General features: G+C 63.5%; 62 protein-coding genes and 1 tRNA gene (2 of these 63 cut by a window edge). 34 read left to right on the top strand and 29 right to left on the bottom strand.

Annotation, left to right across the window (positions count from 1 at the left end):
- A protein-coding gene (locus tag KUL25_RS10600) for a hypothetical protein (protein ID WP_257892910.1) crosses the window boundary here: on the top strand, nucleotides 1–153 show its final stretch. The gene continues 180 nt to the left of window position 1, outside the view; 153 of the gene's 333 nt are visible here — the last part of the coding sequence; its start codon lies off the left edge, out of view; its stop codon occupies nucleotides 151–153.
- Between the two features lie 293 nt (nucleotides 154–446).
- Nucleotides 447–905, top strand: a complete 459-nt coding sequence (locus KUL25_RS10595; RefSeq protein ID WP_257892909.1) for an MmcB family DNA repair protein — start codon at nucleotides 447–449, stop codon at nucleotides 903–905.
- A 24-nt stretch (nucleotides 906–929) separates the two neighbouring features.
- On the opposite strand, the gene KUL25_RS10590 is transcribed toward KUL25_RS10595, so the two are convergent.
- Nucleotides 930–1283: a solute carrier organic anion transporter gene (locus KUL25_RS10590; RefSeq protein ID WP_257892908.1), complete on the bottom strand. Its 354-nt coding sequence runs from the start codon at nucleotides 1281–1283 to the stop codon at nucleotides 930–932.
- Nucleotides 1284–1298: 15 nt separating this feature from the next.
- A complete protein-coding gene (locus KUL25_RS10585) occupies nucleotides 1299–1490 on the bottom strand; it encodes a DUF6324 family protein (protein WP_068362646.1) in 192 nt (63 codons plus the stop codon).
- A 151-nt stretch (nucleotides 1491–1641) separates the two neighbouring features.
- Here KUL25_RS10585 and KUL25_RS10580 point away from each other — a divergent pair.
- A tRNA-His gene (locus KUL25_RS10580) sits at nucleotides 1642–1718 on the top strand.
- Nucleotides 1719–1848: 130 nt separating this feature from the next.
- On the opposite strand, the gene KUL25_RS10575 is transcribed toward KUL25_RS10580, so the two are convergent.
- A complete protein-coding gene (locus KUL25_RS10575; RefSeq protein ID WP_257892907.1) occupies nucleotides 1849–2163 on the bottom strand; it encodes a DUF6476 family protein in 315 nt (104 codons plus the stop codon).
- Here KUL25_RS10575 and KUL25_RS10570 point away from each other — a divergent pair.
- From KUL25_RS10570 to KUL25_RS10540, 7 genes are all read left to right on the top strand, one after another.
- Nucleotides 2162–3181, top strand: coding sequence for an RluA family pseudouridine synthase (locus tag KUL25_RS10570; RefSeq protein WP_257892906.1), 1020 nt, complete (start codon nucleotides 2162–2164; stop codon nucleotides 3179–3181). The genes KUL25_RS10575 and KUL25_RS10570 overlap by 2 nt on opposite strands.
- Nucleotides 3182–3403: 222 nt before the next feature.
- Nucleotides 3404–4300 (top strand): RNA polymerase sigma factor RpoH, encoded by an 897-nt coding sequence (gene rpoH / locus KUL25_RS10565; protein WP_068362701.1) that lies wholly within the window; start codon nucleotides 3404–3406, stop codon nucleotides 4298–4300.
- 183 nt (nucleotides 4301–4483) lie between these two features.
- On the top strand, nucleotides 4484–4621 hold the full coding sequence (locus KUL25_RS10560) for a hypothetical protein (protein ID WP_257892905.1): 138 nt from the start codon (nucleotides 4484–4486) through the stop codon (nucleotides 4619–4621).
- 1 nt (nucleotide 4622) lies between these two features.
- Nucleotides 4623–5039, top strand: a complete 417-nt coding sequence (locus tag KUL25_RS10555; protein WP_257892904.1) for a hypothetical protein — start codon at nucleotides 4623–4625, stop codon at nucleotides 5037–5039.
- A 24-nt stretch (nucleotides 5040–5063) separates the two neighbouring features.
- Nucleotides 5064–6032, top strand: a complete 969-nt coding sequence (locus KUL25_RS10550; protein WP_257892903.1) for a Gfo/Idh/MocA family protein — start codon at nucleotides 5064–5066, stop codon at nucleotides 6030–6032.
- Between the two features lie 72 nt (nucleotides 6033–6104).
- A complete protein-coding gene (locus KUL25_RS10545; protein ID WP_257892902.1) occupies nucleotides 6105–6410 on the top strand; it encodes a DUF4389 domain-containing protein in 306 nt (101 codons plus the stop codon).
- A 57-nt stretch (nucleotides 6411–6467) separates the two neighbouring features.
- Entirely contained in the window at nucleotides 6468–6707 is a 240-nt protein-coding gene (locus KUL25_RS10540) for a CDGSH iron-sulfur domain-containing protein (protein ID WP_257892901.1), read from the top strand.
- Nucleotides 6708–6774: 67 nt separating this feature from the next.
- Here KUL25_RS10540 and KUL25_RS10535 read toward each other — a convergent pair whose 3' ends face one another.
- The 8 genes from KUL25_RS10535 to KUL25_RS10500 all read right to left on the bottom strand — a co-directional run bounded on the left by KUL25_RS10535 (nucleotide 6775) and on the right by KUL25_RS10500 (nucleotide 13696).
- On the bottom strand, nucleotides 6775–7959 hold the full coding sequence (locus tag KUL25_RS10535; protein ID WP_257892900.1) for a dipeptidase: 1185 nt from the start codon (nucleotides 7957–7959) through the stop codon (nucleotides 6775–6777).
- A gap of 96 nt (nucleotides 7960–8055) precedes the next feature.
- Nucleotides 8056–8376 carry a hypothetical protein gene (locus KUL25_RS10530; RefSeq protein ID WP_257892899.1) on the bottom strand — a complete coding sequence of 107 codons (321 nt, stop codon included), beginning with the start codon at nucleotides 8374–8376 and terminating at the stop codon, nucleotides 8056–8058.
- Complete coding sequence (locus KUL25_RS10525) at nucleotides 8376–10193, bottom strand: M3 family oligoendopeptidase (RefSeq protein ID WP_257892898.1); 1818 nt, start codon at nucleotides 10191–10193, stop codon at nucleotides 8376–8378. The genes KUL25_RS10530 and KUL25_RS10525 overlap by 1 nt, the downstream gene beginning before the upstream one ends.
- Before the next feature lie 272 nt (nucleotides 10194–10465).
- Nucleotides 10466–10816 (bottom strand): hypothetical protein, encoded by a 351-nt coding sequence (locus KUL25_RS10520; RefSeq protein WP_068362618.1) that lies wholly within the window; start codon nucleotides 10814–10816, stop codon nucleotides 10466–10468.
- Nucleotides 10817–10843: 27 nt separating this feature from the next.
- Entirely contained in the window at nucleotides 10844–11857 is a 1014-nt protein-coding gene (locus tag KUL25_RS10515) for an endonuclease/exonuclease/phosphatase family protein (protein WP_257892897.1), read from the bottom strand.
- A complete protein-coding gene (locus KUL25_RS10510; protein ID WP_257892896.1) occupies nucleotides 11857–12564 on the bottom strand; it encodes a molecular chaperone DjiA in 708 nt (235 codons plus the stop codon). Before KUL25_RS10510 ends, KUL25_RS10515 begins: the two co-directional genes overlap by 1 nt.
- A gap of 50 nt (nucleotides 12565–12614) precedes the next feature.
- A complete protein-coding gene (locus tag KUL25_RS10505; RefSeq protein ID WP_257892895.1) occupies nucleotides 12615–13085 on the bottom strand; it encodes a GNAT family N-acetyltransferase in 471 nt (156 codons plus the stop codon).
- On the bottom strand, nucleotides 13082–13696 hold the full coding sequence (locus tag KUL25_RS10500) for a VOC family protein (protein WP_257892894.1): 615 nt from the start codon (nucleotides 13694–13696) through the stop codon (nucleotides 13082–13084). The genes KUL25_RS10505 and KUL25_RS10500 overlap by 4 nt, the downstream gene beginning before the upstream one ends.
- A gap of 76 nt (nucleotides 13697–13772) precedes the next feature.
- Here KUL25_RS10500 and KUL25_RS10495 point away from each other — a divergent pair, with 76 nt between their 5' ends.
- From KUL25_RS10495 to KUL25_RS10480, 4 genes are read left to right on the top strand one after another with little or no spacing between them, the layout of a single operon-like run.
- Nucleotides 13773–14351, top strand: a complete 579-nt coding sequence (locus KUL25_RS10495) for a 5-formyltetrahydrofolate cyclo-ligase (RefSeq protein ID WP_257892893.1) — start codon at nucleotides 13773–13775, stop codon at nucleotides 14349–14351.
- Nucleotides 14352–14401: 50 nt separating this feature from the next.
- A complete protein-coding gene (locus KUL25_RS10490; protein WP_257892892.1) occupies nucleotides 14402–15205 on the top strand; it encodes a TIGR00282 family metallophosphoesterase in 804 nt (267 codons plus the stop codon).
- A complete protein-coding gene (locus KUL25_RS10485) occupies nucleotides 15202–16086 on the top strand; it encodes a DMT family transporter (protein ID WP_257892891.1) in 885 nt (294 codons plus the stop codon). Before KUL25_RS10490 ends, KUL25_RS10485 begins: the two co-directional genes overlap by 4 nt.
- A gap of 58 nt (nucleotides 16087–16144) precedes the next feature.
- Nucleotides 16145–17926 carry an SLC13 family permease gene (locus KUL25_RS10480; RefSeq protein ID WP_257892890.1) on the top strand — a complete coding sequence of 594 codons (1782 nt, stop codon included), beginning with the start codon at nucleotides 16145–16147 and terminating at the stop codon, nucleotides 17924–17926.
- Between the two features lie 92 nt (nucleotides 17927–18018).
- Here KUL25_RS10480 and KUL25_RS10475 read toward each other — a convergent pair whose 3' ends face one another.
- Nucleotides 18019–19791, bottom strand: coding sequence for an SLC13 family permease (locus tag KUL25_RS10475; protein ID WP_257892889.1), 1773 nt, complete (start codon nucleotides 19789–19791; stop codon nucleotides 18019–18021).
- Between the two features lie 42 nt (nucleotides 19792–19833).
- The gene (locus KUL25_RS10470) at nucleotides 19834–20010 is read right to left on the bottom strand and encodes a hypothetical protein (protein ID WP_257892888.1); all 177 of its coding nucleotides are present in this window, start codon (nucleotides 20008–20010) and stop codon (nucleotides 19834–19836) included.
- Between the two features lie 127 nt (nucleotides 20011–20137).
- Here KUL25_RS10470 and KUL25_RS10465 point away from each other — a divergent pair, with 127 nt between their 5' ends.
- From KUL25_RS10465 to KUL25_RS10455, 3 genes are read left to right on the top strand one after another with little or no spacing between them, the layout of a single operon-like run.
- Nucleotides 20138–20905 (top strand): YebC/PmpR family DNA-binding transcriptional regulator, encoded by a 768-nt coding sequence (locus KUL25_RS10465; RefSeq protein WP_068362594.1) that lies wholly within the window; start codon nucleotides 20138–20140, stop codon nucleotides 20903–20905.
- Nucleotides 20906–20929: 24 nt separating this feature from the next.
- Nucleotides 20930–21535 carry a LysE/ArgO family amino acid transporter gene (locus KUL25_RS10460; protein WP_257892887.1) on the top strand — a complete coding sequence of 202 codons (606 nt, stop codon included), beginning with the start codon at nucleotides 20930–20932 and terminating at the stop codon, nucleotides 21533–21535.
- Between the two features lie 42 nt (nucleotides 21536–21577).
- On the top strand, nucleotides 21578–22507 hold the full coding sequence (locus KUL25_RS10455) for a DMT family transporter (protein WP_257892886.1): 930 nt from the start codon (nucleotides 21578–21580) through the stop codon (nucleotides 22505–22507).
- On the opposite strand, the gene KUL25_RS10450 is transcribed toward KUL25_RS10455, so the two are convergent.
- The 3 genes from KUL25_RS10450 to KUL25_RS10440 form a co-directional block, all read right to left on the bottom strand.
- Nucleotides 22504–22980: an SRPBCC family protein gene (locus tag KUL25_RS10450; protein WP_257892885.1), complete on the bottom strand. Its 477-nt coding sequence runs from the start codon at nucleotides 22978–22980 to the stop codon at nucleotides 22504–22506. The two genes, KUL25_RS10455 and KUL25_RS10450, sit on opposite strands and share 4 nt — an antisense overlap.
- Nucleotides 22981–23098: 118 nt before the next feature.
- Nucleotides 23099–24493, bottom strand: coding sequence for a helix-turn-helix domain-containing protein (locus KUL25_RS10445; RefSeq protein WP_257892884.1), 1395 nt, complete (start codon nucleotides 24491–24493; stop codon nucleotides 23099–23101).
- A gap of 67 nt (nucleotides 24494–24560) precedes the next feature.
- Nucleotides 24561–25775, bottom strand: a complete 1215-nt coding sequence (locus KUL25_RS10440) for a multidrug effflux MFS transporter (protein ID WP_257892883.1) — start codon at nucleotides 25773–25775, stop codon at nucleotides 24561–24563.
- A 177-nt stretch (nucleotides 25776–25952) separates the two neighbouring features.
- On the opposite strand from KUL25_RS10440, the gene KUL25_RS10435 reads away from it, so the two are divergent.
- The 7 genes from KUL25_RS10435 to KUL25_RS10405 all read left to right on the top strand — a co-directional run bounded on the left by KUL25_RS10435 (nucleotide 25953) and on the right by KUL25_RS10405 (nucleotide 32122).
- Nucleotides 25953–27485 carry an acyl-CoA carboxylase subunit beta gene (locus KUL25_RS10435; protein WP_257892882.1) on the top strand — a complete coding sequence of 511 codons (1533 nt, stop codon included), beginning with the start codon at nucleotides 25953–25955 and terminating at the stop codon, nucleotides 27483–27485.
- Nucleotides 27482–27829, top strand: a complete 348-nt coding sequence (locus tag KUL25_RS10430; protein WP_257892881.1) for a hypothetical protein — start codon at nucleotides 27482–27484, stop codon at nucleotides 27827–27829. Before KUL25_RS10435 ends, KUL25_RS10430 begins: the two co-directional genes overlap by 4 nt.
- A gap of 69 nt (nucleotides 27830–27898) precedes the next feature.
- A complete protein-coding gene (locus KUL25_RS10425; RefSeq protein ID WP_257892880.1) occupies nucleotides 27899–28162 on the top strand; it encodes a DUF7218 family protein in 264 nt (87 codons plus the stop codon).
- A 25-nt stretch (nucleotides 28163–28187) separates the two neighbouring features.
- A complete protein-coding gene (locus tag KUL25_RS10420) occupies nucleotides 28188–28610 on the top strand; it encodes a DUF6497 family protein (RefSeq protein ID WP_138105607.1) in 423 nt (140 codons plus the stop codon).
- Nucleotides 28611–28983: 373 nt separating this feature from the next.
- Nucleotides 28984–29358 (top strand): hypothetical protein, encoded by a 375-nt coding sequence (locus KUL25_RS10415; RefSeq protein ID WP_257892879.1) that lies wholly within the window; start codon nucleotides 28984–28986, stop codon nucleotides 29356–29358.
- A 397-nt stretch (nucleotides 29359–29755) separates the two neighbouring features.
- Nucleotides 29756–29962 (top strand): hypothetical protein, encoded by a 207-nt coding sequence (locus tag KUL25_RS10410; protein WP_068362550.1) that lies wholly within the window; start codon nucleotides 29756–29758, stop codon nucleotides 29960–29962.
- A 117-nt stretch (nucleotides 29963–30079) separates the two neighbouring features.
- Nucleotides 30080–32122, top strand: a complete 2043-nt coding sequence (locus KUL25_RS10405) for an acetyl-CoA carboxylase biotin carboxylase subunit (RefSeq protein WP_257892878.1) — start codon at nucleotides 30080–30082, stop codon at nucleotides 32120–32122.
- Nucleotides 32123–32165: 43 nt separating this feature from the next.
- Here KUL25_RS10405 and KUL25_RS10400 read toward each other — a convergent pair whose 3' ends face one another.
- Nucleotides 32166–32621, bottom strand: a complete 456-nt coding sequence (locus tag KUL25_RS10400; protein ID WP_257892877.1) for a DUF4174 domain-containing protein — start codon at nucleotides 32619–32621, stop codon at nucleotides 32166–32168.
- A 145-nt stretch (nucleotides 32622–32766) separates the two neighbouring features.
- On the opposite strand from KUL25_RS10400, the gene KUL25_RS10395 reads away from it, so the two are divergent.
- Nucleotides 32767–33681 carry a hypothetical protein gene (locus tag KUL25_RS10395; RefSeq protein ID WP_257892876.1) on the top strand — a complete coding sequence of 305 codons (915 nt, stop codon included), beginning with the start codon at nucleotides 32767–32769 and terminating at the stop codon, nucleotides 33679–33681.
- Complete coding sequence (gene scpA, locus KUL25_RS10390) at nucleotides 33653–35782, top strand: methylmalonyl-CoA mutase (RefSeq protein WP_257892875.1); 2130 nt, start codon at nucleotides 33653–33655, stop codon at nucleotides 35780–35782. The genes KUL25_RS10395 and scpA overlap by 29 nt, the downstream gene beginning before the upstream one ends.
- Nucleotides 35783–35827: 45 nt before the next feature.
- Here scpA and KUL25_RS10385 read toward each other — a convergent pair whose 3' ends face one another.
- The 7 genes from KUL25_RS10385 to KUL25_RS10355 all read right to left on the bottom strand — a co-directional run bounded on the left by KUL25_RS10385 (nucleotide 35828) and on the right by KUL25_RS10355 (nucleotide 42300).
- Nucleotides 35828–36274 (bottom strand): YcgN family cysteine cluster protein, encoded by a 447-nt coding sequence (locus KUL25_RS10385; RefSeq protein ID WP_257892874.1) that lies wholly within the window; start codon nucleotides 36272–36274, stop codon nucleotides 35828–35830.
- Nucleotides 36271–37194: a bifunctional riboflavin kinase/FAD synthetase gene (locus KUL25_RS10380; protein ID WP_257892873.1), complete on the bottom strand. Its 924-nt coding sequence runs from the start codon at nucleotides 37192–37194 to the stop codon at nucleotides 36271–36273. The genes KUL25_RS10385 and KUL25_RS10380 overlap by 4 nt, the downstream gene beginning before the upstream one ends.
- Nucleotides 37195–37253: 59 nt before the next feature.
- Nucleotides 37254–37697, bottom strand: a complete 444-nt coding sequence (locus KUL25_RS10375) for a MaoC family dehydratase (RefSeq protein WP_257894845.1) — start codon at nucleotides 37695–37697, stop codon at nucleotides 37254–37256.
- Nucleotides 37698–37807: 110 nt separating this feature from the next.
- Complete coding sequence (locus KUL25_RS10370) at nucleotides 37808–38680, bottom strand: TIGR01459 family HAD-type hydrolase (protein ID WP_257892872.1); 873 nt, start codon at nucleotides 38678–38680, stop codon at nucleotides 37808–37810.
- Between the two features lie 70 nt (nucleotides 38681–38750).
- Nucleotides 38751–39272 (bottom strand): hypothetical protein, encoded by a 522-nt coding sequence (locus KUL25_RS10365; protein ID WP_257892871.1) that lies wholly within the window; start codon nucleotides 39270–39272, stop codon nucleotides 38751–38753.
- Nucleotides 39273–39331: 59 nt separating this feature from the next.
- Nucleotides 39332–40255: a manganese-dependent inorganic pyrophosphatase gene (locus KUL25_RS10360; protein WP_257892870.1), complete on the bottom strand. Its 924-nt coding sequence runs from the start codon at nucleotides 40253–40255 to the stop codon at nucleotides 39332–39334.
- A 92-nt stretch (nucleotides 40256–40347) separates the two neighbouring features.
- Entirely contained in the window at nucleotides 40348–42300 is a 1953-nt protein-coding gene (locus KUL25_RS10355) for a methyl-accepting chemotaxis protein (protein WP_257892869.1), read from the bottom strand.
- Nucleotides 42301–42485: 185 nt separating this feature from the next.
- Between KUL25_RS10355 and KUL25_RS10350 the strand changes: the two genes are divergently transcribed.
- The 5 genes from KUL25_RS10350 to KUL25_RS10330 all read left to right on the top strand — a co-directional run bounded on the left by KUL25_RS10350 (nucleotide 42486) and on the right by KUL25_RS10330 (nucleotide 47624).
- A complete protein-coding gene (locus tag KUL25_RS10350; protein WP_068362526.1) occupies nucleotides 42486–42773 on the top strand; it encodes a co-chaperone GroES in 288 nt (95 codons plus the stop codon).
- Between the two features lie 52 nt (nucleotides 42774–42825).
- Nucleotides 42826–44469 (top strand): chaperonin GroEL, encoded by a 1644-nt coding sequence (groL, locus tag KUL25_RS10345; protein WP_345791020.1) that lies wholly within the window; start codon nucleotides 42826–42828, stop codon nucleotides 44467–44469.
- A 576-nt stretch (nucleotides 44470–45045) separates the two neighbouring features.
- Nucleotides 45046–45495, top strand: a complete 450-nt coding sequence (locus KUL25_RS10340) for a hypothetical protein (protein ID WP_257892867.1) — start codon at nucleotides 45046–45048, stop codon at nucleotides 45493–45495.
- A 115-nt stretch (nucleotides 45496–45610) separates the two neighbouring features.
- Nucleotides 45611–46753, top strand: coding sequence for an alpha-D-ribose 1-methylphosphonate 5-triphosphate diphosphatase (locus KUL25_RS10335; RefSeq protein WP_257892866.1), 1143 nt, complete (start codon nucleotides 45611–45613; stop codon nucleotides 46751–46753).
- A gap of 1 nt (nucleotide 46754) precedes the next feature.
- Entirely contained in the window at nucleotides 46755–47624 is an 870-nt protein-coding gene (locus KUL25_RS10330; RefSeq protein ID WP_257892865.1) for a DMT family transporter, read from the top strand.
- Here the strand turns inward: KUL25_RS10330 and KUL25_RS10325 are convergent.
- A complete protein-coding gene (locus KUL25_RS10325) occupies nucleotides 47594–47998 on the bottom strand; it encodes an NUDIX domain-containing protein (RefSeq protein ID WP_257892864.1) in 405 nt (134 codons plus the stop codon). The two genes, KUL25_RS10330 and KUL25_RS10325, sit on opposite strands and share 31 nt — an antisense overlap.
- 163 nt (nucleotides 47999–48161) lie before the next feature.
- On the opposite strand from KUL25_RS10325, the gene KUL25_RS10320 reads away from it, so the two are divergent.
- Nucleotides 48162–48887, top strand: coding sequence for an esterase/lipase family protein (locus KUL25_RS10320; RefSeq protein WP_257894844.1), 726 nt, complete (start codon nucleotides 48162–48164; stop codon nucleotides 48885–48887).
- A gap of 196 nt (nucleotides 48888–49083) precedes the next feature.
- Here KUL25_RS10320 and KUL25_RS10315 read toward each other — a convergent pair whose 3' ends face one another.
- From KUL25_RS10315 to KUL25_RS10305, 3 genes are read right to left on the bottom strand one after another with little or no spacing between them, the layout of a single operon-like run.
- Nucleotides 49084–50148 carry a 5-(carboxyamino)imidazole ribonucleotide synthase gene (locus KUL25_RS10315; RefSeq protein ID WP_257892863.1) on the bottom strand — a complete coding sequence of 355 codons (1065 nt, stop codon included), beginning with the start codon at nucleotides 50146–50148 and terminating at the stop codon, nucleotides 49084–49086.
- Nucleotides 50141–50623 carry a 5-(carboxyamino)imidazole ribonucleotide mutase gene (purE, locus tag KUL25_RS10310; protein ID WP_257892862.1) on the bottom strand — a complete coding sequence of 161 codons (483 nt, stop codon included), beginning with the start codon at nucleotides 50621–50623 and terminating at the stop codon, nucleotides 50141–50143. Before purE ends, KUL25_RS10315 begins: the two co-directional genes overlap by 8 nt.
- A 57-nt stretch (nucleotides 50624–50680) precedes the next feature.
- Nucleotides 50681–50899, bottom strand: coding sequence for a YdcH family protein (locus tag KUL25_RS10305; RefSeq protein WP_068365172.1), 219 nt, complete (start codon nucleotides 50897–50899; stop codon nucleotides 50681–50683).
- A 174-nt stretch (nucleotides 50900–51073) separates the two neighbouring features.
- On the opposite strand from KUL25_RS10305, the gene KUL25_RS10300 reads away from it, so the two are divergent.
- Together KUL25_RS10300 and KUL25_RS10295 are read left to right on the top strand one after the other, a co-directional pair.
- Nucleotides 51074–51589 (top strand): Hsp20 family protein, encoded by a 516-nt coding sequence (locus tag KUL25_RS10300; protein WP_257892861.1) that lies wholly within the window; start codon nucleotides 51074–51076, stop codon nucleotides 51587–51589.
- Nucleotides 51586–51819: a DUF1150 family protein gene (locus KUL25_RS10295; RefSeq protein ID WP_257892860.1), complete on the top strand. Its 234-nt coding sequence runs from the start codon at nucleotides 51586–51588 to the stop codon at nucleotides 51817–51819. Before KUL25_RS10300 ends, KUL25_RS10295 begins: the two co-directional genes overlap by 4 nt.
- A gap of 3 nt (nucleotides 51820–51822) precedes the next feature.
- Here the strand turns inward: KUL25_RS10295 and KUL25_RS10290 are convergent, their stop codons facing one another.
- Nucleotides 51823–53120 carry the 3' portion of a cation:proton antiporter domain-containing protein gene (locus tag KUL25_RS10290; RefSeq protein ID WP_257892859.1) on the bottom strand. 715 nt of this gene lie beyond the right edge of the window, so 1298 of the gene's 2013 nt are visible here — the last part of the coding sequence; the start codon falls outside the window, past its right edge — the gene reads right to left on this strand; its stop codon occupies nucleotides 51823–51825.

Here is a 53120-nt window from a genome sequence, read left to right as displayed (position 1 = left end):
TCGGTCCAGGTCGGTATTCGGATCATGATGATGGCTGACAATGACGACAAGGGCGGCGGCAAGCGCGCGCCCGAGCCCGTGGTGGACCCGATGGCGATGCCGATCCCCGTGCGCGCCGACCCCGTACGCGCCGATGAGGCGCGCGGCAGGTAGCGTGACTTAGGTATAGTGGCGGGGGTATAGTGGCGGGGACCACCGCTTCCGTAGAGGCGTATATTCCCGAGGACCTGTATGTACAGGTGGGCGCCAGATAGCATGACCACGGTCAAGCCAGAGCCAGCTCCCTCGGATTTGCTTAAGGCCACTGGAATGTTGCCACAGGTACGAGAAGGGTAGATCCGCCGATTCCCCACATAGGGGGCGGATGGGGCCACGGCAAGGGCGGGCTGCCTGTGTCGCCGTGAAAACATCTTGCGGTTTGTTCACCTATTGTTCATGTTTGTCCGATGCAGGATGTAGTGAAAGACGTGACTTTGATGCCCGGCCAACTGCTGGCCCGGGGCGTGTGCCGGCACCTGCGGTCCCATGATTTCGTTACCTTGGAGGAATTCACGCCCGAGCGCGGCAAACGGCTGGACGTGATGGCGATGGGCCCAAAGGGTGAATTATGGGTGATCGAATGCAAATCATCGCGGGTGGATTTCACCTCGGATGCCAAGTGGGAGGGGTATCTGGAATGGGGCGATCGCTATTTCTGGGCGGTGGATGACGCCTTCCCGACCGAGCTTTTGCCCGATGACACCGGGTTGATCATCGCTGATTCCTATGATGCCGAGATCCTGCGGATGGGGCCAGAGACGAAGTTGGCAGGCGCTCGGCGCAAGGCCATGACCCAAAGGTTTGCCCGCGCCGCCGCGATGCGCCTGCACATGTATCGCGATCCGGGGCTGGAACTGCCGCCATAGCCGCGCGTTGACCCCGCCTTGGCCTTAGCCCCCGCTTCCTGTCGGGATCGCGGCAAGGTACGCCGTCAGGGTCAGGCCGTTGGCAAGGACAAGTCCCAGCCACCACGCGCGCATCCATCGCAACCTGCGCCAGACGCTGCCGATCAACCATATCGGCACCGCGAGGCAGGTCGAGACCAAGCCATAGCCCATCGCGGTGCCAACCTGGCCTTGCCAATAGATGTCGTAATCCCCGACGTCCGGCAGCCCTCTGGTGGCCCAAAGGACGGCACCGGACATCGCAGAGCTCAAGATCAGGCCAATACAAAACTGGCCCGCGATTTCCATCAGTTTCAGGACAGCGCGCCGGGGCGCAAACGGCGGGCGACCCTCGGTCATGTCGAACGCGGGGCTTTATTTCTTGGTGGCTTTGCGCGCGGCGGCGGCGGCGGCCCGCAGTTCTTCCGCGATATCCTCGGCCTCTTCCGGATCGAAATCCATCGGCAGATCAATCTTGTCGCCCGTGATATAGATCCGAACCATGCCAAGGTTCGTCGGCCCGATCTGAAGATCGGCAGACATGTCGTTTTCGCTATTGATCCCCATGGGAGCCTCCGGGTCGTTGTGTGTCTTGGGGTACCGCAGGGGGGATGGTGGGCGCAAGGGACCCGAAAGGTGCGCGTTCTGCGCGGATAGGGCCACGGATCGGGCTTGCAATCTTTCGGGGGCGGCGCTATCCCGCGACCGTGTAAAGGATGCCGGCGTAGCTCAGTAGGTTAGAGCGCCTGATTGTGGATCAGGAGGTCCCCCGTTCGAGCCGGGGCGCTGGTACCAATATTTCTCTCTGTATAATTGTCCTACCGCCCTTCGGGCTACTTGAGGACGGGATGTTTGTCCTAACGCCCTTCGGGCTGCTTGAGGGTTGGGCCGCCCCCCTCATTGGCGGAAGCCCGCTTCGCAGGTGTCACTCGTTCAGGTCCAGTTGTTGCACCAATTCCTGCGTGTCGCTGGCGAAGACGCGGATGATGCCATCGTCGCCGATGATGACCGTGTAGCCGTCCACCACGCTATAGCCGACCGTATTCACCCCTGCGGGAATGGAAAAGACCTCGGGGTGGACCAGGACCGGCCCGCGAATATCGTTCAGCCGGATGACAAGCAGCAAGATGACCGTTAAGACGCCCAGGATCATCACCGCCGTCAGTACCGTCACCAGCACGCGCAGGAAGCGCAAATTGGGGGGCAGGGGGCCGTCACCTTCGGGAATTTCATCCGCCATGTCCGGCCTCACGCGTATCGTTTCAGTTGTCATTGGCCCCGACCCGGGTCCGCGCCTTGATAAGGCACTGGCCCGTGCTGTGCCAGAGGGCGAAGCGATCAGCCGGACGCGGCTGGCGAAGCTGATCCCGGCAGGGGCCGTGACGGTGAATGGCGTGGTCTTTACCGACCCCAAAGCGCGGGTGTCCGAAGGGGACGCGGTCACGATCACCGTGGAGGAAGCGGCCGACGTCGAGACCGTGGCAGAGGATATTCCCCTCGATATCATTCATGAGGACGATGACCTGATCGTCATCAACAAGCCCGCCGGCATGGTGGTGCATCCGGCCCCCGGCTCGCCTTCCGGCACGCTGGTGAACGCCCTTTTGTATCATTTCGGCGGCAAACTGTCCGGGATCGGGGGCGAGAAACGGCCCGGTATCGTGCACCGCATCGACAAGGATACCTCGGGGCTATTGGTGGTGGCGAAGTCCGACCGGGCGCATCATGGGTTGGCGGCGCAATTCGCAGACCACTCGATGGAGCGGGAATACCGGGCGCTGTGCCACGGTACGCCGGACGGCGCGGATCCGCGTCTGCGCGGGATCAAGGGGGTCAGTTTCGAGGGCTCGACCGTCAAGATCACCACGCAGCTTGCGCGCCACAAGACCGATCGCCAACGTCAGGCGGTGCTGTTCACCGGCGGGCGTCATGCTGTCACGCGGGTCCGGGTGTTGGAGGCGCATGGGCCGGTCTCGCTGGTGTCATGCCGCTTGGAGACGGGGCGGACCCACCAGATTCGGGTGCATTTGGCCCACGCGGGCCACGCGCTGATCGGGGATCAGACCTATGGCGGGCGCCGTCGCGTCAGCGCCAAGGTGCCGGGCGCGGAGGCCTTGAACACTTTCCCTCGCCAAGCGCTGCATGCGGCCACGCTGGGCTTCGAGCATCCCGTCACGAAAGAGCACCTCAGCTTTGAGGCGCCGTTGCCCGAGGATTTCCGCACGCTGCTTGCCCTTCTGGGACAGCGCCCTTCCTAGTCGAAAACAAGCGCGTAACCGGGTATCACATGTGCGCAAATGCACGTGATCGTGCGCTGATTTGTATTGCTGTTCGTATTCGCAAGGTGCATAACCCCAATCCGAAAAGTGAATACGGGATCTTGAAGTTAAGTTAATCGTATTTACATGATCTTCATACCGGAATGCGCGTCAACGCGCCCGGCCCGCAAATACGGGACCAACGCAATAGGGGGACCAGACATGGCCAATTATGCAAATCTTCCCGCCCCGACACCTGAGGGCGGACTGAACCGTTACCTTCAGGAAATCCGCAAGTTCCCGATGCTGGAGCCAGAGCAGGAATACATGCTCGCCAAGCGCTGGGTCGAGGATGAGGATACCGATGCCGCCCACCAGATGGTGACCTCGCACCTGCGCCTCGCGGCCAAGATCGCCATGGGCTATCGCGGCTATGGCTTGCCCCAGGCCGAGGTGATTTCCGAGGCCAACGTGGGCCTGATGCAGGCCGTGAAGAAATTCGACCCCGAAAAGGGCTTCCGCCTTGCCACCTATGCGATGTGGTGGATCCGCGCCGCGATCCAGGAATATGTCCTGCGCTCGTGGTCGATGGTGAAACTTGGCACGACGTCGGCGCAGAAGAAGTTGTTCTTCAACCTGCGCAAGGCCAAAGCCCGCATCGGCGCGTTGGAAGAGGGCGACCTGCGTCCCGAAAACGTGGCCCGTATCGCGACCGATCTTGGCGTGACCGAGACGGAAGTGATCTCCATGAACCGTCGGATGTCCGGCGGCGACGCGTCGCTGAATGCGACGGTCGGCTCGGACGATGAAGGCTCGGCCCAGTGGCAGGATTGGCTGGAGGATGAGGACGCGGATCAGGCCACGGATTATGCCGAGCGCGATGAGTATCAAAGCCGCATGGCCCTGATGACCGAGGCGATGGACGTTCTGAACGAGCGCGAAAAGGACATCCTGACCCAGCGCCGCTTGCAGGAGAAGCCCGTGACGCTGGAGGATCTGTCGGGCGTCTACGACGTCAGCCGAGAGCGTATCCGCCAGATCGAGGTGCGCGCCTTCGAGAAGCTGCAAAAGCGCATGCGCGAGATGGCGCGCCAGCAAGGCATGCTGACCTCTGCGTGATGTGACCCCGGTGCCGCCACCCAAGACGGCACCGCAGTTGGAAGGCCCATACGGTTCACCCCGTGTGGGCCTTTTGCGTTCAAGAGCGGTGGTTGGGTAGGGAAACCTTGCCTTTCGGGCGGGCAGGGCAGGGCGCATATTGGGCTCAAGACAAGACACCCCTCATCAACGGACACTGCCGCCATGCTTCGCCGCTTCTTCACCCTCAAACCCGCAGCCCCCCATCCGTGCGCCCCGGCGGACGTCTTCGCAGCGCTTGGCAACCTGCCGCAGTTCAGCCTTGCACGTGCAGCGCAAGACCTGCCGCGGGAAGGGGCCTGAGATGAATGTGACACCCACCCAGATCGCGTTGGTCAAAGCCACGTTGCCGCGCCTGACCGACCGGCCCGCGCAATTGGCGATGGCATTCGAGATGCATCTGGCCCGCTATGCGCCCGCCATGGCGCGCGGCGTGTCCCTATCGCCCGTGGACTTGTTGGCCGATGCCGTCGCCTTGATCGACGTGCCCGGCGCGATGTCGCGTCAGCTCGCGCCGCTGGCCTGCACACTGCGCTCCGCCGGAATGTCGCCCCGGGGCTACATGGCGCTTCACGCGGCGCTGATGGACATGGTGACCGGGCATCTGGGCGGCGATGAGGCACTTGAAGAGGCCTATTCCGACGTGATCGGTTTGATCCTTGCGACGATGCTGGCCGAGGCCCACGGCCCCCGCGTCCAGATCATGCCTCTGGCGGCCTGACGCGTCGCACGCTACCAACACCCCATGAAACCGCATCTGACCTGGGGTATCCTGGGCGCCGCTGGCTTTGCGCGCAAAACCATGGCCCCGGCGATCCACGCCGCCCGCCGCACTCACCTGAAATCTGTCGCCACGCGTGATCCCGCGCGTGCCATTCCCTTCGCTGATCTCGTCCCCGGCCTGAAGGTCGAACGCAGCTATGAGGCGATCCTGGACGATCCGGAAATCGACGCCGTCTACATCCCGCTGCCCAACGCGCTTCATACCGAATGGAGCGCCAAGGCCGCGCGGGCGGGCAAGCATGTGCTGTGCGAAAAGCCGATTGGCCTGAGCCTCGCTGACATCGATCATCTGATTGCGACGCGGGAGGCGACCTCGCGGCTGATCGCCGAGGCGTGGATGCCCGCCCATCACCCGCAATGGCACCGCACCCGGGCGCTGCTGGCCGAGGGCGCGATCGGGACATTGCGCAGTGTCAGCGGGGCCTTCACCTACGCGCTGGCGGATGCGTCGAACATTCGCTTGTCGGCTGAACTGGGCGGCGGGGGCCTGCGCGATGTCGGCGTGTACCCCATCGGTGGTTTCCGGCTGGCGACGGGGTTGGAGCCTGTGCCGAGCCATGTGGACCTTGTGCAGGAGGGGGGTGTCGATACCTCGGCCTGGGTCGCGGCGACAGCGGGTGAGGTGCGGTTCAATTTCCACGTCTCGATGCGTGCAGCGCGCTATCAGGTCATGATGTTTCACGGCACCGAGGGCACGTTGACCCTGCCTGCGCCGTTCAATCCCGGCACCTACGCAGAAGCGCGGATCGTTATCGCGCGCGATGGCGCGGACGTGCAGGTGATCCGCTTTCCCGGCGTCGACCAATATGTGGCGCAGGTGGAGGCCGTGGCCGCCCACGTTCTGGACGGTGTGGCCTTCGCCTGCCCGCTGGAATTCTCGCGCGGGACGCAGGCGGTGCTGGATGCGATCTTTGCGCAAGCGGCCGCGTGACCACGCCCGGGCTGGCCCGCTTGCCGATGGCCCGCTAGAGTGTTGTCGAACGCTTGCGAAAGGACCACGCCCATGGCTCGGAATGACGATGGCAATATCGACGGTCGCCTGAACGGAGAGCAACCCGAAGCCAGCCGTGAAGGTCTGGCACAGCGCCTTTTGTACATGATCCTGATTGCGGTGCTATTGAGTTTCGCCAGCACGGTGCTGACCGCGCTGACCGTGATCCAGTTCATCGTCATGGCCGTGTCCAAGGGAGAGCCGAATGAGCGCCTGGCTGATTTCGGCACCGATCTGGGGATCTGGATGGCGAAAGCGGCGCGGTATCAGGCGGCGGCCTCCGAGGTGAAGCCCTGGCCGTGGACCGATCTGGATTGACGCAGGCCGCGACCGCCCCATGTTACAAGTAAATTCGTCAGCCAAGGAGCCAGCCCGATGTCAGCGCCGAAAATCGCCCAAACCGCCCCCTACCCCGTGGAGGTCGAGGCCGGGAAATCCTATTTCTGGTGTGCCTGCGGCCAGTCCGCGAACCAGCCGTTCTGCGACGGCTCCCACAAGGGAACCGAGTTCACACCGGTGAAATACACCGCAGAGAAGGACGGTAAGGCGTTCTTTTGCGGCTGCAAGGCGACGTCCAACACGCCGATGTGCGACGGATCTCACGCCAAGTTGTGACCCCTGCGAGGAGCGCCGGTAAGGCGCGAGGAGGGGGCACCGGGGGTGAAACGCCCCCGCGAGCGGCCTAGTTCAATCGCGCCCGCAACACGCGCAGCATGTTGCCGCCCATGACCGCCGCGATCTGGGCCTCGGTCGCGCCCGCGCGCACAAGTGCATCGGTCAGCGCGGCCAGTTCGGACGCGTCAAAGCCCACCGTGACCGATCCGTCGTAGTCCGACCCGAGCGACACGTGATCCCCCCCCAACGCTTCGATCGCCGCCATGATCACGCGGGCCACGCCATCGGGGCTGTCGTCGCAGGTGACATCGGCCCAAAAGCCGATGCCGATCACACCGCCGCCCTGATCAGCGCCGTTTTGCACGATCGCGCGCATCAGATCGTCGGGAAAGTTGCGGTGCGCGTCGCAGGCGGATCGCAGCCCGGTATGGCTGACGATCAGGGGAACGTCCGTTGCCGCAATGACGTCGCGGGCCACCTGTTGCGAGGAATGGGCCAGGTCCACGACCATGCCGCGGGCGACCACCTCTGCCACGACCGTTTGGCCAAACTCGGTCAGGCCTTGGTTGCCGACCCCATGCAGGGAGCCTCCAAGCTCATTGTCGAAGAAGTGGTGCAACCCCACCAGCCGAAAGCCCGCCGCCTCCAACCGGTCGAGGTTGGCCATCTCGCCCTCCAGCGCATGGGCGCCCTCGATGCCCAGGATCCCCCCCACCACCTGCACGCCCTGGGACCGCGCTTCCAGCAGCGCCTCCAACTCGGCCCGTGAGGTGATCACCCGCATCCCGTCCGAGGCCTCGGCAAAGCCGTGCAACCGCTCGGCCTGGTACAGCGCCCGCTCGACCAAACTGTTCCAGGTGCGCGGTGGCCACAGCTGACCCACGGCCAATAGCGTGATGTTATCCCGCGCGTCGGGGGCGTTCTCGTGATAGTTCTGCCCTGCGGGTGATTTCGTGACGGTGGTAAAGACCTGAAGCGCCACATTGCCCTCCAGCAGGCGCGGGATATCGACGTGGCCCGTGGCCCCCCGCTCGGTCAGGTCACGCGCCCACAACAGGCTGTCGGCATGCCAATCGCCGATCGTCAGCGTATCGTGCAAGGCGGCGGCGGCGTCTGAAACAGGGTAGGGGCCCCGCCAGTTGATGCCATTGCGCTCGGCCTCCACATAGCCCGGCGCGAAGGTCAGGAAGGCGGCAAGGCCCACGACGACAAGCAGCAGCAGTCGCCCCAGAAGTTTGCGCAGAAGTGCCATGGAGGGCTCCAGATCAATGCGGAAACATAGTTAGACCAGTGGCAGGGCTATATCCACCAAGCTCAGATGTCTCTGCGCTGCGCCGAGCGTTGCCGCTCACGTCGGAGGCCGTCGCGAGCCTTTGCGGCCCCGAAACCAACGCCACAGCGGCACGACATCCAGCGCGGCGACGGCGATCCCGAACGGCAACATCCAAAGGCCAAGAAACGGCAGAACCGATAGCAGCCCTCCAGCAATGAATATCAGACCCAGGATCAGGCGAAATCCCGGCGGCACCCGGTGGCGCACTTCCACCAGCACGCGCGACAGTCTTCTGCCCCAGCCGCGCCAATTGCGCCACTCGGGCCGGGGATGCCGCTGCACCCCATTCAGGATCCTCCGGATGCCGGCCCGTTTGCGGGGCAACGCGTGGGTCATCACTCCATCGCCTCCAATTCGTCGATGAAGCCCTCGATCATGCTCAGGCCCTTGTCCCAGAACGCCGGATCGCTGGCGTCCAGGCCGAACGGCGCCAGAAGCTCCTTGTGGTGCTTCGACCCGCCCGCCTTCAGCATGTCGAAATACTTCTCTTCAAAGCCTTCATTGCCCTCGGCATAGACCGCATAAAGCGCGTTCACCAACCCGTCGCCGAACGCATAGGCGTAGACGTAGAAGGGCGAGTGGACGAAGTGGGGGATGTAGGCCCAGAATGTCTCGTAGCCCTCCATGAAGGTGAAGACGGGGCCGAGGCTTTCGCCTTGCACCGACATCCACAGGGCATTGATGTCGTCGACCGTCAGCTCTCCGTTCCGGCGCGCCTCGTGCAGCTTGCACTCGAAATCGTAGAAGGCGATCTGGCGCACGACGGTGTTGATCATGTTCTCCACCTTGCCCGCCAGCATCACCTTGCGGGTGGCGTCGTCCTTGGCCTCGGCCAGCATCTTGCGGAAGGTCAGCATCTCGCCGAAGACGGAGGCGGTTTCGGCCAGCGTCAGCGGCGTGGAAGACAGCATCTCGCCCTGTCCAGCGGCCAGCCGCTGGTGCACACCATGGCCTAACTCGTGCGCCAAGGTCATGACATCACGCGGTTTGCCAAGATAGTTGAGCATCACGTAGGGGTGCACGTCGGTCACGGTGGGATGCGCGAAGGCGCCGGGTGCCTTGCCCTCTTTCACGCCCGCGTCGATCCAACCGTCGGTAAAGAACGGCTCTGCCAGTTCAGCCATGCGTGGGTCGAATCCTGCGTAGGCCTCGGACACCACGCGGCGCGCCTCGTCCCAGCCGACAATCCGGTCCTCCGTCATCGGCAGCGGCGCGTTGCGGTCCCAGACCTCCATGGTTTCAAGGCCCATCCACTTGGCCTTCAACTTGTAGTAGCGATGCGACAGGCGGGGATAAGCTTTGACGACCGCATCTCGCAACGCCTCCACCACCTCAGGCTCCACGTGGTTGGCCAGATGCCGGCTCGCTTGCGGCGACGGCAACCCGCGCCAGCGGTCGCCGATCTCTTTTTCTTTCGCCAAGGTGTTGTGCACCCGCGCGAACAACGGCGCGGTCTCTTCGAACTTCTCGGCCAGGGCCCGCGCGCCCGCTTCGCGCTTGTCGCGGTTACTGTCGGTCATCAGGTTCAACGTCGCCTCGATGCCGAGGGTCTCGCCGTCCACCTCGAAGCTCAAGCCTGCGATCTGCTCATCGAACAGCTTGTTCCATGCCGAGGCTCCAACGACTGAGGCATCATGGAGGAACTTCTCCAACTCATCGCTCAATTGGTAGGGCTTCATCGCGCGCATGCGGTCGAACACCGGCTTGTAACGCGCCAGATCCGTGTTCTCGGCCATCATCGCCTCGTAGGGCGCATCCTCGATCCGGTTGAATTCCAGAGAGAAAAATACCAGCGGCGTTGTGTAGGTGGTGATCTTGTCCTGCATGTCCGACATGAACTTTGCCCGCTCGCCATCGGTGGTCTTCTGGTAATACCGCAGACCCGCAAACGACATGATGCGCCCGGCGATCATGTCGATCTTCTCATAGCGCAGGGTGCATTCAAGAAGGCCATCGGCCTCCAGATCGGCCAATTTACCCTCGTAATCCGTGGCAAAAGACCGGCACGCGTCTTCCAACCAATCCAGATCGCGCTTCAACGCGGCCGCGTCCTGACCCTCGTAAAGATCGTCCAGGTTCCACTCCGGCAACCCCTCCAGGGGCGCCCCTCCGGCATCAGAGGCGGCATCACGAACAGGAAAAAGCAGGCGCATCAGGTATCCTCGGGCTTGAAAACGGTCAGACAGATATGCGCCCGGCGCGCCATAGTCTCAACCCGCCCCCTTTCATCTTGCCAAAAAAACTCAATCTCAACCGCGACATCTCGCACGGACGTCGGAAAGGAGGCACCGCCGCGCGCGGGCGTCAGCCCGCGCGCGGCCCCCGGCGATTTGGCGCAGCCAAAGCGCAATCTCTAGGACCCGATTTGGCGCAGCCAAAGCGCAGTCCTTGGGAGCTGATTTGGCGCAGCCAATGCGCGACCGCTCTAAAGCTCCACTTCGCCGCCTTCCCCGACCTCCGGGTCAAACTCCGGCGCATCGGGAGAGCGGCGGATGATGATATCGCCGTTGGGCAGCCGCTCGGGCAGCTCATAGGATGACACATCGTCCATCAACTCGCCCATGCGGTTGAGAAACGGCAGAACCTCGTCCTCGAAGTAGGGGCGAACCTCCTCCATCATCGGGCGCATTTCTTCCATCAGCCCCTCAAGGATCATCCGCGTGCCTTCGCCCAGAAGGCCCAGACCCTCGCTCAACTCACTGTCGTCTTGCGCAGCCGCAGGCGCCGCAATCGCTAGCGCGCCAGCCACAAGTCCTACGGAAAGTGCATGTTTCATGGATATAAGATGGGGGTGCGGGGGCGCTCAGATCAAGTCCAGACTGACGGGGAAGTGATCCGACGCGGTCAAGAGTGCGGCCCGCAGGTCCGCGCGGCCCCAGCAATCGGGGTCATCGAAAGGATGCCAGATGCGCCAGTGATCGGCACGGGGCCGCAAGGCGGGCGAGACCATGATGTAATCCAGCAGCGCCTGCAGGTAGCGGTTTTCGTGGCGCAAGAAGAAGCGCGATGTCGTGGGGGCCGCCGACAGCTTTGATTGCAACGCTTGTGCGCCATGGGGATCGAACAGCCGCCGCTCCGCCGGGCCGGACGCCCCCAGCACGATCTCCAGGCCCGAGCGTCCGAACAGCGCCTCGTATTCATCCAGACCCGGTCCGTCGTTCAGATCGCCCGCCACGATCAGCGCATCGCCTGCGTCCAGGTGCGCCTCGATCCGCCGCCGCAGCCAGATGCATTGCGCCAGTTGCTTGCGGCGGTTGGCGATCGCCATGCGCATCACGTCCGCATCACTTACCGCGCCGTGGGGCGCTTTGGACTTCACATGGGCACCGATCAGCCGGATCGGGCCTATCGGTGTCTCCAGCGCCGCCTCCAGCGGCGGTTTGGAGAACCGAACGATGTCTTCGGTTGCATCGATGTCCAAATCGATCGCGAAGTCGTCATCGAACCGAGGTGCGCCGCGATCCAGCGGATCATGGCGCGCGGTGATCACATCGGGATCGTAAAGCAACATCAGCTCTTGCTGCGTATCATTGGGAAAGCCCACCAGCACCTCGCGCGCGCGCAGGCCCGCGTGGGCGGCGAAGTTTCGCAAAGCCACCGCACCGTCACGCCCCCGGCTGGTATCGGGGGCCTCCACCACCAGCACGGCATCGGCATCCATCGCCTGGAAAACCGTCGTCAAGGCATTGATCTGTGCAGTGCGCGTAACGTTCCACCGGCCCGACCATTCACCGTCGCGCAACAGCGCCCCACTGTCATCGAACAGCTTGAAGAACCACTCGACGTTGTAGGTCGCGATCCGCATTTCGGGGCGCATCAGGCCTGTTTCCGGCGGCTGTCCTGGATCTCTTCCCAGGCGCGGTTGATCGCCTGCATCCGCTGCTCTGCCATTTGCACGGCCTCCTCCGGGACCCCGCGCGCGATCATCTGATCGGGGTGGGTCTGGCGCACTTCGGCACGGTAGACCGCGCGGATGTCCTCCAGCGAGGCGTCGGACGAGACCCCCAGCACCGCGTAGGGATCTGGCGCTGCATCGGGCACGTGCCGCGCGCGCAGACGGCGAAAGGCCAGGTCATCCATGCCGAAAATCTCGGCCACACGGGCCAGGAACGCATCCTCTGCCGGGTGATATTTGCCATCGGCGGCGGCGATGTAAAAGAGCCCCTCCATCAGGTCACACAGCACCGAGTCCGCCCCGCAGGGCTTGCCCTTTTCCCGGAACATGCGCGCAATGCGGTCGGCGTAGTGCTCGAACCCCGCCACGTCTTCGCGCGCCATGTTGAAGACCCGCGCGGCGGCGGGCTCGTCGGCGGGGGGAATATGGAAGACCCGGCGGAAGGCCGTGACTTCATCGCGGGTCACAAGGCCATCGGCCTTGGCCATTTTCGCCGAAAGGGCGATGACCGCAATCGTGAAGGCCACCGTCCGTTCGGGCGGGGTGCGCAAGCGTCCAAAGACTTCCGACAGGCTCTCGCCTTGACGCAAGGCCTCCAGCGCCTCTGATATGCGGGTCCAGAGTGACATGGTGGCAGCTTACCCCGGGGGCATCTGGAACGGCAGGGGAAAAGCACAGGTCACAGGCGTTTTTGCATCATCACAAGGTCCAGAAACCGGCCGAATTTGTGACCCGCTTCCGGGATCATGCCGACGTGCACGAAACCCATCGCTTCGTGGAACGCGATGCCGGCCGCGTTCTCGCCCGAGATGCCCGCGATCAGGCTGTGGTTGCCCGCATCCCGCGCATTGTCCGCGACGGCCTGCAACAAGCCGCGCCCCAACCCACGGCCCCGCGCGTCTTCTGTCAAGTATATCGCGTGCTCTTGCGTCAGGCGGTAGCCATCGCCGCCGCGAAACTGCGCGTAGGTGGCGAACCCGAGGGTCCGCGCCCCGTCACGGGCCAGAAACACGGGTTGAGTGTCGACCAAAGCCGCAATCTGCGCCTGCGTCTTGGGGGTTGAGGTGAAGGTGATCGTGGTCTGCGCGATGACCTCGTTCCACAGGCGCAGGATCGCCGCGGTGTCCTCTGCCGTGGCGGCCAGGATCACAGGATCACCTCTCCGATCGGGGTGCTCAACACCGCCTCGATGCGCGGCGCTTGCCCCGCGATGACGGTGACGCGCGCATCGCGCAATAGCGGATTGAGCGCCGCCTGAAGCGCGTCAGCTTCGGGCGAAAACAGGCGCAGGGCCGCCAGCCGCACGCCCGTGTCTTTCAGACGCGGCGCAGGATGTGCGTCGCCGTGCCACTGGATCAACGCCGGAAACAGGCCACCAAACGGCAGTTTCCCGTCCCGTGGCACCGCCATGGTCCAACGCAGATCGGCACGTTGCAACTGCCACGGCACCCCGATCCCGTCCGGGGCCACCGCAATCGCGGCTTCGATATCCGGGCAACGGCAGATCCAGTTCGTTACCCGCGTGGGGCCGGAGAACTCATCAAGGTTAAACCACCGCGGCTGATCCGGCCCCGGCGCGTCGGGGTCGATGGCGATCAGCTCAAAATACTCATCTGGCCCGAACGACAGCAGGCGGTTGTGGGTGCCCATGTCCGGATGCACGCCCCCCGGCAGCAGCGGTTGGCCAAGGGCCGCTTCCACGTCTGCGGTGCCGGGCCCAAGGGCCTCGGCCGAGACGGCGATATGATCCAGCGTCAACATGGGCGTAGTCGTAACCGATGGCCCGCGCGTCGGAAAGCCCGTAGCGCCCACAGGATTTTGCGCGTTCAATTGGGGCATGACCACTGACCTCCCCCCCCCGAACGCCAAGGGCGATTCCCGCACCGTCGCCTTCGCCGCTCGCAAGATCGCCCATGCACAGGCCGACGAGAAAACGCCCGCCGCCACCGGGCACCTGCTTGAGGTCATCGGCCCCGCCAAGGGCCGCATCATCTCGGGCTATATGCCGATCCGGACCGAACTGTCCCCTCTTCCCGCGATGGCGGCCCTCTTCGCCGCAGGGGCGCGCCTGTGCGTGCCGGTCATCAAGGGGGCGGGTCAGCCGCTCGACTTCCGCGAATGGACGCCCGATGCGCCGATGGAAAGCGGCCCCTTCGGCGCGCGGATCCCTGCAGGTGGCGACTGGCTGATCCCCGACACCCTCATCGTGCCGCTGGTCGCTTTTGACGCGCGCCTGAACCGCTTGGGCTACGGCGGCGGTTTCTACGATCGCACGTTGGAGCGATTGCGCGCCGCCGCCCCGACCCGTGCCATCGGGTTTGCCTATGCCGCGCAGGAACTGCCCAAGGTTCCGCAAGAGCCGACCGACCAGCCGCTTGATGCGCTGATCACCGAGAACGGAGGTGTCGCGCCATAGGCGCGCATCTAGGTATTGCCGCCGCCGCCAACCCCGCCTAAGCCAATTCCATGCGTATTCTTTTTCTTGGTGATGTCATGGGCCGCGCGGGACGTGCGGCGATCACGGGGCGGCTGCCCCAGCTTCGGGTCGACTGGAAGCTCGACTTCGTGGTGGTCAACGGTGAGAACGCCACATCGGGCATGGGCCTGTCCGGGGCTCACGCCAAGGCGCTGCTGGACGCCGGTGCCGATTGCCTGACCCTTGGCGACCACGCCTTCGACCAGAAGGACATGCTGCAATACATCGAGCAGGAACAGCGCATCATCCGTCCCCTCAACTTCTCCAAGGCGGCGCCGGGCAAGGGCGCGCGGCTTTTCGACGTGAAAGGTCGCAAGATCCTGGTGGCGCAGGCCTTGGGGCAGGTGTTCATGAAGCGCCCCTTCGATGATCCTTTTTCGGCGCTGGATGGGGCTTTGAAGACATTGGGCGGGCAGGCGGCCGTGCGCCTGATCGACATCCACGCCGAGGCTACCTCGGAGAAGATGGCCATCGGCCATTATTGCGACGGCCGTGCGTCCCTTGTCGTTGGCACCCACACCCATGTGCCTACGGGCGATGCGACGATCCTGCCCGGTGGCACAGGCTACATGACGGATGCCGGCATGTGCGGCGACTACAACTCAGTCATCGGGATGGAAAAGACCGAACCCCTGCGCCGTTTCATCACAGGTATGCCGAAAGAGCGTTTCACCCCGGCCACCGGCGAGGCGACCCTGTCGGGTGTCTTCATCGAGACCGATGACCAGACCGGCAAGGCCAGGTCCGTCACGCCCATCCGCGACGGCGGACGGCTTCAGCAAAGCGTTCCATGACACGGGCGCTGCCGCTGATCCTGTTGATCGGCATGGGCGCGCTATGGGGGGTCACGCAACCCCTGACCAAGATCGCGGTGACCGCGGGGCATCGCGATATCGGCATCATCTTCTGGCAATTCGCCATCGGCGCGGCGCTTTTGGGCGGCTTCAGCGTGATCCGTCGCAAGCCCTTGCCGCTGCACCGCGGCGCATTGATTTTCTACCTCTTCATCGCCCTCATCGGGACGATCCTGCCCAATTCAGCCAGCTTCACCGCTGCCGTGCATCTGCCCTCGGGCATCCTCTCGATCGTGCTGGCGACGGTGCCGATGTTCGCCTTCCCGATCGCCCTGGCCCTGAAAATGGACCGCTACTCCGCCCTGCGCCTTCTGGGCCTTCTCATGGGGTTGAGCGCGATCATCCTGATCGCCCTGCCGGGCACCAGCCTGCCGGATCCTGCCATGGCGATCTGGCTGCCCGTCGCCGTCATCGCGCCGTTGCTCTATGCGGTCGAGGGCAACATCGTCGCCAGATGGGGCACCTGGGGCCTTGATGCCGTGCAGGTGCTTTTTGGCGCATCGGTTATGGGCGCGATCCTTTCTGCGCCCTTGGCTGTGGCCACGGGCGAATGGATCAGCCCTTTCGTGCCATGGGACGCGGGGATCTGGGCCATCGTCGGCATCGCCTTGGCCCATACGACAGCCTACACGACCTACGTCTGGATGGTGGGGCGCACGGGCGCGGTTTTCGCCAGCCAGGTGGGCTATCTTGTGACCGGTTTCGGCATCCTTTGGGCCAAGCTGATCTTGGGCGAAAGCTATTCACCGTGGGTCTGGGGCGCGCTGGCCCTGATGCTGTTGGGAGTGTTCCTTGTGCAACCGCGCCGCGCCGCGCCGTAACCGCTTGCGGGGGCGCGTGGGTTGGAGGATGCTACCCCAGCGCTGAGCCGGAGTGATCATGCTGTCCCTACCCCTATCAGACACCGGAGAGGGCGTTCTGACCCTTGCCATCCTGCTGATCATGTTCACCATGTTTCTGTGGGAGCGGTGGCCCACGGAGGTCGTGGCCATCGGCGGCTGCGCGACGCTGCTGATCCTGGGCCTGCTGCCCTATGAGCGTGCGATTGACGTGCTGTCCAACCCCGCGCCCTGGACGATCGCTGCGATGTTCATCGTCATGGGGGCGCTGGTGCGCACCGGATCATTGGACCGGCTGACCAAATTCGCCGAGGCCAATGCCAAGGCGCGGCCTGCTGTGGCCGTTATCAGCCTGTTGGCCTTCGTCGCCGTCGGCTCGGCCTTCATGAACAACACGCCCATCGTGGTGATCATGATCCCGGTATTTGTCCAGATCTCGAAGATCTTGGGGCGGTCTCCGTCCAAGCTGTTGATCCCCTTGTCCTACGCCGCGATCATGGGCGGGACGTTGACGTTGATCGGCACCTCCACCAACTTGCTGGTTGATGGTGTTGCCCGCGCCCAGGGGCTGGAGCCCTTCACGATTTTCGAGGTCACGCCCATCGGCCTTGTCGTCGTTGCGTGGGGGATGATCTACCTGATGTTCATCGGGCGCTTCCTGCTGCCAGACCGCACATCCATGGCGGCCCTTCTGGGCGGCAACCGGTCGCGGCCGAAGTTTTTCACCGAGGTCGCCGTGCCCGAGGGCTCTGCCCTTATCGGGAAAGAGGCGCGGGAGGTGGACCTGTTCAAACGCGAGGGCGTGCGCCTGATCGACGTGCTGCGCGGCGACGCGTCGCTGCGGCGCAACATGGCGGCGGTAACGCTGGAGGCAGGCGACCGGGTTGTCCTGCGCACCGATATGGCGGAGGTGCTGGGGCTTCAGGCTTCCAAGGAATTGAAGACCGTCGACAAGCTGAGCCAGGTGGCGACGGCCACGGTGGAGGTTCTGATCACGCCCGGCTGCAAGATGATTGGGCGGTCGCTGGGGGCCCTGCGCCTGCGGCGGCGCTATGGCGTGTACCCGCTGGCGGTACATCGGAGAAACCAGAACATCGGCACGCAGTTGGACGATCTGGTGGTGCGCATCGGTGATACGCTGCTGCTGGAAGGCGATCCGGCGGACATCCAGCGGCTAGCGGCTGATATGGATCTGGTGGATGTGTCGCATCCTTCCGAGCGAGCCTACCGGCGCGGCAAATCCCCCATCGCGATCGCCGCCATGGCGGGAATCGTGGTCTTTGCGGCCTTCAATGTCGCTCCGATCCTGGCGCTGGCCGTGGTGGCCGTGGCGGTGGTGCTGCTGACAGGCTGCATCGACGCGGAGGAGGCGTTTTCGTTCATCGAGGGGCGTTTGCTGGCCCTGATCTTTGCCATGCTCGCCGTGGGGGCCGCGCTGGATCATACCGGCGCGATCACCTTGATCGTGGGCGGCGTCGCGCCGTGGCTGGAGGGCGCGCCGACGTGGGTGCTGCTGTTTGCGGTCTACTACATCACGACGGTGCTGACCGAGCTGGTCTCCAACAACGCAATTGCGGTGATCATGGCCCCTATCGCGATTGCGCTGGCGCAGGCGACCGGCGTGGACCCCAGGCCGCTGGTGATCGCCGTGATGATCGCGGCCTCTGCCTGTTTCGCCACGCCGATCGGGTATCAGACCAATATGCTGGTTTATGGTCCGGGCGGCTATGCGTTCAGTGATTTCCTCAAGGTCGGCGTGCCGTTGAACCTGTCGCTTGGTCTTGTCGTGTGCTTCACCATTCCGTTGATCTGGCCGCTCTGACCAAAAGGAGCCTTCGGCACGCGATCTATTTTTGCTGATGGGGGTTTCACCCCCAAACCCCCAGCATATTTTCGGAACAAAGATGAACGCGCCTAGAGGGGCCAGACGATCAGGATCGTGGGGATGGAGACGGCGACGACGATGATTTCCAGCGGTAGGCCCATGCGCCAGTAGTCTCCGAAACCGTAGCCTCCGGGCCCCAGGATCAGCGTGTTGTTCTTGTGGCCGATGGGCGTGAGGAAGGCGGCAGAGGCCGCGACGGCGACCGCCATCAGGAACGGATCCGGAGAGACGCCAAGCGACTGCGCCATGGTGATGCCAACGGGGGCGGCGACAATGGCGGTGGCGGTGTTGTTGAGCACGTCTGACATGGTCATGGTGACGACCATCAGGACCGTGAGGATGGCCCAGGCGGGTAGGCCTTGGGTGAGGGCAACGAGGGAGTTCGCGATAAGCTCGGTCCCGCCGGAGCTGTCGAGCGCCGCGCCCAGGGGGATCATGGAGCCCAGAAGCACCACCACGGGCCATTCGATGTGATCGTAGATCTCGGATAGCGGCAGGATCTTCAACAAGACGTAGCCCACGGCGACGATGCCGAGCGCGATGGGCAGGTAAACGATGCCAAGCGACGCCGCAAGCACAGCCGCAGCGAAGAGGCCGATGGCGGCCCAGGTCTTGCTGTCGTTGGTCACGGTCAGGCCCCGGTTTGCCAGGGTCAGGCCGCCAAGCCATTTGACCACGTCATCCGCCGTATCCGAGGGGGCCAGAAGCAGCAGGATATCGCCCGGCTCTACCACCGTTTTGCGCAGGCGCTGGGTAATCCGCGTGCCCTTGCGCGCGATGCCCATCAACGTCGTGCGGTGGCGCCACCCAAGGCCCACGCTTTCGGCGGTCTTACCCGCGATGCGGGCGTCATTGGGGACGACCATCTCGACGAAGGTGACGCCGTCGCCGACTGCATCGGCGGCAGCGTTGCTGGTCTCGGCGGTCTCCAGGGATTGGCCGACGCGGAATTCGTCCAGTGCCTCGGGGGTGGCTTCAAGCACCAGCACATCGCCGTCACGCAGGGTCAGGTTGCGCCCGGTACCAAAGCGGCGTTTGCCGTCGCGCAGGATGCCGAGGATCGCGACGTCGGCCTCTTCCGCTGCCGATTGCAGATCCCGCAGGCGGGTGCCGTCCAGCTTGCTGCCCGTGGGCAGGCGCAGTTCCGCGATGTAGGGGGCGAGGGCTTCGAGTTGCTCGCCCACGCCACTGTCGCGGTTGGGGATCAAGCGCCAGCCGATCAGCGCCACAAAGGCCAGACCCGCGATGGCGGCGATCCCACCCACGGGGGCAAAGTCGAACATGCGGAAAGGCGCGCCCAACTGGTCCTCGCGGATCGTGGCGATGATGATGTTGGGCGGCGTGCCGATCAGGGTGACCATGCCGCCCAGGATGGTGCAAAAGCTCAGCGGCATCAGGGACAAGGCGGGTGACCGCCCGGCCTTGCGCGCGGTGGCGATGTCGACGGGCATCAGCAGGGCCAGCGCCGCCACGTTGTTCATGAAGGCCGACAGCACGCCGCCGATGGCCCCCATGATGGTGATATGCGCCCCAAGGCTGCGCGAGGCATCCACAAGCGTGCGAGTAATCAGGAACACCGCGCCCGACCGCACCAGACCCGCGGAGACGACCAGCACCAGCGCCACCACCAATGTAGCAGGGTGGCCGAAGCCCGCGAAAGCGTCCGATGCGGGCACGACGCCCAGAACGGTGCCGACCATGAGGGCGGAAAACGCCACCATGTCATAACGGAAACGACCCCAGAGAAGCAGGGCGAAGACGGCTCCGAAAAGCGAGAAGAGGATGATTTGGTCAGTGCTCATGACGGAAGCCTACTTCACCTGCAAACAAGGGGGTAGACGCGATTATCGGTGGGCGCCGATCGGGGCGAGGTCGCCGGACAGGATGCCGTCGATGCGCGCTGCTGTTGCGGGCATGAAACGGCGCTTCGGCTCGCGAAGTTGCAGCGCTAGGAAACGGAGCGAGCCGATGACGCCCGCTGCGGCCACCAGATCGGCGATGGCAGCAAGGGTCGGCAACATGCGCGGCAGCCCTTTCAAGCGCTTGCCAAGACTATTGCGCCTTGGCCCGTGTCCCGCAATCTCCTTGAAGCGTGCCCCACGCTTGCCGTATAGAGCGGCAAGTTTACAAATCATGCGGGAGAGACCCATGGCAGGCCACTCAAAATGGGCGAACATCCAACATCGCAAGGGCCGGCAGGACAAGCTGCGCGCCAAGGTGTTCTCCAAGATGTCCAAGGAAATCACCGTTGCCGCCAAGATGGGCGACCCGGACCCGGACAAGAACCCCCGGCTACGGCTTGCGGTGAAGGAGGCGAAATCCGTCTCCGTGCCCAAGGACGTGATCGAACGCGCGATCTCCAAGGCGACCGGCGGCGATGCGGAGAACTATGACGAGATCCGGTACGAGGGCTATGGCCCCAACGGCGTGGCGGTGATCGTGGAGACGATGACCGACAACAAGAACCGCACTGCGTCGACCGTGCGCTCCACCTTCACCAAGAACGGCGGAAACCTTGGCGAAACGGGCAGCGTCGGCTTCATGTTCGACCGCAAGGGGCAGGTGACCTATCCGCTGTCCGTGGGCGATGCGGACACTGTGATGATGGCCGCCATTGAAGCGGGCGCTGAGGATGTGGAAACCAATGAAGGCGACGGCGATGAGGATCCCGGCGGCCACGTGATCTGGTGTGCGGACACCGACCTGAATGAGGTGTCGAACGCACTGGAGGCGGAATTGGGCGAGTCCGAATCCACCAAGCTTGTCTGGCGTCCGACCACGACGACCGAACTGGGGCTGGAGGACGCGCAGAAGTTGATGCGCCTGATCGAAGCGCTGGAAGAGGACGACGACGTTCAGACCGTGACCGCGAACTTCGAGATCTCGGACGAGGTGATGGCGCAGCTTTCCGAATGATCGACGCATGAGCAGCCCAAGCCCATGCTAACCGCCTTCTCAGCAGGGTTCGCCCTGTCGATCTCTCTGATCCTCGCCATTGGGGCGCAAAACGCCTTTGTGCTGCGCCAAGGTATCCGGGGCCTGCATGTGGGCCCCGTCGTTGCCGTGTGCTGCGCATCGGAGGCCGTGCTGATCTTTGCCGGTGTGGCGGGGTTCGGCTTTGTGGCCGAACGCGCGCCCTGGGCGTTGGACGCGATGCGGTGGGGTGGGGCTGCCTTTCTGTTGGTCTATGGCTTGCGCAGCCTGTGGGCGGCGCTCAACTCCGACGATGCGCTGAAGGCGGAAGGCGCGGCAGAGCAGAGCCTGCGCGCGGCCCTGGCCACCACGTTGATCCTGACCTTCGCCAACCCACACGTCTACCTTGATACCCTTGGTCTGATCGGCGCGGTTTCGGCCACGTTCGAGGCTGCGCGATGGGTCTTTGGCGCGGGCGCGCTGGCCGCTTCCTGCGTGTTCTTCATCATCCTGGGGTATGGCGCGCGGGCCATGGCACCTGTGTTCGCGCGCCCGAAAGCGTGGATGTGGCTGGATGTGATCGTGGGTTTGACGATGATCGCGCTGGCGTTGAAACTGGCCTTGGTTCCGTAAAGGGCTTGCCGCGTCCCGTGCGGGGTGATCTTGATCAGCCCCATGGAACATCCCATCCCCCCCGTCACCTCGGTCCCGTCCGCAGCCCCGGCTGCCCCGGCGTCGCGGCCTGGATGGGGCATTTTCTGGATGCTTTTGACGGGCCTGTGCTTCGTGGCCGTTACCGCGACGGTGAAAATGGTGGGCACCGACGTGCCCGCGATCCAATCGGGGTTCCTGCGTTATGCCCTTGGGCTTGTGTTCCTGATCCCAATGCTGCCCTCGGTCCGCCGCGCCAAGATCGACCGCCCGCTTGCACGGCTGTTTCTGGCGCGCGGCACCGCCCACGCGGTGGCCGTGTCGCTGTGGTTCTTCGCCATGACGCGGATCCCCATAGCGGATGTCACGGCGCTCAACTACCTCAACCCGGTCTATGTGATCATCCTTGCCGTCCTGTTTCTGGGCGAACGGCTTGGGCCCTACAGGATTGCCGCCGTCGCCATCGCCTTCATCGGCACCTTCGTGATTATCCGCCCCGGTTTCCGCGAGATCGATCTGGGTCATGTCACCATGCTGTTCACCGCTGTCGCCATGGCGGGCAGCTACTTCCTTGCCAAGTTGGCCTCGCAACGGGTCGCGCCCGAGGTGGTGGTCTTCTACCTCTCGCTGATCGTGCCGAGCTTGCTGGCGCCACTGGCCCTCTATGTCTGGGTGCCGGTGGGATGGGAGGATCTGGGCTGGCTGTTTCTGTGCGCGTTCTTCGCCACCATCGGGCATTACACGATGACGCTGGCCTTCCGCGCCGCGCCCTTGGCGGTGACGCAGCCGATCACGTTCCTGCAATTGATCTGGGCCACGGCGCTGGGGGTCTTCGTGTTCGCAGAGCCCGCTGACGCCTTCGTCATTGCGGGCGGCGCGATGATCATCGCCTCGATCAGCTTCATCACTTGGCGGGAGGCCGTGCTGGCCCGCCGCAAGCGCCGGACAGACTAGGCCGAGGCTTCTCCGCCCGCCTCCTCAGATGTCCCTTCAAGGTGGTTCTGGAACCGCTCGAAGAACTGATCGGCCATCTTTGTGGCAAAGCTGTTCACCAGCCGAGAGCCCAACTGCGCGATCTTGCCGCCCACCTTGGCCTCCACGTCATAATGCAGTTCGGTGCCGCCCTCGGGGTGATCGCTCAGCCGCACCTGCGCGCCACCTTTGGCAAAACCCGCGACGCCGCCCTTACCCTCGCCCGAGATGGTGTAGCTTTCGCCCGGCACCACATCCGTCAAGGTGACACCGCCCTTGAAGGTCGCTTTCACGGGGCCGACCTTCTGTTTGACGGTGGCCTCGAACCCTTCTTCGGGTGATCCGGTCAACTCTTCACAGCCGGGGATGCAGGCCTTGAGAACCTCGGCATCATTGAGCGCGGCCCAAACCTCTTGGCGGTCGGCGGCGATGTGACGACTGGCGTGCAGTTCCATGGAATTCCCCCCTTTGTTAATGGCAACTTACGGAGCGTTGCGGGATTGGCAAGGGCAGAGCGCATCCCAAGACAGCGCGAACAGGTGCCTGGGCCCGAATGCGCGGCGGAGCATTCCGTTATTGTGCGACCTGGTAGGGCAGGGTGCCGCGACGGTTGGGGTCGACGACCAACTGCCGCTCCAACGGCGGCACGGCGCGTTGGTGGCAATTGGGGCGCTCGCAGATGCGGCAGGATATGCCGATGGGCTGGAACGCCGTATCGCGGTCCAGATCAAGGCCATCGGCGTAAACAAGCGAGCCCGCGTGGCGGACCTCGCATCCCAGCGACACGGCATAGCGCCGCGTCGGCCGCGCCCATGCACCGCCCGATTTTGACACGTCGCGCGCCAGGATCACGTAGCGCGCGCCGTCCGGCGTTTCCGCCAGTTGCCGCAGGAAGCGCCCCGGCGTCTCAAAGGCCTGATGCACGTTCCACAGCGGGCACGCCCCGCCGAAACGCGCGAATTGCAGCCGCGTGGCCGAGTGGCGCTTGGTGACGGTTCCCGCCTGATCCACGCGGGCAAAGAAGAACGGGATGCCCTTGGCGCCGGGGCGCTGCAACGTGGACAGGCGGTGGGCGATCTGTTCGATCGAGGCGCCGAAGCTGATCGCCATCCGCTCCAGATCATGGCGCGTCTCGGTGGCGGCCTCGGCGAACCGGCCATAGGGCATCAAGACGGCGCCGGCGAAGTAATTCGCCATGCCGATACGCGCGATCTCACGCGCGGTGTCGGATTGGAACCGGGCCAGGTCCAGCGTCGCCTCGATCAACTGCTGCTGTCCCAGCAATGCGTATTGATGCAGCAGCTGAAACCGTTGCGTTTCGGGGGCGGCTTGCGGCGAAAGGGTAAGGACCTTCGCCTCGGGCACGTAAGAGCGTACGCCATCGCCCGCCGCCATTCGGATCGTGATGCCCATGTCGGCCAGTACCGCTTGGGTGTGGGCGGCCAGATCGCCGGTGGCGCGGGTGGCGAACCGCTCGGCGGCGCGGTCCACGGCGTCGATGTAATTGTCGGTATAGTGGAAGAAATCGCGCACTTCTTCCCAGGGCGACGGGGTGGCGCTGCTTTGCTGGCCCAAGGCTTCGTCCAGCGAGGCCAGTCTTTCGTGCGTCTGGCGATAGGCGCGGTGCAATTCCAGGAACGCGCGCGCCAGCGTGGGGGCATTGGACGCGGCCAGCCGCAGGTCGGCCAGGGCGGGCGTGACCTCCGCGAACAACGGATCGGCCAAGGCCTCACGCATGTCCGAGACGATCCGGTCGGCGTCCGAGGCCGACAGCTCCGTCACATCGACACCGAAATCCTGCGCCAAGCCCATCAACACCGCCGTGGACAGCGGGCGGTTGTTGTTTTCCATCTGGTTCAGATAGGGCAGTGAGATCCCCAGCTTCGCGGCGAAATCCTTTTGGGTCAGGCCCACGCCCGTGCGGATACTGCGCAGTTTCGCGCCAACGTAAAGCTTTTGCGTGGCCATGAGTGCCCCCTTTGCAATCCACGCTTAGCGGATTTGCAAAGCGCCTCGCAAGGGCCTGCACTCAACCCTAGGGGGCCACCTGTGCCTGCCTGCGGATCGTGTAGAGGATCGAGAAGACCGCCAGCGTCGCCGTCGCGAACATGATCCACAGCAGCGGCAGTTCCCCACGGTCTCCGGTCAGCAACGCCGCCGCCAGAAGCGACATCGCCCCGCCACCCGCCAACATGATCGCACCGCCAAGGCCCGAGGCGCTGCCCGCCAGATGGGGCCGGACCGACAACATGCCAGAGGTCGCATTGGGCAGGACCATGCCGTTGCCAAGGCCCACGAAGGTCATGAAGGCAAAGAAGGTGAACGCCGTTTGTAGCCCCATGATCGACAACCCCAAAGAGATCCCCATGCCGACCGCCGACGCCACCGATCCCCAAAGGATCATGCCGTTGATGCCCACGCGCGTGGAATATCGCCCCGAGATTCCGTTGCCGAAAAAGTAGCCCACCGCAGGCGCGCCGAAATACAGGCCCACCTCTGCCGCCGTCAGGCCGAACACTTCGGACCCGACATAGGGCGCGCCGCCAAGGTACGAGAAGAACGCCCCCGACGCGAAAGAGGCGGTCAGGCAATAGCCCCAGAACCGGCGAGAGGACAATAGCTCCGGGTATTCCGCGACCTGCTCGCTCAAGCTGGAGGTCTGGCGCTTCGCCGTCTCGCCCAGGTCCAGGAAGGCCAGGACAAGGATCGCCGCGCCCAATGCCAGCAACAGCCAGAAGTTTGCCTGCCAGCCGAAAGATTGCTCTAGCGCGCCACCGATGCCCGGCCCGATCATCGGCACAACGGCCATGCCCATCGTGACGTAGCCGATCTGCGATGCGGCCTCGGCCTCGGAGTGCATGTCGCGCACGACCGCGCGGCCCAGGACCAGGCCGGTGACGACGACGGCCTGCATCATGCGGAAGACCAGGAACACCTCGATGGTCTGCGCCGCGAGACAGCCCAAAGTGGCCACCATGAAGGCCACGCCACCCGCCAGGATCACCGGGCGCCGCCCGAACCGGTCCGAGATCGGGCCGATGATCACCTGCAACGCGGCATTCACGAACAGATACAGCGACACCGACAGCTGCATCAGCCCGTATTCCGCGTCAAAAAACAGTGCCATCGCGGGCAGCGACGGCAGGAAGATGTTCATCGACAGCGCGCCGAGGCCCGTCACGACGATCAGTGTGAAAATATGCGGAGGGGTGTTGCGGTCCAAAAACCGCACCGGCGTTATCGTGGTCATTACCCTCAGCTACGCCCGAATGCGGACCTCGTCCAGAGGCAGGCGTGCGGTATACAGGTTATGCAAATTTGCAAAAAACAGATAGTACTCGCTAAGTTATTTGCAAATATACATGTTCGCTCTGGTTGCGCCGCTCTCATCTGCCTAGTTTGCGGCCAAGCGCATGAAGGAGATACCATGACCGATATTCTGGAACAGCTTGAGGCGCGCCGCGCCGAGGCGCGCGCCGGTGGCGGCGAAAAGCGGGTCGCAGCGCAGCACGCCAAGGGCAAGCTGACCGCGCGCGAGCGGGTCGAGCTGTTGCTCGATGAGGGCTCGTTCGAGGAATACGACATGTTCGTCGCCCACCGCACAACGGAATTCGGCATGGCTGCCAATCGCCCGCCCGGCGATGGCGTGATCACCGGCTGGGGCACGGTCAACGGCCGACAGGTCTACGTCTACAGCCAGGATTTCACCGTTCTGGGCGGCTCGGTCTCTGAAACCCACGGCCAGAAGATCTGCAAGATCATGGACATGGCGATGCAGAACGGCGCGCCTGTCGTCGGCATCAACGACTCGGGCGGGGCGCGCATTCAGGAAGGCGTGGACAGCCTTGCCGCCTATGGCGAGGTCTTCCAGCGCAATATCGAGGCGTCGGGCGTCGTGCCGCAGATCTCCATGATCATGGGTCCCTGCGCGGGCGGTGCCGTCTATTCGCCCGCCATGACCGACTTCATCTTCATGGTGAAGGACAGCTCCTACATGTTCGTTACCGGGCCCGACGTGGTGAAAACCGTGACCAACGAAGTGGTGACAGCCGAGGAATTGGGCGGTGCCTCCACCCACACGCGGAAGTCCTCCGTCGCCGATGGCGCGTTCGAGAACGACGTGGAGGCGATGTCCGAAGTGCGCCGCCTGATCGACTTCCTACCGCTGTCAAACCGCGAAAAGCCGCCCGTGCGGCCGTTTTTCGACAGCCCCGATCGGATCGAGGAAAGCCTCGATACCCTGATTCCGGACAACCCCAACCAGCCCTACGACATGAAAGAGTTGATCACCAAGCTGGCGGACGAGGGCGATTTTTACGAAATCCAGGAGGATTTCGCCGGCAACATCCTGACTGGGTTCATCCGTCTTGAAGGCCAGACCGTGGGTGTTGTGGCCAACCAGCCGATGGTGCTGGCGGGGGTGCTGGACATCGACAGCGCCCGCAAGGGGGCCCGTTTCGTCCGCTTCTGCGACTGCTTCGAGATCCCGATCCTGTCCCTCGTGGACGTGCCGGGCTTTCTGCCGGGTGTGACGCAGGAATACGGCGGCGTCATCAAGCACGGCGCGAAACTGCTGTTCGCCTATGGCGAGGCGACGGTGCCGAAAGTTACCGTCATCACGCGCAAGGCTTACGGCGGCGCCTATGTCGTGATGTCCTCCAAGCATCTGCGGGCGGATGTGAATTACGCTTGGCCCACGAGTGAGATCGCGGTGATGGGGGCCAAGGGCGCGGTTGAGATCCTGCATCGTGCTGACCTTGGCGATGCCGAAAAGATCGCCGCCCACACCAAGGAATATGAAGACCGGTTCGCCAATCCCTTCGTGGCCGCCGAACGCGGGCACATCGATGAGGTGATCCAACCCCACTCCACCCGCCGCCGCATCTGCCGCGCCTTCGCCGCCCTGCGGCGCAAGGACAAGAAGATGCCGTGGAAGAAGCACGACAATATTCCGCTATGAGGGCCCGCGACGGTTGGCATATCACGCGCGACGGCGACACCTTGACCGTGTCTCGCAAGCGCACGGCCCGGTTTGACCTGGCCGAAGTGACGTTTCTTCCGGGCGAGGACCTGGTGCGGTCGCGCATCGCACATCAGATCCGTCAGGACATGTGGCGCAAGCTGCAACGCCTGCGTGGATTTTGCCCCGCCGTGCGCGTGACGGCGCAGCCCGGCGGCGTCGCCATTCTGGCGGGCGGTGCAGTGGAAGGGACGGTGACGGATCGCGCTCGGACTGCCATCGCGGATCTTCTGGGTGATCCGGCCCTGCGCACCCGTTGGGTCGCAAACGCGAGGCGCCGCTGATGTCCGCAGACGATGCCGCCGATGGAACCCCTTCACGCCCCGTGGCGTTCTCCTTGAAAGGAGAACATGATGACCAAGGACCATGGACCGTCCGTGAAGGACGACAAAACCTACGAATCCCTGCGCGAGGACGGCGCCTCCAAGCAGAAGGCCGCGCGGATCGCGAATGCGCAGGCCTCCGACAGCCAATCGCCCTCGGAAAAGGGCGGCAAGGCACCGCCCTACGAGGATTGGACGAAAGACGACCTCTATTCCCGCGCCCAAGAACTGGATGTGGAGGGGCGCTCGGACATGGACAAGGATGCGTTGATCAAGGCTTTGCGCAACACCTGATGCGTTCCCGGTCAGGGCCCCTGTGATGCTGCGCAATGTGCTCATCGTCCTGACGCTTGCTGTCGCGGGGTCTGCCGCCTTCCTACTGCTGCGCGGCCCCTCGACGCCCGAGATCTGCACCACCGATGAGGTGCTGCAAGCCCCTTCGGGCCACGACCTGCAACTTTGCGATGTGGCGTTCGAGGTTCAGCCGAACAACGACGCTTGGGTGATCGTGCGCGTGGTCGATGAAGCCCTTGTTGATTCCGCCCGCGCCGGTCATGGCGATCATGACTGGGCCTGCGAGACATGGGGCCTGCCCGCCCTCGACAAGGAACCGCGTCCGACCCGCATCATCGTACAGATCATGGCCGCGCCGTTCGTGCGTGGTGAACCTGCACCGGGGATAACTCAATCCATCGAGGCCTATTCTGAAGAAAACGCCACCTGCATGTGGGAGCTTTTGTAATGCCGCGCCAATATCTTGCGCAGGGACGTTCATGTGGATGCTTTGGTGATGCATTCGAGTCACACGCTGATCTTTCTTGTGCAAAACCCTGTGGAGAACTCCGCGTCCCATGTAACGTCCATCGTGGCTGCATCAATGCAGCTGTACCTCGGATCGTGCCCGGGTCTACGGGCATCGCGCCTTCAGGCCCGGTCACACCGCGAGGCAATAAGAAGAAGAAAACGGCTGAGGCGGGATTGCAGACACCGCACCAGTCGAAACGGCAAGTCCCAAGGCGCAATCCCCCAGAGCGCCCGAGCAGGACATCCCCTCTAACCGGACGGGGCTTCGGCCTCGTCCGGTATATCCCTTCCCCCGAATTGGGGGCCTCCCCATGCTGAAACACCGTGGCTTCCCCGGGCGTCTTCCGTCCAGCGAGTTCCAGTTCGTGATCCGTCGCGACAACAAGGCCGGCGCCACCAAGTTGATCGCGCGCGAGCGCTACGCAGATCGACGCCCGCCCGACCGCCGCGCCGACAGCGGCTTCATGGAGGCGCTCTGGCTTTACTTCGGTGAGGAACCCTTCGAGCGTGGCAATCTGGATGCGGGCCGTCTGAGCTGGCTGTTCGGGCGCGAGGTCATTCCCGCCGAGGATCCCTTCGACCCCGAAAGCTATGACGCAATGCTGAAAATCGACGTGTCCCGCGCTCGCGCGTCGTTCCCCGAGGCCTTCGATGGTACCGGCGTCTGGGAAGGTGGATCGGCATGATTTCGCGCGCCGTCGGTGAAAACAAGCGGCCCGCCGCGCACAACGACCTGCCCCCGCAGGCCCGCCTTTCGCGCGCCGAAAATCCTGCCATGGTCCTTGTGTCGGCCACTGTCCCCAGTTGTATGTACTCGGCCGACACCCACAAGACGTGTTACCCTTCCCCTTTAGGGCGGTCGGCCTTTCCATCGGCTCGACCGCCTTTTTTTTCGGCCTACCCCGCAGGGGCGCCTTCTTCTCCGGCTTCAACCGCAGCCGCAACTTTTGTTGCGACGAGAACGCCGATTCCCGCCGAAAACACCCCGGCTGAAATTCAGACTTATCCACCGGCCCCGTACCCTGTAGGCTTGCCCCTGCGAGACCCCTCGCCATTGAGCATATCGACAGGAGACGCATCAAAATGCGCACCAAATTTACCCTCACAGCCCTTTTCGCGGCGACCCTTGCCGTGTCGGGATGCGTCACGTCCGATCTTGAACGCGCCGGTGTCGGCGCCGTTGCCGGTGGCGTCACGGCGGCGGCCCTTGGCGGCAGCGTTGCCACGGGCCTTGCCGCCGGTGCCGTGCTTGGCGCGGTGTGTGACGAACTTACCCGCGTCTGCCGGTAACACATCCGCGGGTCTGACCCGCACCCTATCACTCAATTCCGACCACCCGGGCCCCTCGGCCCCGGTGGTCTTTCTATTTGCGCGGGCCCTTACGGCCCTTACGGAAGGGACGACGACATGTTCAAGAAACTCCTGATCGCCAACCGCGGTGAAATCGCCTGCCGGGTTATCAAGACCGCCAAGCGCATGGGGATCCCCACGGTCGCCGTCTATTCCGACGCCGACCGCAATGCGTTGCACGTGAAGATGGCTGACGAGGCGGTGCACATCGGACCGCCGCCCGCCAGCGAAAGCTACATCGTGATCGACAAGATCATGCAGGCGATCCGTGACACCGGCGCAGATGCCGTCCACCCCGGCTATGGTTTCCTGTCCGAAAACATGAAGTTTGCCCAAGCCTTGGAAGCCGAGGGCGTGGCCTTCGTCGGCCCCCCGGCCAACGCGATCGAGCAGATGGGCGACAAGATCACCTCCAAGAAGCTCGCGGCAGAGGCGGGGGTTTCCACCGTCCCCGGCCACATGGGCCTGATCGAGGACGCGGCGGAAGCGATCAAGATCTCGGGTGAGATCGGCTATCCGGTGATGCTGAAGGCCAGCGCGGGCGGCGGCGGCAAGGGGATGCGCATCGCGTGGTCCGAGGATGAGGTGGCCGAGGGCTTTCAGGCCTCCAAGAACGAGGCCGCCAGCAGTTTCGGCGATGACCGCATGTTCATCGAGAAGTTCGTGACCCAGCCGCGCCACATCGAAATTCAGGTCCTCGCGGACCAGCACGGCAACGCGATTTATCTGGGAGAGCGCGAATGCTCCATCCAGCGCCGCAACCAGAAGGTGATCGAAGAAGCGCCCTCGCCGTTCCTGGATGAGGCGACCCGCAAGGCGATGGGCGAACAGGCCGTCGCATTGGCCCAGGCCGTGGGCTACACCAGCGCGGGCACGGTGGAATTCATCGTCGACGGCGACCGCAATTTCTACTTTCTGGAAATGAACACCCGTCTTCAGGTGGAACACCCGGTCACGGAACTCATCACCGGCGTTGATCTGGTGGAACAGATGATCCGCGTCGCAGCTGGCCAGCCGCTGGAGATGGCACAGGACGACGTCACGCTGACAGGTTGGGCCATGGAATCCCGCCTCTATGCCGAAGATCCCTACCGTAATTTCCTGCCCTCCATCGGGCGGCTCACCCGTTATCGTCCGCCGGCCGAGGTTGCCGCAGGCCCGCTGTTGGAAACGGGCAAATGGCAGGGCGATGCAAAGGCAGGCGACACCGCCGTGCGCAACGACACGGGCGTGTTCGAGGGCGGCGAAATCTCGATGTTCTACGACCCGATGATCGCTAAGCTCTGCACCTGGGGTCCCGACCGCCCCACGGCGATCGAGGCGATGCGCGTGGCACTCGACAGTTTCGAGATGGAGGGCATCGGCCACAACCTGCCGTTCCTGTCCGCCGTCATGGACCACCCGAAATTTGCCAGTGGCGACATCACCACCGCGTTTATCGCCGAAGAATACCCTGAAGGTTTTGACGGCGTAACCCTGCCCGAAGCGGATCTGGTGCGTGTCGCGGCGGCGGCGGCGGCGATGCACCGCGTGGCCGAGATCCGGCGCACCCGCGTGTCGGGGCGGATGGACAACCACGAGCGCCGAGTGGGCGCCGAATGGGTCGTGTCGATGCAGGGGCAATCGTTCGAGGCCGTGATTGACGCCGATCATGATGGCGCCACCGTCACGATCAATGGCGACGCCCTGCGCGTGACCTCGGACTGGACCCCCGGCGACCAACTGGCGCGGCTGACGGTTGGCGACAAGCCCCTGGTTCTAAAGGTTGGAAAGCGCCCCGGTGGCTTCCGCCTGCGGACCCGTGGCGCAGATCTTCAGGTCTTCGTGCGCACCCCGCGCCAGGCACAACTTGCGGAACTGATGCCCGAGAAAGTGGCCCCCGACACGTCCAGATTGCTGCTTTGCCCGATGCCGGGCCTCGTCGTGAAGATCGACGTCGAAGCGGGCGACGAGGTGCAGGAAGGTCAAGCCCTTTGCACCGTGGAGGCGATGAAGATGGAGAACATCCTGCGCGCCGAACGCAAGGGCGTGGTCGCCAAGATCAACGCGGGCGCAGGCGATAGCCTTGCCGTGGACGCGATCATCATGGAGTTCGAATAGATCCGATGACCCCTGCGGGCCACCATATGCACCCCCCGGAACCTCAGCGCGCGCGGCTGAGTTCCTCTTGGCGCAGTTGGAAATTGTCGATGGCGCGCACGATCTCGCGCACGTCGCGCAAGGCCGGGCGGCGCAGGCCCACGGTGCCGTCCTTGGCCAGCACCACGATGGAAAACCCGCGCGGGCGCAACGCCAACCGGATGGCAGAGCGCGCGTCCGGGTTCGTGTCCACGATGATCACAACGTCGCGCTCCAACAGCGCCTCGGGACGCTCTGCCAACAACTCTAATTGCTCGGCCACGCGCGGATCGGCGGGGGTATCGGCAAAGATGATGATGGGCCGGGCGACCCACAGGAATTCTTCCAGCGTCAGCCCTTCGGCAGGGCGCGGGGCCAGCGGATCAACGACCTCGACGGCCACTTCGGTCGTGTCTTGGGCCACTGCGGCCATGGGGAACAGGCCCATCAGGGCGATCAGTAGAATGCGGTGCAAAGTCATCTCGTCTCCAGTCATCCTAGATATAGTCAGCTTCGCGGGCAATGCTAAGGTTTTTGCTATTCGGCACGGGATGTTGACCGGTTATTCACCCGAATGGGCGACCGAGGGGGGGCATTGTCACACCTCCCTTCGAAAGGTCTTGCCTATGGATGTTGTCCTCCACATCGGTGCCCATCGCACCGCCTCCGCCACGTTTCAACACCACATGTCCCGGAGCCGCGCTGACATGGCCGAGGGGGGTGTCGTCTACTGGGGGCCGAAAATCGTGCGCGGCGGGCTGTTTCGGGGGGCCATCGGGGGGGTGGAAGGCGTCATGGCCTCGCAGGAACGCCGCTTTGCCGGACGCTGCGCCATGCGCGCTGAAGCCGTGCGCCAGACCGGCGCGACGCACCTGGTGATCAGTGACGAAAACATGATCGGCTCGCTCCGAGCGGCGTTGGAACACACGCGGCTTTACCCGGATGCGGGACGCCGTATTGCGGCCTATGCCCATGGGTTCGAACGCCACCGTGTGACCGTGGCGGTCTGCGTCCGCGACTACGCGGATTGGTGGACCTCGGCCATGGCCTTCCGCCTGTCCCGGGGCGGGCCGCTACCGCGCACTGACCTGCGCGAATGCCTCGTGACGCAGCCCCGCCGCTGGCGTCATATCGTGGAAGAACTCGCCCGCGTCTTGCCCGATGCCCGGATTGTCGTCTGGAGTCATGAGGCCTCTGCCAGCGCGCCCCACCGCTTGTTGCAGGAACTTACGGGCTTCAGCACACCCGCCCTCGACACGGCCCCGCGCAATCTGCGCCCCACGGCCGAGGCGTTGCGGCAGGTGATGACGGATTGTGACATCGATCCCGCGCAATTCAACTGGCCCGAGGGGCGATTCATGCCCTTCACCGCCGATGAGACAGAGGCGCTTGACGCCCAATACCAAGAAGACCTCGCCTGGCTTTCCGCCGGGGCAGGGGGCTTTGCCGACTACATCGATGCGCCTTCGGCCCAGACCGAAGCGCAGACAGCCTTAGGAAGAGGACGATCCGATGACGGAGACCACCGACAACTGGCGTAAGCTGGCCGAGAAAGAGCTTCGTGGCCGCGATCTTGCCGACCTGACCTGGCACACCCTGGAAGGGATCGACGTCAAGCCGCTCTACACCGCGGCCGATACCGAGGGGCTGGCCCACATGGGCTCCACCCCCGGTGAGGCGCCGTTCACGCGCGGCGTGAAGGCCACGATGTATGCGGGCCGCCCCTGGACGATCCGCCAATACGCGGGCTTCTCCACCGCCGAGGAATCCAACGCCTTCTACCGCAAGGCGCTGGATGCGGGACAACAGGGCGTGTCGGTGGCGTTCGATCTGGCCACCCACAGGGGCTATGACAGTGACCATCCCCGCGTCGTGGGTGATGTCGGCAAGGCGGGCGTCGCCATCGACTCGGTCGAGGATATGAAGATCCTTTTTGACGGCATCCCTTTAGATAAAATTTCTGTCTCAATGACCATGAATGGCGCCGTCATCCCGGTCCTGGCCTCTTTCATCGTGGCGGGCGAAGAGCAGGGTCACGACAAGGTACTGCTTTCTGGAACGATCCAGAACGACATCCTGAAAGAGTTCATGGTTCGCAACACCTACATCTATCCGCCCGAACCCTCGATGCGGATCATCTCGGACATCATCAGCTATACCTCTGATAACATGCCGAAATTCAACTCTATCTCGATTTCCGGCTATCATATGCAGGAAGCCGGGGCCAATCTTGTGCAAGAACTGGCCTACACCATCGCCGATGGGCGCGAATACGTCCGCGCCGCGATGGACGCGGGAATGGACGTCGACAAATTCGCAGGCCGCCTGTCGTTCTTCTTCGCCATCGGCATGAACTTCTTCATGGAGGCCGCCAAGCTGCGCGCCGCGCGGACCATGTGGCACAAGGTGATGACCGATCTGGGCGCACAGTCGGACCGCTCCAAGATGCTGCGGACCCATTGCCAGACCTCGGGCGTCTCGTTGCAGGAACAAGAGCCCTACAACAACGTGGTGCGCACCGCCTATGAAGCGATGAGCGCGGTTTTGGGCGGCACCCAGTCGCTGCACACCAACTCCTTTGATGAAGCCATCGCGCTGCCCACGGATTTCTCGTCGCGCATCGCACGCAATACGCAATTGATATTGCAGGAAGAAACCGGCGTCACGAACGTCGTCGACCCGCTGGCAGGCTCTTACTACGTGGAGGCGTTGACCGCCGACCTGATCGAAAAGGCCACCGCCCTGATGGATGAGGTGGAAGAAATGGGCGGGATGACCAAGGCCGTCGCCTCCGGCCTGCCCAAGCTGCGGATCGAGGAATCCGCCGCGCGCCGTCAGGCCATGATCGACCGTGGGGAAGAGGTGATCGTCGGCGTCAACAAGTACCGCAAGGACGCCGAGGACCCGATCGATATCCGCGATATCGACAATGACGCGGTGCGCGAAGCACAGGTCGCGCGGCTCAAGTCCATCCGCGACAGCCGCGATGAAAGCGTCTGCAAAGCCGCGTTGGAGGAACTGACCCGCTGCGCCCGAGAAGGCGGAAACCTTCTGGCCGCCGCGGTCGAGGCCGCCCGCGCCCGCGCAACTGTTGGGGAAATCAGCATGGCAATGGAAAACGAATTTGGCCGCCACCGCGCCGAAGTGAAAACCCTCGCCGGTGTCTATGGCTCCGCCTATGAGGGCGACGAGGATTTCGCCGCCATTCAGGCCGACGTCGAGAAGTTCGCCGAGACCGAGGGCCGCCGCCCTCGCATGTTGGTCGTGAAAATGGGCCAGGACGGCCACGACCGGGGGGCCAAGGTCATCGCCACAGCCTTCGCCGATATCGGTTTCGACGTCGACGTGGGCCCGCTGTTCCAGACCCCCGAAGAAGCCGCCCAGGATGCCATCGACAACGATGTCCACGTCATCGGCATCTCGTCCCAGGCGGCGGGTCACAAGACCCTCGCCCCGAAACTGATCGAGGCGCTCAAGGCAGAAGGCGCGGGCGAGATTATCGTGATCTGCGGCGGCGTGATCCCGCAACAGGACTACGATTTCCTGAAAAAAGCGGGCGTCGCGGCGATCTTTGGCCCCGGCACCCACATTCCCACGGCGGCAAAGGACATCCTGCGGTTGATCGGCGAAGCGCGGGGGTAGGGGGCTGCGCAGACCGGGCCTTTGCCCGGGGCCAGGCCGGGGGCGCTATGTCCCCGGTTCCTCGATGATGTAGTCTTCCCAGTCCTCTTCGTCGATCTCGAACTCCGGCACCGTGATGCCGCGCACCGACACGCCGGCCTCATGCACCGTTTCCGGATCGCCCGAGATCAAGGGATGCCAGTATTTCAACGGTTTACCCTCGTGAATCAGCCGGTAGGCGCAGGTCTCGGGCATGAAATAGGCCACGTCTTTCATCGTGCCGGGCGTCAGTTGAATGCACTCGGGCACCAGCGTCTTGCGGATCTCGTATTGCCCGCACAAGCACGTCTGGTCGTCCAGCAGGCGGCATGCCACCCGCGTCAGCGCCACCTCCTGCGTGTCCTCGTCTTCCAACTTGTTGAGGCAGCATTTGCCGCAACCGTCGCAAAGCGCCTCCCACTCCTCCGTCGTCATTTTTGACGGGGGAACGCGTTCCCAAAACCGGTCCCTCATCCGCGCAACGCCGCACGGGCCGCGGCGGTATCGGCATCCATCTGCACGATCAGCGCATCCAGGCTGTCGAACTTCGCCTCTCCGCGCAGGTAAGCCACCAGCCCGACAGACAGATGCGTGCCATAAAGATCGCCCGAGAAATCAAAAAGAAAGGTTTCCAGATTGGGCTGTTCCAACTCGAACATCGGGCGAAAGCCAAGGTTCGCCACGCCGCCATAGGTCCCCGCATGCGGCCCGTCGCGCACATCCACGGTAACGGCGTAAACGCCCGGTTTTGGAACGTGCAGGCCGTCCAATCCCATGTTCGCCGTCGGATATCCAAGCTCGCGACCGCGTTTTTCCCCATGCAGGACCGGGCCTTCGATGCGGTGCCAATGCCCCAGCATTTCGGCGGCGTCGGCAGGGCGCCCCTCGCTCAACGCTTGCCGGATCGCGGTCGAGGATACGGCGCCGCTCTGCCCCTCCAACAGGTCGGCAATCGTCACGTCGAAACCCAGTGCCGCGCCCATCGCCTTCAAGGTGGCTGCATTCCCCGTGCGCCCTTTGCCATAGCAGAAATCCGCGCCCACCACCGCATGGCTGATGCCAAGGCTGTCGACCAGAACGTCGCGCACGAATTCTTCGTCCGTCAGATTGGACAAACGCGCGTCAAACGGCAGTTCCACCAGTAAATTAACACCCAATTTGCGCAACCGATTGGCGCGGGCCTCCGCATTCATCAGCCGAAAGGGCGGTGCGTCCGGCGAGAAAACCTCGCGCGGATGCGGCTCGAAGGTAACGACGCCCAAGGGCGCGTCCAACCGTTTGGCAAGGTTCAACACATGTTGGTGGCCCCGATGCACGCCGTCGAAGTTGCCAATCGCAACTGAAGCGCCCTTGTCGGCCGGGGCCGTAAACTGATGATCGCGCAGAAGTTTCATGGGCCGCAGTTAGGCCATCGCACCCGTCTGATGCAAGGTCGCCCGTTGCAAGGTAGCGCTCAGTCGAATTTGCCCGAGGGTGCAAGCACCGTGGCCTCGCCTTTCAGCACGACCGTCTCTCCTACGCGCGCTTCCGTCTTGAGTTGCACGCGGCGGCGGGAATAGTCGATCGACAGCACTTCCACGATGGCTTCCACCATGTCGCCGGGGCGCACGGGGGCCATGAATTTCAGGGTCTGACCCAAGTAAACCGTGCCGTGGCCGGGCAATTGCTCGCCAATGACGGCCGAGATCAGACCAGCAGTCAGCATCCCGTGGGCGATGCGGCCTTCGAAAATCGTGTCCTGGGCATATTGGTCGTCCAGATGCACTGGATTGCGATCCGAGGACACCTCGGCGAACATCTCAATATCCTGATCCGTCACGATTTTCTGCAAGGAACGGACCATGCCGACTTCCATATCTTCGATAACGATGGTGCCAGTGGCGATATTGTCGAGCATTGCGCGTCCCTCCATGGGCCCGTCATAGGGCAAATCGGGGGCATTCTGCAATGCAGAAAGTAATAAAGAGTGAATTTTTTGCCGCTAATCGCAACTTTGTTGCGCGCGCGCTACCGCAGCATGCCGATGGAATAGGTTGGCTCCAACTGTGCCTCGGTCAGGAAATGCGCCAGTTTGGTGGGATCTGGCTGGCGATTCGTCCCGGTCTCGGCCCGCGCAAGCCCGCCGGTGATGAACAGCGTGTCGATGTTTTCGCCAATCCCTCCGGGAATATCGGTAAGGATGCCGTCGCCGATGGCCAGGATCCGATTATCGGGCGCAGGCTTGCCCATCTGCACCAGCCGCCGCCTAGCAAGGTCATAAATGGGCGGGTGGGGTTTGCCGAAATAAAGGCTTTCGCCGCCCATCTCGGTGTAAAGTTGCGCCAACGCGCCCGCGCACCATTCACGGCTGTCGCCGCGATCCACCACGATATCGGGGTTCGCGCACAGCAGTTTCAGCCCGCGCGTCTTCGCCAGCAGGAACTGGGGGCGCATCTCCGCCGGGTCCGCCTTGGGATCAAACGGGCCGGTGCATACGATCCCCTCGGCCTCATCCAAGGGCACGCGCGTGATGTCGAGCGCGTCCCCCACAAGATCCATCGGCGCGAAAAAGGGTGAGTCGTGCGCCTCGCCAATGTGCCAGACCTTCTCGCCCACAGCACCTGTAAGCATCGCGGCGCGGGCGCTGTCGCCCGATGTTGCGATCACGTCCCAACTGTCGCGCGGCACGCCGATGCGGTCCAATTGCGTCGCAACACTGGCGCGTGGACGCGGCGCGTTGGTCAGCAACAGCACCGTGCCGCCGCCCGCTTTGAAGGCGCGCAGGGCCGCGACGGCCTCTTCAAACGCGTGGATGCCATCGTGAACGCACCCCCACAGGTCGCAAAACACGGCGTCGTAGGCGTCTGAGATGTCGGCAAGGGTTTCGATGATGCGGGTCATGGGGCGCTCCGGTTCAGGCTTGGCGCAGACTTATGCGATGTGCCCGCAGGTCGCCAGACCTCGCGCCGGATTACCGAAAGATGCAGGTCGCGCCGGACCAGATGCCCTGAATGGTGGTGCCGTCTTCGGACAGCAGGCCGAACAAGTCGCCCGCGCCGAACTCGGTACCAATGCCGGTTTCGGTGCAACTGACGGCACCCTCGTCGGCCAGCGCCATGCGCGGCGCACCGACATGCAACCCCGTTGCGGTGCGCAAGGCGCTGTCGTCGATCAACATCCACCCCGCAAGCTGATCTTCCTGGAACATGAGGTTGATCTGGCCCGGAATATGGACCGAGACCAACGGCCCTTCGCCGCATTCCTGCGGGAACGCAACCGAGACGTCATGGCCGAAGATCGGCACCAAGGTGTGCATGGTCTCGTGAAACGAGCTGCCGAAGGGCATCCCCTCGCGCGCCATGCCGTCGGCGCTGGACAGGTCAAGTCCGCCGGCATGGGGCGTAACAATGTCGCCGGGACCGGGCCAGTAGGTATCCGCGCGCCCGGGAAGTGCCAGCGCAAGGACGGTGAGGAAGGGCAATACGATACGCAAGGGGGCCTCCGGTGGCGTCAGGGCGGGCAAGGCCCGGAAAACCGGCCTTGCCCGTGATGTCAGACCGCGAGGTTCGGGATGATCTGCTTTTTTCGGCTTACGACGCCTGGCAGGACGAGCAGGTCGCCTTCGCCTGCGACGGTGGAAAAGCTTTTCTCGGCCACGGATTTCACCAGATCGTTTGGCACCAGCAAGGTGGCTTCTTCGTTCAGGATGTCGATCACGAACAACAGGACCTGATCCGCGCCGTCCTCGGTTGCGACCTTGGGCATCGTCTCCATCAGGCTGTCCTTGCGGGACAGAACCGTCGCGGGAGAGGTGGTTTCCAGGACCGAGACGCGGAATGTCTTGCCACCCACCTCGTAGGTCTTGCTGTCCATGCGCAGCAATTCGGCGTCCGAGAAGCTGGAGACATCGGATTTGGCGGCGAACATCTCGGCCGCATAGGCGGGGATGTCGATCTCCAGATCGTTGGCCAGCGCCTCTGCGATTGCGCGGTCTTCCTGGGTCGTCGTGGGCGACCGGAATTCCAGCGTGTCCGACAGGATGCAGCTAAGCATCGCACCCTTGATATTGGTGGGCGCCTGGGCCAGGTCCGCGCCGATCATCTTGTGCATGATCGTGGCGGTGCAGGCCAGCGGCTCGATCCGGATATCGATCGGGCCTTTGGTCTCCAGACCGCCAACCAGTTTGTGGTGGTCGATGATCGCCTGAATGTCCGCGTCATTGATCGCGTCGGGCAGCTCGGCCGGGTTGTTGGTGTCAACGATGACAACCGGTTGTCCGGCCTCGACCGCGTCGATGATGCGAGGTTTCGGCAGGTCCCAACGGTCGAGAACAAAGGCTGCTTCGGTGTTGGGTTCACCCAGCAAGACTGCCTCTGCCGGGGCGCCTTTGACCTCTGTCAGGTACCACGCCCAAATGAGCGGGGAACCGGTGGAATCTGTGTCGGGGGATTTGTGGCCGAAAACCAATGTGGTCATGGGGCATACCTTGCATGATCTGCTGAATTTGGCGTCCTTCTAGCTTTCGGTTGGGCCGTTGTCACGGGCAGGAAGCGGTATTTCTGGACGCATCAGAAGTCCCGAAAGACGTCTGCCTGCGCCCCCATGTCCAGATCGGGGGCAGCCCGTGCGGGCGCGCGGGGGGCAAAGGCCTCTGCCTCGATGGCGACTTCCATGGCAGAGGGCACATCATGGCCAACAGCCGTGGCGGTCCAATTCGTTTCCATCGGTGCGGTCGAAACCTGAAAACGGGCCAGTTGGTTTGCAAGTCGGTCGGCGGCGGCGGTCAGGCTTTCGCTAGCGGCAGAGGCCTCTTCAGCCATGGCGGCATTGCGCTGAGTGGCCGAGTCCAGCTCCCGAACGCCGGTGTTGATCTCTGTCACGCCAATTGATTGCTCCTTGGCCGACAGGGCGATGTCGGACACCAGGCTTGCGACGCGATCGACGCGGGACACGATGTCCCCGATCGAGTCGCCAGCGTTTCGCACCAGTTTGCTGCCATTTTCCACCTGTTCACTGGACGAGGCGATCAGCGCCTTGATCTCTTGTGCGGAGGCCGACGAATGCTGCGCCAGCGCCCGAACTTCCGAGGCGACGACAGCAAAGCCGCGACCGGCATCCCCGGCCCGGGCGGCTTCGACGCCCGCATTGAGCGCCAGCAGGTTCGTCTGGAACGCGATGTCATCGATCACAGAGATGATCTGCGTGATTTTCCGAGACGACTCCTCAATCGCCGCCATCGCCGAAATGGCCGTCTCGACGATGTCCCCCGTCCGTTTCGCAACGGCGCGGTTCTCGCTGGTGTTGGCCTCTGCGTCACTGGCATTTTTGGCAGTCGACTGAATACTGGCGCTCAATTCTTCCAACGCAGCGGCGGATTCTTCCAGTGTAGCCGCCTGTTTTTCCGTGCGCCCGGACAGATCCTGCGAGGAACTTGCCATTTCGCGGGCGTCCTGGTTGACCTCATCGGCGACTTCCCGGATGGCTTCGACACTTTCGGACAGGTTATCGACAAGCATGTTGAAAGACGTGCGCAGCCCTTCGTACTCGGCGGGGAAGGGCGCGTTGGGGTCACTTTCGATATGTGTCGTCAGGTCGAGGTTGCCCAAGCGCCCCAAACCTTCGGTCAATGCCTCCACCACAATGGCCTGGTCCCGCTGCCTGGCGGCGGCCTCTTCCGATTTTTCGGCATCCGTTATCTTCAGTTCCGCCGCCTCTTGCATCGAGGCCTGCAACACCAGCAAGGATTGAGAGATCTGCCCGATTTCATCTTTGCGATCGGTGAATGAGATGTCGTCGTCAAGATTTCCACGTGACAGGTTCACGATCGACTGCGTGGCGGCATTCAAGGGCCGCAAGGAACGGGCCACAAAGAAGAACGTGCCCATCAGGATAAGTGCCAACACCAGGGAGGAGATGGCGGCGCTCAAGATCAGGCTGCTGCGCGCATCGGCCATCAGTGACGCGTCCGGGTAGCCCGAAAAGAAGACGCTGACCGTGTTGCCCGCGCTGTCGCGCACGGGATGGTAATAGGTCACGTAGCCCTGGCCCAGGATGTCCACCTCTCCCACGAAGGTCTCCCCCGCGACCATGGCGTCATAGACGACCCCGCGCGCCATGGGGGTGCCCACGGCGCGTTGGCCTGGCGCCGTTTCGATGGTGGTTGCGTCGCGAATGAAGTCCTGCGTTTCGGGATTCCATCTGAACACGGTCGCATGAAGGCCCGACACCGAACGCACCGCATCCAGCCTGTCGTCATCCACATCGTCCGGCATATCGTCCCACGTCAAGCTTTCGACGCTGGCGTTTTGTGACCCCGAATGCGAAAGGCCCGAAAACTCATCCTCCAGCTCGTTCACGATCAGGCGCACGGCCGACACGTTGGCGACATTGACGCCATACGCGTAGGCATCGATGACCATGAGGGATGCCTTGTAGGCCATCGCCGCGCCAAAGATCAGCAGGGAAATCGTGACGCACAAAAGCATGCGGAACTTAAACGAGAGGCTTGAGAAAAAGGTCATCGGCAATATCCAGGGTGAATCGGGTTCCCCCCTGCTTAGTGGCAAGGTCTTAATTGCTGATTACCGTCGGGCGCGACTTGACAGCCGAAGTCTGCGTCCTTATCTCCCCGTCGTTGGCACTCACCACTGGCGAGTGCCAATACATCAGAGAGACAATCCCTAACCGGATAGAGGAGAGGCCGAAAATGGCATTGAAACCGCTGCATGACCGCGTGTTGGTTCGCCGTGTTGAATCCGAGGAAAAGACCAAGGGTGGTCTGATCATCCCCGAAAGCGCGAAAGAAAAGCCCTCTGAGGGTGAAGTCGTTTCCTGTGGCGAAGGCGCCCGCAAGGACTCCGGCGAGCTGATCGAAATGGCCGTCAAGCAAGGCGACCGCATCCTGTTCGGCAAATGGTCCGGCACGGAAGTGACGCTCGACGGCGAAGAACTGCTGATGATGAAGGAATCCGACATCTTGGGCATCATCACCTAAGACGCGGACCGATCCGTACGCTGAAAAGTACCTCTAATTTCAAGGAGACGCCATCATGGCCAAAGACGTCCGTTTTGATACCGACGCCCGCAATCGTATGCTGAAGGGTGTCAACACCCTCGCCGATGCGGTCAAAGTCACGCTCGGCCCCAAAGGCCGCAACGTGGTCATCGACAAATCCTTCGGCGCCCCGCGCATCACGAAGGACGGTGTATCTGTCGCCAAAGAGATCGAGCTTGAGGACAAGTTCGAGAACATGGGCGCACAGATGGTGAAGGAAGTCGCTTCCCGCACCAATGATGAGGCCGGCGACGGCACCACCACCGCGACCGTGCTGGCGCAAGCCATCATCAAGGAAGGCCTCAAGTCGGTTGCCGCCGGCATGAACCCCATGGACCTCAAGCGCGGCATCGATCTGGCCGTGACCAAGGTCATCGCCGAGATCCAGGCCTCTGCCCGTGAAGTCGCTGACAGCGACGAAGTTGCCCAGGTCGGCACCATCTCCGCCAACGGCGAAGCTGAAATCGGCCGCCAGATCGCGGATGCGATGCAGAAAGTCGGCAACGACGGCGTCATCACCGTGGAAGAGAACAAGGGCCTCGACACCGAGACCGAAGTTGTCGAAGGCATGCAGTTCGACCGCGGCTACCTGTCCCCCTACTTCGTGACCAACCCCGACAAGATGGTCGCCGAGCTGGAAGACTGCCTGATCCTGCTGCACGAGAAGAAGCTGTCTTCGCTTCAGCCGATGGTTCCGCTTCTGGAAACCGTTATCCAGTCCGGCAAGCCGCTGCTGATCATCGCCGAAGATGTCGAGGGCGAAGCCCTTGCCACGCTCGTCGTGAACAAGCTGCGTGGCGGCCTGAAGATCGCGGCCGTCAAGGCACCGGGCTTCGGTGATCGTCGCAAGGCAATGCTGCAAGACATCGCGATCCTGACCGGTGGTCAGGTCATCGCGGAAGACCTCGGCATGAAGCTGGAGTCGGTGACCATGGACATGCTCGGCACCGCCAAGCGTCTGACGATCACCAAGGACGAAACCACGATCATCGACGGCAACGGCGCCAAAGCCGAGATCGAGGCACGTGTTGCCCAGATCCGTCAGCAGATCGAAGAGTCCACCTCCGACTACGACCGTGAGAAGCTGCAAGAGCGCGTGGCCAAACTGGCCGGCGGTGTTGCCGTGATCAAGGTCGGCGGTATGTCCGAGATCGAAGTGAAAGAGCGCAAGGACCGCGTCGACGACGCGCTCAACGCAACCCGCGCCGCTGTCCAAGAGGGCATCGTCGTCGGTGGTGGTGTGGCTCTGATCCAGGGTGGCAAGGCGCTGACTGGCTTGACGGGTGCAAACTCCGACCAAGACGCCGGTATCGCAATCGTCCGCAAGGCTCTGGAAGCTCCGCTGCGTCAGATCGCAGAGAACTCCGGCGTCGACGGGTCTGTCGTCGCGGGCAAGATCCGCGAATCCAGCGACAAGACCTTTGGCTTCAACGCGCAGACCGAAGAATATGGCGACATGTTCAAGTTCGGCGTGATTGACCCGGCCAAGGTTGTCCGCACGGCTCTGCAAGACGCGGCCTCTGTCGCTGGCCTGCTGATCACGACGGAAGCCATGATCGCCGAGAAGCCGTCCAAGGACGGCGGCGGTGCCGGTGGCGGCATGCCCGACATGGGCGGCATGGGCGGCATGATGTAAGCAGCTTTGCCGTCGCAAAGTCAGCTTTCTGATAGGTAATGCAAAGGGGCCTTCGGGCCCCTTTGTCATGTTCCCATCGCGGATTTATGCAATAGTTTTCGTCCTTTGGCGCCGCGAATTGAAACAAATGGGCGGTCAGAAGAAAAAGCGGGCAAGGTCTGGTTCTTTTGGTGGCGTCCTCGGCAAGACACATCTCAACATATTTATGGTTTTTCCGACCTACGGTCGGCCCGAGCCCGTTTTTTTGGAAAGTGCCTGAAATTGGTCCAGAAAGTTCAAAGTGCCTATAAATGTTTCATCGAAGCGCATGCCGTACCGCGGTCTCGGATAGAAAACTCATCCCGATTGACTTCGTAATGTCCGCAGCGCTAGTGTTTTCAAGTTCAATTTATTTTTATGGGGATTAGTCACATGTTTGAAAAATCAGTTCTTGCTGCGATGGCGTTCGTATTAGCTGCGGGAACAGCGGATGCCCTTACGGTCACCTTCAGTGGTATTGACGGGAACGGCACAACTACTCTTGCGTTCTCCGGAGATGCGGTCGCGCTCGCGGACGCATCATTTGGGTTCCCGGCAATGAACAGTGACGTTTGGGCCGAGGTTGGGGATTTCGTGCGCGTCCTCAACCTTGCGGAACTGTCCGCCACGTCGTCCACCGCAAGCGTTGCCGTCAACGGAGGCGCGACAAGTTCGATCACGGGCATTCACCTCGATGATGATACGCCGTCGTCGGACGATGAATTCGGTATCCGCATTGACAGTGGCCCGCTGTCCTTCTCGACCGGGGATGTCGTGTCCTGGACCGGCGCGCTTGAGATTGCCGTGGACTTTTCGTTGTTCAACCTCGGAACTTACACCAGTTCGACTCTCCCATTCAGCAGCGGGCGGACCTTGCCCATGACCCTTATCGTCGAGAATGCCGCCCCAATTCCGCTTCCGGCCGGCATCCTGCTTATGCTCGGCGGCTTGGGCGCTGTCGGAACGATGGGATTGCGCAAATCACGCGCTGATCGGTCCCTCGCATAGATTGCGTCCTGCCTGACGATCTGCTGCTCATCCGGGGCAGACGGAACTACGAATAAGGGGCGTCCATTTGCGGCGCCCCTTTTATTTTCTGATGCGGGCTGACAGGGTCCCGCCCATGGCCATCTCCACTCTCTCACTCTGTTTTGCCGACGGCGAAGTACTTCTTGCCGACGGACTGACGGAGGCAAATATCTCTATCCACGACGGTCGCATCGCGGGGCGGGCCGCGCGTCATGTGGATGCGACGGGCTACCTGATCCTGCCGGGCATCATCGACCTGCATGGGGACGGGTTCGAACACCACATGGCACCGCGCCGTGGCGCGCAATCGGACCCGGCCCTGGGCCTGCGCGCGGTGGAGGCAGAGCTTGCGTCCAACGGCATCACCACGGCGATGCTGGCGCAGTTCTTTTCGTGGGAAGGCGGCATGCGGGGGCCAGATTTCGCTGAGGTGCTGGCCGGGGCAGTGAAAGACGGGCACGCCGCCACGGATCTGCATGTGCAGTTGCGGCTGGAGACTTCGGTCGCCGATCAGTTCGACCGCGCCCGCGCGCTGATCGCGCGGGAAAACATCCGCTACGTCGTGCTGAATGACCATTTGCCCCACAGCGCCCTTGCGGCGGGCAAACGCCCGCCCCGCCTGACAGGGCAGGCCCTGAAATCCGGGCGCTCGCCCGAGGCTCACCACGCGCTGTTGCAACGGCTTCATGACGCGATGCCACAAGCCCTTCAGGCCCTTGCGGGACTGACCGCAGACCTGCGGGCGCAGGGCGTGCACATCGGTAGCCATGATGACGCCACCGCCGAGGATCGCGCCCGCCACCGGGCCTTTGGTGCGACCATCGCGGAGTTTCCCGAAACCCGCGCCGCCGCCGAAGCCGCTGTCGCGGCGGGCGAGCCGGTAATCATGGGCGCGCCGAATGTCGTGCGGGGCGGCTCCCATGACAAGAAAGTCTCTGCCGAGGCGTTGATTGCCGACGGGCTCGTGCGCGCGTTGGTCTCGGATTACCACTACCCCTCGCTGCATCGTGCGGCGCTGAAACTATGGGACGCTGGCATGCCGTTGCAGGACGCTTGGGGCCTGATCTCGGCGGGGCCCGCAGGTGTGATGGGCTGGGGCGACCGGGGGTGCTTGTGTCCCGGACGGCGGGCTGATCTGGTGGTGATGTCGGAGAAGACGCGCCGGATCGAGGGCGTCTTCTGCGCCGGCCGCGTCACCCATCTGACGGGCGAATTGGCTTTGCGAATGGTACAGTAACATGCGGTTTGTCTTCCTGATCTGCGTCGTCCTCGTGGCCTTCGCCTCGAACTCGATCCTGAACCGCATGGCGGTGGGCGGCGGCGAGATTGATGCCATCGTGTTCGCCCTCGTGCGCGCCTTCGCGGGCGCGGTGACGCTGGCGGTCCTGGTGTTGATCCAACGCCGGGGCTTACCGGTGCTGGCACCTGCGCGGATCGTGGGGGCGGGAAGCCTTACCGTTTATCTGATAGGGTTTTCAATTTCTTACATCCAGATGGACGCAGGTCTTGGCGCGTTGATCCTGTTCGGTGGCGTGCAGGTGACGATGTTTGCAGGGGCGCTGATCGGTGGTGAGCGTCCGCCCGCGCGGCGCTGGATCGGCGCGGCGCTGGCCCTTGCAGGGCTGGCTTGGCTCAGCTGGCCCTCCGGGGCGGCCGCGCTTCCGGCTGTCGCCGTCATTGCCATGTTGGCGGCGGCGGTGGGCTGGGGCATCTACAGCCTGGCGGGGCGCAGGGCGACGTACCCGATGGCCGAGACCGGGGCGAATTTCATCTGGTCGGTGCCGCCCCTGTTGCTGTTGACGCTGCTGCGCCCGGTGCAGATCGATGGCGTGGCGACGACGGTTACGGGCATCGTGTTGGCCGTGGTGGCGGGCGGGCTGACCTCGGGCCTTGGATATGCCCTGTGGTATGACGTGCTGCCGAAATTGCGGGGCTCCACGTCGGCGCTGTTGCAACTGACGGTGCCGGTCATCGCGATGGCGGCAGGGGTGGCGCTATTGGGAGAGGTCATCACCTGGCGCATGGTGGGGGCCGGGGCCGTCACCCTGGGCGGGATCGCCTACGGCCTGGGCCTGTTTCAGCGCAGGACGGGCTCCAGCACGTCATAGAAGATGCCGCCGTCCCAGGCGATGCGCTCCAGACTGTCGGGCTTTACGCGGACCTCGGCCATTTCCGCGCGCGTCACAAGGCGGCGCTTGGTGACGATGCCTTCCGGGTCGGTCCAGTCCTGCAAGGGGTCGCCCGATATCAGCGTCACGCGGAAGTAGACGTCGACCTGATGGAAATCGCGCCTGCGGTCGTGGAATTCGTTGATCAGGCACGGCGCACCGACCGCGATTTCCAGCCCGGTTTCCTCAAGGAACTCGCGTTTCAGGTTGTCTTCAAGCGAGCTGTGGGGATCGGCGCCGCCGCCGGGCGCGCACATGAGGTCGGATTTTGCCTCGGGCCAGGCGTTGACCAGAAGCAGGCGGTCGTCGATCATCAAGATGCCTCGGACAGCCATGCGGATCGGGCGGCCAGGGGGCCTGGAGATGGGCCTGGAATCGGGCTTGGAAATGGGCTTGGACATGAGGGCGAAACTGACGTTACGACGCGCCGAGGGCAAGGCCCTCGTATGGGAGGGGGGGATCGCCTATCTATGGGAAATGCGTTTGGTTGTTTCCTTTTTCCTGCTTCTGCTTGTCGCCGCCCCGGTGCGCGCCGATTGCGTTGTTTTGCTGCATGGTTTGGCGCGCAGCGAGACATCGCTTTACCTGCTGGAAGAGCGGCTGGAGGCCTTGGGCTATCAGGTGGAAAACCGCACGTATCCGTCCACCAGCGCGTCCATTGCAGAGTTGGCGGACGCCACGATCCCACCCGCGCTGGCGCGGTGCGGGTTGCAGAGGGTGCATTTTGTCACCCACTCCATGGGGGGGATCCTGGCGCGCTACTGGTTGGGCGAGCATGCGATGCCTTACCTTGGCCGCGTGGTGATGTTGGCACCGCCCAATGGCGGCTCGGAACTGGTGGATGTGTTCGGGCCACTGGAGCCCTTCGAATGGCTCAATGGCCCGGCGGGGATGCAGTTGGGAACGGACCCCGGCGACCTGGTGAACCGGCTGGGGGATGTGGATTTCGAACTGGGTGTGATTGCGGGAAACCGAACGCTGAACCCGATCTATTCGGCGCTGATCCCGGGGCCGGACGATGGCAAGGTTGGCGTGGACCGCACGGTCGTGGACGGCATGGCGGATCACATCGTTCTGCCCGTCACCCATACGTTCATGATGAACAGTCCGCTTGTGATGGCACAGGTTCAGTCGTTTCTGGACCACGGGGCGTTTGACCCCGATTTGAGCGTGATCGAGGCGATCGGGGATCTGATAGAATAGGCGCCAGGCCATCTGGTTGGGGCACTTCCGGGGTTGCGCCGTGCGCGTGCCGCGCCCGTCGCCGGTGGCGAGGGGGGAAGCCCCCCCCTCGCGCTCCCCCTTGGGACCCCATTGGAGGCGCCTGCGCCTTGTGGGGCGGTCAGCATGAGTTTTTTTGGCAAGATGAACAGGGGGGCCCTTGGCGCTTTCGGCGCCGTCACGCCGGACCTGTCACCCGGTTGATATGACCCATCTTGCGGCCCGGGCGTGTTTCCGATTTGCCATAAAGGTGGATCTGGACCCCGGCCTCGGCCGCCAGTGCAGGGGCGCGGTCGATGGCGTCGCCGATCAGGTTCTCCATCGTGACGTTGGCGTGGCGGCTGCCATCGCCCAGGGGCCATCCGGTCACGGCACGGATGTGCTGTTCGAACTGATCGACGGCGCAGCCCGCCTGGGTCCAATGGCCAGAGTTGTGCACCCGCGGCGCGACCTCGTTGACGATGAGCCCCTGGGGCGTCACGAACAACTCGACCCCAAGGACACCGACGTAATCCAGCGCATTGAGGATCTGCGACGCCATCAGCACCGCATCTGTTTTCAGCGCGGCCGAGATCTGGGCAGGGACCGTCGTGGTGTCGAGGATACCGTCGTGGTGGACGTTCTCGCCGGGGTCAAAGGCCGCCACGCTGCCGTCCTGCCCCCGTGCAGCGATCACGCTGATTTCCATGGAGAAATCGACAAAACCCTCGGCAATGGCGGGGGCACCTTGCAGGGCGTCCAGCGCGCTTTCGGCATCAGTCGGATCCATGACGCGGGCCTGCCCCTTGCCGTCGTAGCCGAACCGCCGCGTCTTCAGGATCGCGGGCGTGCCGGTGGTGGCCAGCACGTCGTGGATGTCGCCATTGACCGGGGCGTAGGGGGCGGTTCTCAGACCCAAATCGCGCAGAAAGGCCTTCTCGATCAGGCGATCCTGGCTGGTTTCCAGCGCCCGGCGGTCAGGGAACAGCGGCGTGGTGGCGGCGATGACGTCAAGGGCCTCGGCGGGGATGTTCTCGAACTCGAAGGTGATGACGTCGCAGGCCTCCGCGAAGCGCTTCAGCGCGTCGAGGTCATCGTAGCTCGCTTGCGTCCAGTCCGCCGCGACGTCCGCCGCCGGGGCGGCGCCGGGCTCGAAGATATGGGCCTTGTAGCCCAGTTTTGCCGCCGCCATGGCCAACATGCGGCCAAGCTGGCCGCCGCCAAGGATGCCGACAACGCTGCCGGAGGGGAGGGGATTACTCATCGGAAGGCACCTCGGGGATCGACGCGCTCAGATCGGCGCGCCATTTGTCCAGCCGCGCCGCCAGCGCCGCGTCGCCATTGGCAAGGATCGCCGCCGCCATCAGGCCCGCGTTCGCAGCGCCCGCTGCGCCGATCGCCATGGTGGCCACGGGGTAGCCCTTGGGCATCTGGACGATGGAATAGAGGCTGTCGACACCCGAAAGCGCCTTGGTCTGGACCGGCACGCCGATCACCGGCACACGGGTCTTGGAGGCCACCATGCCGGGCAGATGCGCCGCCCCGCCGGCCCCCGCGATGATCACCTTCAGGCCCGCGTCAACGGCACCTTTGCCGAAGTCCCACAGCCGGTCCGGCGTGCGGTGGGCCGAAACGATCTTCGCCTCGTACCCCACGCCCAGGGCATCCAGAATATCGGCGGCCTCCCGCATGGTGGGCCAATCCGATTGAGAGCCCATGATGATCGCGACCTGAACCATTGCCTGCCTGCCCTTCGCCTCAAATGAGCGCGCACTATACGTGTGCGGGCCCCGTGCTCAAGCGATGATGTCGGGGGTCAGCTCATCCTCGATGCGGGCGATGCGGTCTTTCAACTGCAACTTCTGGGTTTTCAGCCGTTTCAGCGTCAGCTGGTCGGGGTTCACCGCCTCTTGCAGCGCGTCGATGGCGGCGTCCAGATCGCGGTGCTCGCGCTTCAAGACCTCCAGCTTCACGCGCAAGACGTCCTCGTGGCTCATCTCTGATGGCGCATTCATTGGCTGCTGTTCCCCGATTCCAGAGCCGTAGACTAGCGCCATTGCCGGGGCACTCCAAGCCTCTCGGACTTGCAGGCGGGCCTGTGCATCCCCATATTTCTGCTACCGGGCCCTGCCGAATGCGGGGGGTACCGTGAGAACTGCAGATCGCTTTACCGTAAGGATGTGCCTTAGATGACGAAACTGACCCTTGCCTCCCACCCCTATCTGTTGGGGTTCGACCAGTTGGAGCGGCTGGTGGAGCGCACCGCCAAATCCGGGAACGAGGGCTATCCGCCCTACAATATCGAACAGCGGGGCGACAATGCCTACCGCATCACGCTGGCCGTTGCCGGTTTTGCCGAGGATGATCTGTCGATCACCGTCGAGGATCGCCAGTTGGTGATCCGGGGCAAGCAGGGCGACACGGCCACGGACCGCGTGTTCCTGCATCGAGGGATCGCGACGCGGCAATTCCAGCGCTCGTTCGTGCTGGCCGATGGCGTCGATGTCGCCGGTGCCGAATTGGAGAACGGCCTTCTCCACGTCGATTTGACCCGCGTCGTGCCCGACAGTGTGGTGCAGACCATCAAGATCCAAAGCAGCCCGGCGAAATCGGGGAAAATCCAGACCGCCCCCGCAGATGCGGAAAAGATCCAGGCTGCCTCTGCAGATGCAGAAACAATTCAAACCGGAGGTGAGAGCAAATGACTGATTTCAAATCCCATACGCCCGAGCAATCGCCGGAGCGCCGGATCGTGTACATCCGCAAGATCGCCGTCGATGACCTGCCCGAAGAGGTGCAGGAGCAGGCCCATGGCCTGACGTCCCTCTATGCGATTGGCGGCGAAGACGGGCAGCATCTGGCCCTTGTGCGCGACCGGGAACTGGCCTTTGTGGTCGCGCGCCAGAACGACATGCAGCCCCACAGCGTGCACTGACGTTTAGCGGACGTCCGGCTTTGGTCGGGCGTCGCTTTCCATCTCCACCCCCTCGGTACGGTCGGCCATGTCCGCCCCCTTTTTGCGACCGGCCACTTGCGCACCGCTGGTACGACCGGCCACTTGCGCACCGCTGGGGCGACCGTCGCGGATCGCGTCCATGTCGGCGCGCAATGCGGTCTGCATGTCGTCCCGCATCTCTGCAACCTTGGCGACGTAGTCCGGGTTTTCATGGGGCGCGACGCCGACCTTGTGCACCGACGCGACCTCGATCATGGCCTTGCGGTCGTGGGCGTTGAACGCATCGACCATGGCCTGCGCCGCCTCCGCTTCCACGCCCAGGGCCTGAAATGCGGAACGGCCCATGCGCAGCGTGCTGTCGTAGGTCTCGCGGATGATATCGCGGCAGCCGTGGAACCACAGATCATAGACGTGATCCCGGTCACAGGCCCGCGCGATGATGTGCAGATCGGGGTAGGTCTTATGGGCGTATTCGACGATCTGCGTGATCCCGTCGCGGTCGTCGATGGCGACGATCAGCACCTTTGCGTTGCCCAAGCCGGCGGCGGCCAGAAGGTCGGGGCGGGTGGCGTCGCCGAAGTAGATCTTGGCGCCGAACTTCGCCATCACCTCCAACTTGCGAGAGCTATAGTCGATAACCGTCGTCTCGTGCCCCGCCGCGCGCAGCACGCGGTCCACAAGACCGCCGACGCGTCCGGCGCCCGCGATGATGATCTTGGCGTCCTCAGGCATCGTGTCGGCCTCGGGCGCCTCGGAGGCAGCGTAACGGGGCGCGATCACGCGGTCGTACAGGATGAAAAGCGCAGGCGTCAGCAGCATCGACAGGGCGACCACCAGCAAAAGCAGATCCGACAGCGCGGGCGGCAGGACGTTGTTGGCGACCGTGAAAGACAAAAGCACGAAGCCGAACTCACCGGCCTGGGCAAGGCTGAGGGCCATCAACCATTTGTCGGCCCCCTTGATCCGAAACACATAGGCCAGCGCGATCAGGATCACCGCCTTCAGGGCCATGAGGCCCAGGGTCAGGACAAGGACGGCACCCAGGTTTTCGCCCAGAAGGGTGAAATTCACGCCCGCCCCCACGGTCATGAAGAACAGGCCAAGCAGCAGACCCCGAAACGGGTCGATGTCTGACTCCAACTCGTGCCGATAGGCGGAATTCGCCAGCACCACGCCCGCCAGAAAGGTGCCAAGGGCAGGCGACAGGCCGACAAGCGACATCAGAAGCGCGATGCCGATCACCATCATCAGGGCCGTGGCGGTGAACAACTCGCGCAGGT

Source organism: Gymnodinialimonas phycosphaerae (genome assembly GCF_019195455.1).
Taxonomy (GTDB): domain Bacteria; phylum Pseudomonadota; class Alphaproteobacteria; order Rhodobacterales; family Rhodobacteraceae; genus Gymnodinialimonas; species Gymnodinialimonas phycosphaerae.
This window is presented reverse-complemented; position numbering and strand designations above follow the sequence as displayed.

Excerpts from the sequence above, each read along its gene's own strand:
- KUL25_RS10295 (WP_257892860.1), top strand. The coding sequence starts at position 51,586 with ATGACTGATTTCAAATCCCATACGCCCGAGCAATCGCCGGAGCGCCGG.
- KUL25_RS10585 (WP_068362646.1), bottom strand. The coding sequence starts at position 1,490 with ATGGGGATCAATAGCGAAAACGACATGTCTGCCGATCTTCAGATCGGG.
- KUL25_RS10525 (WP_257892898.1), bottom strand. The coding sequence starts at position 10,193 with ATGCGCCTGCTTTTTCCTGTTCGTGATGCCGCCTCTGATGCCGGAGGG.
- KUL25_RS10575 (WP_257892907.1), bottom strand. The coding sequence starts at position 2,163 with ATGGCGGATGAAATTCCCGAAGGTGACGGCCCCCTGCCCCCCAATTTG.
- KUL25_RS10450 (WP_257892885.1), bottom strand. The coding sequence starts at position 22,980 with ATGGAACTGCACGCCAGTCGTCACATCGCCGCCGACCGCCAAGAGGTT.
- KUL25_RS10470 (WP_257892888.1), bottom strand. The coding sequence starts at position 20,010 with ATGTTGCCGACCCTTGCTGCCATCGCCGATCTGGTGGCCGCAGCGGGC.
- KUL25_RS10400 (WP_257892877.1), bottom strand. The coding sequence starts at position 32,621 with ATGACTTTGCACCGCATTCTACTGATCGCCCTGATGGGCCTGTTCCCC.
- KUL25_RS10540 (WP_257892901.1), top strand. The coding sequence starts at position 6,468 with ATGTCAGCGCCGAAAATCGCCCAAACCGCCCCCTACCCCGTGGAGGTC.
- KUL25_RS10485 (WP_257892891.1), top strand. The coding sequence starts at position 15,202 with ATGACACGGGCGCTGCCGCTGATCCTGTTGATCGGCATGGGCGCGCTA.
- KUL25_RS10560 (WP_257892905.1), top strand. The coding sequence starts at position 4,484 with ATGCTTCGCCGCTTCTTCACCCTCAAACCCGCAGCCCCCCATCCGTGC.
- KUL25_RS10530 (WP_257892899.1), bottom strand. The coding sequence starts at position 8,376 with ATGACCCACGCGTTGCCCCGCAAACGGGCCGGCATCCGGAGGATCCTG.
- KUL25_RS10330 (WP_257892865.1), top strand. The coding sequence starts at position 46,755 with ATGCGGTTTGTCTTCCTGATCTGCGTCGTCCTCGTGGCCTTCGCCTCG.
- KUL25_RS10515 (WP_257892897.1), bottom strand. The coding sequence starts at position 11,857 with ATGCGCCCCGAAATGCGGATCGCGACCTACAACGTCGAGTGGTTCTTC.
- KUL25_RS10435 (WP_257892882.1), top strand. The coding sequence starts at position 25,953 with ATGACCGATATTCTGGAACAGCTTGAGGCGCGCCGCGCCGAGGCGCGC.
- KUL25_RS10475 (WP_257892889.1), bottom strand. The coding sequence starts at position 19,791 with ATGAGCACTGACCAAATCATCCTCTTCTCGCTTTTCGGAGCCGTCTTC.
- KUL25_RS10315 (WP_257892863.1), bottom strand. The coding sequence starts at position 50,148 with ATGAGTAATCCCCTCCCCTCCGGCAGCGTTGTCGGCATCCTTGGCGGC.
- KUL25_RS10495 (WP_257892893.1), top strand. The coding sequence starts at position 13,773 with ATGACCACTGACCTCCCCCCCCCGAACGCCAAGGGCGATTCCCGCACC.
- scpA (WP_257892875.1), top strand. The coding sequence starts at position 33,653 with ATGACGGAGACCACCGACAACTGGCGTAAGCTGGCCGAGAAAGAGCTT.
- KUL25_RS10360 (WP_257892870.1), bottom strand. The coding sequence starts at position 40,255 with ATGACCACATTGGTTTTCGGCCACAAATCCCCCGACACAGATTCCACC.
- KUL25_RS10425 (WP_257892880.1), top strand. The coding sequence starts at position 27,899 with ATGACCAAGGACCATGGACCGTCCGTGAAGGACGACAAAACCTACGAA.
- KUL25_RS10305 (WP_068365172.1), bottom strand. The coding sequence starts at position 50,899 with ATGAATGCGCCATCAGAGATGAGCCACGAGGACGTCTTGCGCGTGAAG.
- KUL25_RS10355 (WP_257892869.1), bottom strand. The coding sequence starts at position 42,300 with ATGACCTTTTTCTCAAGCCTCTCGTTTAAGTTCCGCATGCTTTTGTGC.
- KUL25_RS10480 (WP_257892890.1), top strand. The coding sequence starts at position 16,145 with ATGCTGTCCCTACCCCTATCAGACACCGGAGAGGGCGTTCTGACCCTT.
- KUL25_RS10325 (WP_257892864.1), bottom strand. The coding sequence starts at position 47,998 with ATGATCGACGACCGCCTGCTTCTGGTCAACGCCTGGCCCGAGGCAAAA.
- KUL25_RS10380 (WP_257892873.1), bottom strand. The coding sequence starts at position 37,194 with ATGAAACTTCTGCGCGATCATCAGTTTACGGCCCCGGCCGACAAGGGC.
- KUL25_RS10455 (WP_257892886.1), top strand. The coding sequence starts at position 21,578 with ATGGAACATCCCATCCCCCCCGTCACCTCGGTCCCGTCCGCAGCCCCG.
- KUL25_RS10555 (WP_257892904.1), top strand. The coding sequence starts at position 4,623 with ATGAATGTGACACCCACCCAGATCGCGTTGGTCAAAGCCACGTTGCCG.
- purE (WP_257892862.1), bottom strand. The coding sequence starts at position 50,623 with ATGGTTCAGGTCGCGATCATCATGGGCTCTCAATCGGATTGGCCCACC.
- KUL25_RS10340 (WP_257892867.1), top strand. The coding sequence starts at position 45,046 with ATGAACAGTGACGTTTGGGCCGAGGTTGGGGATTTCGTGCGCGTCCTC.
- KUL25_RS10415 (WP_257892879.1), top strand. The coding sequence starts at position 28,984 with ATGCTGAAACACCGTGGCTTCCCCGGGCGTCTTCCGTCCAGCGAGTTC.
- KUL25_RS10500 (WP_257892894.1), bottom strand. The coding sequence starts at position 13,696 with ATGTTGACGCTGGATCATATCGCCGTCTCGGCCGAGGCCCTTGGGCCC.
- KUL25_RS10350 (WP_068362526.1), top strand. The coding sequence starts at position 42,486 with ATGGCATTGAAACCGCTGCATGACCGCGTGTTGGTTCGCCGTGTTGAA.
- KUL25_RS10320 (WP_257894844.1), top strand. The coding sequence starts at position 48,162 with ATGCGTTTGGTTGTTTCCTTTTTCCTGCTTCTGCTTGTCGCCGCCCCG.
- KUL25_RS10405 (WP_257892878.1), top strand. The coding sequence starts at position 30,080 with ATGTTCAAGAAACTCCTGATCGCCAACCGCGGTGAAATCGCCTGCCGG.
- rpoH (WP_068362701.1), top strand. The coding sequence starts at position 3,404 with ATGGCCAATTATGCAAATCTTCCCGCCCCGACACCTGAGGGCGGACTG.
- KUL25_RS10590 (WP_257892908.1), bottom strand. The coding sequence starts at position 1,283 with ATGACCGAGGGTCGCCCGCCGTTTGCGCCCCGGCGCGCTGTCCTGAAA.
- KUL25_RS10385 (WP_257892874.1), bottom strand. The coding sequence starts at position 36,274 with ATGAGGGACCGGTTTTGGGAACGCGTTCCCCCGTCAAAAATGACGACG.
- KUL25_RS10570 (WP_257892906.1), top strand. The coding sequence starts at position 2,162 with ATGTCCGGCCTCACGCGTATCGTTTCAGTTGTCATTGGCCCCGACCCG.
- KUL25_RS10375 (WP_257894845.1), bottom strand. The coding sequence starts at position 37,697 with ATGCTCGACAATATCGCCACTGGCACCATCGTTATCGAAGATATGGAA.
- KUL25_RS10595 (WP_257892909.1), top strand. The coding sequence starts at position 447 with ATGCAGGATGTAGTGAAAGACGTGACTTTGATGCCCGGCCAACTGCTG.
- KUL25_RS10370 (WP_257892872.1), bottom strand. The coding sequence starts at position 38,680 with ATGACCCGCATCATCGAAACCCTTGCCGACATCTCAGACGCCTACGAC.
- KUL25_RS10460 (WP_257892887.1), top strand. The coding sequence starts at position 20,930 with ATGCTAACCGCCTTCTCAGCAGGGTTCGCCCTGTCGATCTCTCTGATC.
- KUL25_RS10440 (WP_257892883.1), bottom strand. The coding sequence starts at position 25,775 with ATGACCACGATAACGCCGGTGCGGTTTTTGGACCGCAACACCCCTCCG.
- KUL25_RS10510 (WP_257892896.1), bottom strand. The coding sequence starts at position 12,564 with ATGTCACTCTGGACCCGCATATCAGAGGCGCTGGAGGCCTTGCGTCAA.
- KUL25_RS10335 (WP_257892866.1), top strand. The coding sequence starts at position 45,611 with ATGGCCATCTCCACTCTCTCACTCTGTTTTGCCGACGGCGAAGTACTT.
- KUL25_RS10550 (WP_257892903.1), top strand. The coding sequence starts at position 5,064 with ATGAAACCGCATCTGACCTGGGGTATCCTGGGCGCCGCTGGCTTTGCG.
- KUL25_RS10490 (WP_257892892.1), top strand. The coding sequence starts at position 14,402 with ATGCGTATTCTTTTTCTTGGTGATGTCATGGGCCGCGCGGGACGTGCG.
- KUL25_RS10300 (WP_257892861.1), top strand. The coding sequence starts at position 51,074 with ATGACGAAACTGACCCTTGCCTCCCACCCCTATCTGTTGGGGTTCGAC.
- KUL25_RS10445 (WP_257892884.1), bottom strand. The coding sequence starts at position 24,493 with ATGGCCACGCAAAAGCTTTACGTTGGCGCGAAACTGCGCAGTATCCGC.
- KUL25_RS10545 (WP_257892902.1), top strand. The coding sequence starts at position 6,105 with ATGGCTCGGAATGACGATGGCAATATCGACGGTCGCCTGAACGGAGAG.
- KUL25_RS10535 (WP_257892900.1), bottom strand. The coding sequence starts at position 7,959 with ATGGCACTTCTGCGCAAACTTCTGGGGCGACTGCTGCTGCTTGTCGTC.
- KUL25_RS10430 (WP_257892881.1), top strand. The coding sequence starts at position 27,482 with ATGAGGGCCCGCGACGGTTGGCATATCACGCGCGACGGCGACACCTTG.
- KUL25_RS10520 (WP_068362618.1), bottom strand. The coding sequence starts at position 10,816 with ATGAAACATGCACTTTCCGTAGGACTTGTGGCTGGCGCGCTAGCGATT.
- KUL25_RS10410 (WP_068362550.1), top strand. The coding sequence starts at position 29,756 with ATGCGCACCAAATTTACCCTCACAGCCCTTTTCGCGGCGACCCTTGCC.
- KUL25_RS10420 (WP_138105607.1), top strand. The coding sequence starts at position 28,188 with ATGCTGCGCAATGTGCTCATCGTCCTGACGCTTGCTGTCGCGGGGTCT.
- KUL25_RS10395 (WP_257892876.1), top strand. The coding sequence starts at position 32,767 with ATGGATGTTGTCCTCCACATCGGTGCCCATCGCACCGCCTCCGCCACG.
- KUL25_RS10465 (WP_068362594.1), top strand. The coding sequence starts at position 20,138 with ATGGCAGGCCACTCAAAATGGGCGAACATCCAACATCGCAAGGGCCGG.